At 37.2% G+C, this 57,671-nt stretch carries 46 protein-coding genes (1 of these 46 running past the window's edge); 31 read left to right on the top strand and 15 right to left on the bottom strand.

Features of this window, described 5'->3' with window-relative positions:
- From ABN763_RS12820 to ABN763_RS12805, 4 genes are all read left to right on the top strand, one after another.
- Positions 1–773, top strand: partial view of a cbb3-type cytochrome c oxidase subunit I gene (locus ABN763_RS12820; RefSeq protein WP_410485878.1) — the 3' end only. The gene continues 1,027 nt to the left of window position 1, outside the view; only the last 773 of its 1,800 coding nucleotides appear in the window; the start codon falls outside the window, past its left edge; it ends in the stop codon at positions 771–773.
- 133 nt (positions 774–906) lie between these two features.
- Positions 907–1,929, top strand: coding sequence for a Holliday junction branch migration DNA helicase RuvB (gene ruvB, locus ABN763_RS12815; protein WP_410485877.1), 1,023 nt, complete (start codon positions 907–909; stop codon positions 1,927–1,929).
- Between the two features lie 157 nt (positions 1,930–2,086).
- On the top strand, positions 2,087–3,415 hold the full coding sequence (locus ABN763_RS12810; RefSeq protein ID WP_410485876.1) for a cytochrome P450: 1,329 nt from the start codon (positions 2,087–2,089) through the stop codon (positions 3,413–3,415).
- 90 nt (positions 3,416–3,505) lie between these two features.
- On the top strand, positions 3,506–3,937 hold the full coding sequence (locus tag ABN763_RS12805; RefSeq protein WP_410485875.1) for a hypothetical protein: 432 nt from the start codon (positions 3,506–3,508) through the stop codon (positions 3,935–3,937).
- A gap of 7 nt (positions 3,938–3,944) precedes the next feature.
- On the opposite strand, the gene ABN763_RS12800 is transcribed toward ABN763_RS12805, so the two are convergent.
- From ABN763_RS12800 to ABN763_RS12790, 3 genes are all read right to left on the bottom strand, one after another.
- Complete coding sequence (locus ABN763_RS12800) at positions 3,945–5,312, bottom strand: TlpA family protein disulfide reductase (RefSeq protein WP_410485874.1); 1,368 nt, start codon at positions 5,310–5,312, stop codon at positions 3,945–3,947.
- Positions 5,313–5,469: 157 nt separating this feature from the next.
- Entirely contained in the window at positions 5,470–6,645 is a 1,176-nt protein-coding gene (locus ABN763_RS12795; RefSeq protein ID WP_410485873.1) for an ABC transporter permease, read from the bottom strand.
- Between the two features lie 2 nt (positions 6,646–6,647).
- A complete protein-coding gene (locus tag ABN763_RS12790) occupies positions 6,648–7,403 on the bottom strand; it encodes an ABC transporter ATP-binding protein (protein ID WP_410485872.1) in 756 nt (251 codons plus the stop codon).
- 115 nt (positions 7,404–7,518) lie between these two features.
- Between ABN763_RS12790 and queG the strand changes: the two genes are divergently transcribed.
- A complete protein-coding gene (gene queG / locus ABN763_RS12785; RefSeq protein ID WP_410485871.1) occupies positions 7,519–8,448 on the top strand; it encodes a tRNA epoxyqueuosine(34) reductase QueG in 930 nt (309 codons plus the stop codon).
- 16 nt (positions 8,449–8,464) lie between these two features.
- On the opposite strand, the gene ABN763_RS12780 is transcribed toward queG, so the two are convergent.
- Positions 8,465–9,490 (bottom strand): LacI family DNA-binding transcriptional regulator, encoded by a 1,026-nt coding sequence (locus ABN763_RS12780; protein WP_410485870.1) that lies wholly within the window; start codon positions 9,488–9,490, stop codon positions 8,465–8,467.
- A gap of 304 nt (positions 9,491–9,794) precedes the next feature.
- Here ABN763_RS12780 and ABN763_RS12775 point away from each other — a divergent pair, with 304 nt between their 5' ends.
- From ABN763_RS12775 to sprA, 8 genes are all read left to right on the top strand, one after another.
- Entirely contained in the window at positions 9,795–11,513 is a 1,719-nt protein-coding gene (locus ABN763_RS12775) for a sodium:solute symporter (protein WP_410485869.1), read from the top strand.
- 84 nt (positions 11,514–11,597) lie between these two features.
- The gene (locus ABN763_RS12770) at positions 11,598–12,824 is read left to right on the top strand and encodes an MFS transporter (protein ID WP_410485868.1); all 1,227 of its coding nucleotides are present in this window, start codon (positions 11,598–11,600) and stop codon (positions 12,822–12,824) included.
- Positions 12,802–14,649, top strand: a complete 1,848-nt coding sequence (locus ABN763_RS12765) for a trehalase family glycosidase (RefSeq protein ID WP_410485867.1) — start codon at positions 12,802–12,804, stop codon at positions 14,647–14,649. Before ABN763_RS12770 ends, ABN763_RS12765 begins: the two co-directional genes overlap by 23 nt.
- A 70-nt stretch (positions 14,650–14,719) precedes the next feature.
- On the top strand, positions 14,720–15,889 hold the full coding sequence (locus ABN763_RS12760; protein ID WP_410485866.1) for a fructofuranosidase/invertase: 1,170 nt from the start codon (positions 14,720–14,722) through the stop codon (positions 15,887–15,889).
- A 22-nt stretch (positions 15,890–15,911) separates the two neighbouring features.
- Complete coding sequence (locus tag ABN763_RS12755; RefSeq protein WP_410485865.1) at positions 15,912–16,847, top strand: carbohydrate kinase family protein; 936 nt, start codon at positions 15,912–15,914, stop codon at positions 16,845–16,847.
- 83 nt (positions 16,848–16,930) lie between these two features.
- On the top strand, positions 16,931–19,225 hold the full coding sequence (locus tag ABN763_RS12750; protein ID WP_410485864.1) for an NADP-dependent malic enzyme: 2,295 nt from the start codon (positions 16,931–16,933) through the stop codon (positions 19,223–19,225).
- A gap of 162 nt (positions 19,226–19,387) precedes the next feature.
- Entirely contained in the window at positions 19,388–19,969 is a 582-nt protein-coding gene (gene ruvA, locus ABN763_RS12745) for a Holliday junction branch migration protein RuvA (protein WP_410485863.1), read from the top strand.
- The gene (gene sprA, locus ABN763_RS12740; RefSeq protein ID WP_410485862.1) at positions 19,966–27,183 is read left to right on the top strand and encodes a cell surface protein SprA; all 7,218 of its coding nucleotides are present in this window, start codon (positions 19,966–19,968) and stop codon (positions 27,181–27,183) included. Before ruvA ends, sprA begins: the two co-directional genes overlap by 4 nt.
- Before the next feature lie 224 nt (positions 27,184–27,407).
- Here the strand turns inward: sprA and clpX are convergent, their stop codons facing one another.
- The 8 genes from clpX to ABN763_RS12700 form a co-directional block, all read right to left on the bottom strand.
- On the bottom strand, positions 27,408–28,640 hold the full coding sequence (gene clpX, locus ABN763_RS12735) for an ATP-dependent Clp protease ATP-binding subunit ClpX (protein WP_410485861.1): 1,233 nt from the start codon (positions 28,638–28,640) through the stop codon (positions 27,408–27,410).
- 70 nt (positions 28,641–28,710) lie between these two features.
- A complete protein-coding gene (gene clpP / locus ABN763_RS12730) occupies positions 28,711–29,385 on the bottom strand; it encodes an ATP-dependent Clp endopeptidase proteolytic subunit ClpP (RefSeq protein ID WP_410485860.1) in 675 nt (224 codons plus the stop codon).
- 117 nt (positions 29,386–29,502) lie between these two features.
- Positions 29,503–30,825 (bottom strand): trigger factor, encoded by a 1,323-nt coding sequence (tig, locus tag ABN763_RS12725; protein WP_410485859.1) that lies wholly within the window; start codon positions 30,823–30,825, stop codon positions 29,503–29,505.
- Between the two features lie 173 nt (positions 30,826–30,998).
- Positions 30,999–31,343 carry a phage holin family protein gene (locus ABN763_RS12720; protein WP_410485858.1) on the bottom strand — a complete coding sequence of 115 codons (345 nt, stop codon included), beginning with the start codon at positions 31,341–31,343 and terminating at the stop codon, positions 30,999–31,001.
- Between the two features lie 81 nt (positions 31,344–31,424).
- A complete protein-coding gene (locus tag ABN763_RS12715; protein WP_410485857.1) occupies positions 31,425–32,981 on the bottom strand; it encodes a G-D-S-L family lipolytic protein in 1,557 nt (518 codons plus the stop codon).
- A 12-nt stretch (positions 32,982–32,993) separates the two neighbouring features.
- Positions 32,994–34,238, bottom strand: coding sequence for an OmpP1/FadL family transporter (locus tag ABN763_RS12710; RefSeq protein ID WP_410485856.1), 1,245 nt, complete (start codon positions 34,236–34,238; stop codon positions 32,994–32,996).
- Between the two features lie 60 nt (positions 34,239–34,298).
- Positions 34,299–35,066, bottom strand: coding sequence for an alpha/beta fold hydrolase (locus tag ABN763_RS12705; RefSeq protein ID WP_410485855.1), 768 nt, complete (start codon positions 35,064–35,066; stop codon positions 34,299–34,301).
- Positions 35,066–35,779 (bottom strand): pyridoxine 5'-phosphate synthase, encoded by a 714-nt coding sequence (locus tag ABN763_RS12700; RefSeq protein ID WP_410485854.1) that lies wholly within the window; start codon positions 35,777–35,779, stop codon positions 35,066–35,068. The genes ABN763_RS12705 and ABN763_RS12700 overlap by 1 nt, the downstream gene beginning before the upstream one ends.
- A 92-nt stretch (positions 35,780–35,871) precedes the next feature.
- Here ABN763_RS12700 and ABN763_RS12695 point away from each other — a divergent pair, with 92 nt between their 5' ends.
- The 9 genes from ABN763_RS12695 (at position 35,872) to folK (ending at position 45,292) form a co-directional block, all read left to right on the top strand.
- Positions 35,872–36,528, top strand: a complete 657-nt coding sequence (locus ABN763_RS12695) for a CBS domain-containing protein (protein WP_410485853.1) — start codon at positions 35,872–35,874, stop codon at positions 36,526–36,528.
- A 25-nt stretch (positions 36,529–36,553) separates the two neighbouring features.
- Positions 36,554–37,438, top strand: coding sequence for an NAD kinase (locus ABN763_RS12690; RefSeq protein ID WP_410485852.1), 885 nt, complete (start codon positions 36,554–36,556; stop codon positions 37,436–37,438).
- 193 nt (positions 37,439–37,631) lie between these two features.
- Positions 37,632–38,291, top strand: a complete 660-nt coding sequence (locus ABN763_RS12685) for a DUF6089 family protein (protein WP_410485851.1) — start codon at positions 37,632–37,634, stop codon at positions 38,289–38,291.
- Between the two features lie 7 nt (positions 38,292–38,298).
- Positions 38,299–39,039: an isoprenyl transferase gene (locus ABN763_RS12680; protein ID WP_410486143.1), complete on the top strand. Its 741-nt coding sequence runs from the start codon at positions 38,299–38,301 to the stop codon at positions 39,037–39,039.
- Between the two features lie 7 nt (positions 39,040–39,046).
- A complete protein-coding gene (gene bamA, locus ABN763_RS12675; RefSeq protein WP_410485850.1) occupies positions 39,047–41,656 on the top strand; it encodes an outer membrane protein assembly factor BamA in 2,610 nt (869 codons plus the stop codon).
- A 182-nt stretch (positions 41,657–41,838) separates the two neighbouring features.
- The gene (locus tag ABN763_RS12670; RefSeq protein WP_410485849.1) at positions 41,839–42,699 is read left to right on the top strand and encodes an OmpH family outer membrane protein; all 861 of its coding nucleotides are present in this window, start codon (positions 41,839–41,841) and stop codon (positions 42,697–42,699) included.
- Between the two features lie 43 nt (positions 42,700–42,742).
- Positions 42,743–43,252, top strand: a complete 510-nt coding sequence (locus ABN763_RS12665; RefSeq protein ID WP_410485848.1) for an OmpH family outer membrane protein — start codon at positions 42,743–42,745, stop codon at positions 43,250–43,252.
- A 63-nt stretch (positions 43,253–43,315) separates the two neighbouring features.
- Entirely contained in the window at positions 43,316–44,095 is a 780-nt protein-coding gene (gene murI, locus ABN763_RS12660; RefSeq protein ID WP_410485847.1) for a glutamate racemase, read from the top strand.
- A 60-nt stretch (positions 44,096–44,155) separates the two neighbouring features.
- Positions 44,156–45,292 (top strand): 2-amino-4-hydroxy-6-hydroxymethyldihydropteridine diphosphokinase, encoded by a 1,137-nt coding sequence (gene folK / locus ABN763_RS12655; RefSeq protein ID WP_410485846.1) that lies wholly within the window; start codon positions 44,156–44,158, stop codon positions 45,290–45,292.
- Between the two features lie 2 nt (positions 45,293–45,294).
- Here the strand turns inward: folK and ABN763_RS12650 are convergent, their stop codons facing one another.
- Positions 45,295–45,825, bottom strand: a complete 531-nt coding sequence (locus tag ABN763_RS12650) for an RNA methyltransferase (RefSeq protein ID WP_410485845.1) — start codon at positions 45,823–45,825, stop codon at positions 45,295–45,297.
- Positions 45,826–45,933: 108 nt separating this feature from the next.
- Between ABN763_RS12650 and hemW the strand changes: the two genes are divergently transcribed.
- The 6 genes from hemW to ABN763_RS12620 are packed head-to-tail and all read left to right on the top strand — an operon-like array spanning position 45,934 to position 50,186.
- Positions 45,934–47,067 carry a radical SAM family heme chaperone HemW gene (gene hemW / locus ABN763_RS12645; protein ID WP_410485844.1) on the top strand — a complete coding sequence of 378 codons (1,134 nt, stop codon included), beginning with the start codon at positions 45,934–45,936 and terminating at the stop codon, positions 47,065–47,067.
- Between the two features lie 9 nt (positions 47,068–47,076).
- Positions 47,077–47,805 carry a cyclase family protein gene (locus ABN763_RS12640; RefSeq protein ID WP_410485843.1) on the top strand — a complete coding sequence of 243 codons (729 nt, stop codon included), beginning with the start codon at positions 47,077–47,079 and terminating at the stop codon, positions 47,803–47,805.
- Between the two features lie 2 nt (positions 47,806–47,807).
- Positions 47,808–48,167, top strand: coding sequence for a DUF4260 domain-containing protein (locus ABN763_RS12635; protein ID WP_410485842.1), 360 nt, complete (start codon positions 47,808–47,810; stop codon positions 48,165–48,167).
- A gap of 1 nt (position 48,168) precedes the next feature.
- On the top strand, positions 48,169–48,783 hold the full coding sequence (locus tag ABN763_RS12630) for a DUF4230 domain-containing protein (RefSeq protein WP_410485841.1): 615 nt from the start codon (positions 48,169–48,171) through the stop codon (positions 48,781–48,783).
- A gap of 25 nt (positions 48,784–48,808) precedes the next feature.
- A complete protein-coding gene (locus ABN763_RS12625; RefSeq protein WP_410485840.1) occupies positions 48,809–49,834 on the top strand; it encodes a sugar-transfer associated ATP-grasp domain-containing protein in 1,026 nt (341 codons plus the stop codon).
- 4 nt (positions 49,835–49,838) lie between these two features.
- Positions 49,839–50,186 (top strand): MmcQ/YjbR family DNA-binding protein, encoded by a 348-nt coding sequence (locus tag ABN763_RS12620; RefSeq protein ID WP_410485839.1) that lies wholly within the window; start codon positions 49,839–49,841, stop codon positions 50,184–50,186.
- On the opposite strand, the gene ABN763_RS12615 is transcribed toward ABN763_RS12620, so the two are convergent.
- Entirely contained in the window at positions 50,183–50,653 is a 471-nt protein-coding gene (locus tag ABN763_RS12615) for a hypothetical protein (RefSeq protein ID WP_410485838.1), read from the bottom strand. The two genes, ABN763_RS12620 and ABN763_RS12615, sit on opposite strands and share 4 nt — an antisense overlap.
- 203 nt (positions 50,654–50,856) lie before the next feature.
- On the opposite strand from ABN763_RS12615, the gene ABN763_RS12610 reads away from it, so the two are divergent.
- Together ABN763_RS12610 and ABN763_RS12605 are read left to right on the top strand one after the other, a co-directional pair.
- The gene (locus ABN763_RS12610) at positions 50,857–51,792 is read left to right on the top strand and encodes a type IX secretion system membrane protein PorP/SprF (RefSeq protein WP_410485837.1); all 936 of its coding nucleotides are present in this window, start codon (positions 50,857–50,859) and stop codon (positions 51,790–51,792) included.
- 50 nt (positions 51,793–51,842) lie between these two features.
- Positions 51,843–53,768, top strand: a complete 1,926-nt coding sequence (locus ABN763_RS12605; protein ID WP_410485836.1) for an OmpA family protein — start codon at positions 51,843–51,845, stop codon at positions 53,766–53,768.
- A 420-nt stretch (positions 53,769–54,188) separates the two neighbouring features.
- On the opposite strand, the gene ABN763_RS12600 is transcribed toward ABN763_RS12605, so the two are convergent.
- Positions 54,189–55,367 carry an acyl-CoA dehydrogenase family protein gene (locus ABN763_RS12600; RefSeq protein ID WP_410485835.1) on the bottom strand — a complete coding sequence of 393 codons (1,179 nt, stop codon included), beginning with the start codon at positions 55,365–55,367 and terminating at the stop codon, positions 54,189–54,191.
- A 175-nt stretch (positions 55,368–55,542) separates the two neighbouring features.
- Here ABN763_RS12600 and ABN763_RS12595 point away from each other — a divergent pair.
- Positions 55,543–57,671 (top strand): leucine-rich repeat domain-containing protein (locus ABN763_RS12595; RefSeq protein WP_410485834.1); only part of this gene is annotated, 2,129 nt, incomplete at its 3' end.

Raw genomic sequence — 57,671 nt, 5'->3', positions numbered from 1 at the left:
TTATATCAGGGATGAACCCATTCTTAGGATCTGTATTTACGTTTACCACCCTATTAATTGCAATTCCATCAGCAGTAAAGGCTTTTAATTATATCACCACGCTCTGGAAGGGTAATCTTCAGATGAACCCCGGGATGTTGTTTTCTATTGGATTAGTATCGACGTTCATTACGGGTGGTTTAACAGGTATTATTCTTGGAGATTCTGCCTTAGACATTAATGTCCATGATACGTATTTCGTTGTGGCGCATTTCCATTTAGTAATGGGTATCTCGGCTTTATACGGGTTATTCGCCGGGGTATATCACTGGTTCCCTAAAATGTTTGGTCGTATGATGAACAAGAATATGGGGTACGTGCATTTCTGGACAACAGCGATTGCTGCGTATGGGGTATTCTTCCCGATGCACTTTATCGGTATGGCAGGCTTACCAAGACGTTATTATGAAAACACCGCTTTCCCGTTATTTGATGATTTGCAAGATGTAAATGTGATTATTACCATGTTCGCTTTGTTTGGTGGGTTGTTCCAATTGGTATTCCTATTCAATTTCTTCTATAGTATTTTCTATGGTAAAAGAACAGAGCAAAACCCATGGAGATCGAATACGTTAGAATGGACAGCACCTATTGAACATATGCACGGTAACTGGCCGGGCGAGATACCACATGTACACCGTTGGGCATATGATTATAGTAAACCGGGGCATGAAGAAGACTTTGTTCCTCAACATATACCGCTTAAAGACGGCGAAGAGGAATTACAACACTAGTATATTTTAAAACCTAATAGTAAGCAAGGGCTCTCAAGAAATTGGGAGCCTTTTTATTTTAGTATTGGGGTAATCTGCTCGCCATAGTAACCAAAATCGAAACCCAATTTCCCTTATATTTGTGTTATCGGCTATGAACGAGAATTTAGATCCAACAAACGAGCATTTTTCTCCTGAGGAAATGGATGTAGAGCGCAAATTGCGCCCATTGTCCTTTGATGATTTTACAGGCCAGGAAAATGTACTTGAAAACCTCCAGATATTTGTAAAAGCTGCTAACCTAAGAGGCGAAGCACTTGATCATACTTTATTGCATGGCCCTCCGGGTTTAGGTAAAACCACCTTGGCACATATCTTAGCAAATGAACTTGATGTCGATGTAAAAGTCACTTCTGGCCCGGTATTAGATAAACCAGGAGATCTTGCAGGTTTACTTACTAATTTAAGTGAGCGTGACGTATTGTTTATTGATGAGATTCATCGCTTAAGTCCCATAGTTGAGGAATATTTGTACTCTGCAATGGAGGACTATAAGATTGACATCATGATCGAAACAGGTCCCAATGCACGTACTGTACAAATTAATCTAAACCCGTTTACTTTAGTAGGAGCGACAACAAGATCTGGCTTACTGACCTCACCAATGCGTGCTCGGTTTGGTATTAGTAGCAGACTACAGTATTATAATACTGAGTTGCTTACAACCATCGTGCAACGAAGTGCTGGTATTCTAGATGTACCCATTAGCATGGAAGCGGCAATTGAAATTGCAGGCCGAAGTAGAGGTACGCCACGTATTGCTAACGCATTATTGCGCAGAGTGCGAGATTTTGCTCAAATAAAAGGCGATGGTAATATTGACATCAAAATTGCCAAATTCGCCCTAGAAGCGCTTAATGTCGATGCACATGGGCTGGATGAAATGGATAATAAAATTCTATCTACCATTATCGATAAGTTTAAAGGGGGTCCTGTGGGAATTACCACACTAGCAACTGCAGTTTCTGAAAGCGGTGAAACGATTGAAGAGGTGTATGAGCCTTTTTTAATTCAACAAGGATTCATCGTCCGTACTCCAAGAGGTCGAGAAGTTACAGAGGCTGCCTACAAGCATTTGGGTAGAATAAAAGGAGGCACCCAAGGCGGATTATTTTAGATATATCATATGTTCATGAAGTCGATGTAATCGGCATCATAAAAAAAATATCGAGATCATATAACCTTATAGAAGTTTAGATGCTTTTTTAAAGCGGTTTTCCTGTAGTTAGTCCGTATCTTTATTTTAGGAAAAAGTCGTACTCAAAATCGCATAAATGGACCATAAAAAACTCCCTAAAGTCCCATTTTACAAAGTTGTTTTAAAGACCAAGCAGATTCTTAATAATCCATTGCCATTTCATCGTGAGAATTTCGCAAAGTTTGGTGATTCATTCATGGTTGATTTACCTAGAAAGGGTGATGTTATCTTTACAAGAGATGCTGCTTTTGTACAATACATGCTACAAAAGAACCATCGTAATTATGGTAAATCTAGATTACAAACAGAAGAGCTTGCTAAATATTTGGGGAAAGGGCTTCTAACAATTAATAAAGATCATTGGTTGCGACAGCGCCGTTTAATACAACCCGCTTTTCATAAAAAGAAGATTGAAGGTCTTCTGGCGATTATCAACAAAACCATAGAAGAACAGCTAGCAGAGATTACCATAGAAAAACCAATAGAAGCATGGGACTTAATGGGTGATTTGGCATTTAATGTAGTAGCAAGGTCACTATTTAGTTATTATGATAAAAAAGGAAAGGTGGCCAGAATAAAGCATATAACAGATTCTAATCAGGAAATGTTAGTTAAAGAGCTGCGACAACCATTCAAAAAGTGGTGGTTTCATTTGAAAGGGGATTTTAGAAGAGCAAGTAAAAATACAAAAGAGGTTCGCGCTATTTTGGAAGAAATGATCGAAACCAGAAGAACTTCTGAAACTGAATATGACGATCTTTTAGATATGTTATTACAGGCTGAATATGAAGATGGGAGTCATATGAGTAATGAGCAGCTTATTGATGAAATTCTGGTATTATTTACAGCTGGACATGAAACCACCGCCAACGCACTGAGCTTTGCCCTGCTGTTGTTAGCAAAACATCCTGAAATTCAGGAGCAAGTATGGACTGAAATCAATGCTTTAGCATCTGGAATAGATCATATGGAAATCATAAAACGATTACCATATACCAAACAGTGTTTAGAAGAAACCATGAGGTTATATCCTCCTGCTTATTTTACCGACCGCATTAATTTTGAAGCTGATGAATTTAACGGTTTAAAGATTAGAAAAGGGTCTGAAATTTTGATTTCATTTTACGAAATACATCGAGCTCCCGAATTTTGGGATGAGCCAGAACAGTTCAACCCAGATCGTTTTCTTCCTGAGAATAAAAAGAGTCGAAGTGGTTATTACTTTCCGTTCGGAGCAGGACCTCGATTATGTATTGGTAATGGGTTTGCTATCTACGAAATGGTTCTTGTACTAAAACACATTATTGAACAGTATGAAATTAGTACTTCACTTTCATCTATCGAGATTAAGCCAATGATTACTTTAAAACCTGAACAATCTACTTTGACGTTCAAAAAGCGTTAATAGTCTATTTTATAAGTTATTGAACGATAAGCCCTTAATTTAATTAGGGAGAACCGTAAGAATATTGTTTTATTGTTGTAGGAAAAGATCATGCAACTTTTTAGAGATACAAAATATTACAAAGAGGCCATTCAGGTACTTAATTTTTCATTTGGTACTTTCTACTTATGTGACGGTTTTGTGGTAGGGGAAATTAAAGAAGGAACTATTTTTAGCTGGGACATGCATGCGAAGTTATTGGTTGAGGAGATAAGTGATTTGTATGATTGTAATGGAAAAAACATCACCTATATTTCTAACCGTGTTGAACAGTATTCAATAAAACCCGCCGACTGGATTAAATTCTACAATAGTGGTTTTAGCCTTAAAGGTTATGCAGTGGTGAATACCCGTCCAAAAGGGATTAAGAAAGCAATTTTTGAAAAGTTGTTTATGAAGAGCCGCTTAAGAACCTTTACCAATCTTAGTACAGCTATTCAATGGGCTAAGCGAAAATCGGGAGCTAACGTTGATGCCGCTTAATTCCCAATTAAATCTTTAACTCCTCAAACAAAGCGACTAACTCGGTACTAGATGGTCTAGGAGCATCCGCATTGACGATTTTTCCTTCAGGGTCGATCAAAATGAAACGTGGAATCGCATCGATGCTATACGCGGTTATGAATTCCGATTGAAACGCATTATCGGCATATAATTGTATACCGCCAAGATCTTTGTCCACTACCATTTGTTTCCAAGTGTCATAGGCATTTTTACGATCGACCGAAATACTTACAAAAGCAATATCTTTATTATGATATAGACTTTCCATCTTTTTAAGTGAAGGGATTTCCGCAATACAAGGCTGACACCAGGTTGCCCAAACATCGATATACACATATTTTCCTTTTAAATCTGCGAGCGAGGTTTTTCCGCCTTTGTGATTTTCATAGTTAAATGTCGGCGAAGTTCTACCTTTTGCTAAAGCAGTTAATCTTTCGTACTTTTCCTTATATTCCTCTTTATACGCCTGATTGGAGGTGTTTTCCATAAACATGGCATACATTTCATCTAAATCTGATGACGGACTCAACATTGCAAAAGCCAAAAGATGTAAATACTCATTCTTTACATAACCCTTAGGGATATCGTTAGCTACCTTCATGAAAGCAGCATTATAATTCCCTCCATTTGTTTCTGCTATATTGCCCATTTTTTCAGATAGTCTAAGGGCTACAAGATTTCTGTAACTTGAAAAGTTTTTATAGTTATGGTCGTTGTAAAGATCTAAAGTGTCAAGTTCTTCGGAGAAATTATTGGGTAAATGAAGTGTATCTCCCTTTACAAAATAGTTATGTGCAGTTGGGTATTCTTGTAATGAAGAAAGATAAGAAAATCTTATATTTTGCGTTTCTACAGTCTTAAAATCTGTACTTACATTCTTCGATTCCAGTAAAGCAATTTTGTCTTCTGTAATTTTTGAGATTTTATCTTTAAAAGCAGTTGGGTTTAATGAATAATGTGCCATCTCTTCTCCGATAGATTTTTCATTAAGCATGTATTTTTCTGCAAGAAAATTATTTCTCTCTGATCCATCCCCGGTATATGCTATCGATTCATCAAATAGATTAAGGTTAATTGTTAGATTAATGTTATCTCCCTTGTCAAAATATATTTCTGATCGTTCCTGGCCAATAAAGAATTCATAATACCCTTTGACTGTAATATGTAATGTGTCAGCAAAAGTGTTATTGGCGTTTAAGGGAATTTTCTTTTCAAAATTAGGACCACTTACAATGACTTCTTTCGCCACGCCCCCTGTTACTTGCCCTGAAAATAATGCATATTCAACAGTCTCTTTTTTTGAACAACTGATAAGTAACATCAAGGAAAAAGCGAATAGCACTATTCTTTTCATAAAACTAAGTTTTCTTTATTATCGTAAGGTAGTTATAAAATTGAAAAGCGACCTACTTTATTAAAAGTACATCGCTTTTCGTGACCAACTAACAAATTTGGTTTGAAATTTCTCGTTTCAGCTATATAGTTTAATGTTATAAACCAAAAACGGGAACTTATTTTAGAATAGCATTCTCATCAGAAAAACGCTTATAACTTAAGTAAATGGCTCCTATCGAGAATAGTAATAAAGACAGTAAAATAACTACATATTGTAGTCCATCCATTGTTCCTGCGGTAATTTCTTTAACAGCAAGACCAATGTTTAATACTGGTACAAAAACAGTTGCCCAAGTAAGTTCTATACCTGGTAATAATGCCAGAACCAGCGGAATTAAAATAACCATAATAATAGGGGCCGCTTTGCTTTGCGCCTCTTTGAACGAGGTGGCACCAACGATAAGTGATATCAAAAAGGCCGCTAAGAAAATAGAAAATGGGACTAACAACAGTAGAATCATACTTAGAGACTCAAACGTAACTAATTCACTAATAAAGCTATCAAATGCAGGAGGGATATCAATAAATTGAAGTCCAACTACAAGTCCTATTACATTAAAAACAGCAGGCAGTAAACCTAATAATGCTGCTACTATGGTCTTGCCAATCAACACATTAAATTTCGATATTGGTTGTGATAAGGTCGTTTCAATGGTTTTACGTTCTTTTTCACCGGTAACCAAATCAATTGCAGCAAGCAAACAACCACCCCACATACCGAGTATAAAGATATAAGGTATGAATCCGCCAATGGCTTTTCCTATTGCCTCTTTTTTCTCACCAACCTCTACATAACTTCTTTTAACCGGAGTCAGTTTTTCCATTGGTATTTGAAGGGTGGCAATACGGTTATTTTTAATACTTTCGGTATAGGCGGTAACCACTCTGCCTACCCGGGTATTTACGTTGCGTTTCGCCTCGTTGCGGTATATTTTAATTTCGCCTGTGCGTAAACTGTCCATTTGTGTATTCCAATCTTCAGGAAAAACCAAAACGGTTTGCACATCACCATCATTAATTAATTTTTTAAAATCAGCTTCTTCCGTAAAGGTGGTAATCTTATTTAAGGTATCGTTTTTTACCAGTTGATTAAAATCATCTGGGGCATTTAAAAGACCAATTTTAATAGTTTTTGCGGCATCTTTCTTATTTACAAACTCCATCACTTGTGTTGCAACTATAATGAGTATGGGAGTTATAAGTACCGGAAGTAAAATTGAGTTAATAACCGTTTTCTTGTCGCGCAATAACTCAGTAAGTTCTTTTTTTATGATTAAAATGATATCGTTCATGATTATGAGTTTTTAACGCGATTAATAAATTCTTGTGTTAGGGTATTGGCCTTCATTTCTTTTTTGAAAGTATCGAAGGAATCATTAAAAATGATCGAACCTTTATTAATAATGGCTAAGTCGTCGCAAAGCAAATCGACTTCACTCATAATATGTGATGAAAAAATCACCGTCTTGTTGTTTTCTTTTGACTCTCTAATCAGGTCGATAATACTATCGGCTGTAATAACATCGAGTCCGCTAGTTGGTTCGTCAAAAATGAGTACCTCGGGATCGTGAAGCAAGGTTCTGGCAATAGAAACTTTTTGTTTCATACCGGTGCTCATTTGGCCAATTCGTTTTTTTCGAAACTCGTTGATACCTAGTTTTTCAAATAAATATTCCTTTCGTTCTTTAGCGGCATTCTTTTCTAACTTATACACCTTACCAAAAAAGTCTAGGGTCTCATCGGCGTTCAATCGCTCATATAGTCCGGTCGAACCTGTCAAAAAACCGATTCTACTCTTTACTGCATCACTACTTTTACCTAGGTCAATACCGTCAACGACCGCAGTTCCTGAGGTTGGATTAATAATTCCGGCAATCATTCTAAGCGTTGTAGTTTTTCCTGCTCCGTTGGGGCCAAGTAGCGAAAAGATTCTGCCTGGTTTACATTCAAAAGAAACGTCATTTACTGCATTTACAGTTGTGGTTTCGGTTTTAAATCCTTTTTTGACTTTAGAGGTAAAGGATTTTGTCAAATTTTGAACTTGTATCATGTTAGTTTAGTTTGTTCATGAAGGTTAGTGTAAGAAAAGTAGTTTTTGTTACATTTATTATGAAAATTTAATTTGATGTAAATGTGATCCTTAGTGTTATACGTTGCAGTACCTAATGCAGATAGATTCAAAAACCAAATATACCAACTTAATAAAACAAGAAGCCAAACGCTTAGGGTTCTTGTCCTGTGGTATAAGTAAAGCAGCATTTTTAGAAGAAGAAGCACCACGGCTTGAAAAATGGCTCAATCAAAACATGCATGGTGAAATGAGTTATATGGAAAACCATTTCGACAAGCGGCTAGATCCTACTAAGCTGGTTGATGATGCAAAAAGTGTGGTGTCTGTGTTACTGAATTATTATCCGGAAAAAATACAAGGCGAGGACTCTTATAAAATAAGCAAGTACGCTTACGGTCAGGATTATCATCATGTTATCAAGTCGAAATTAAGGAAATTACATGAATTTATTCATGAAGAGATAGGTGCAGTAAACGGGCGCGCTTTTGTCGATTCAGCCCCAGTTTTAGACAAAGCATGGGCTGTAAAAAGCGGACTTGGTTGGATGGGAAAACATAGTAATGTACTAACCCAAAAAATGGGTTCTTTCTATTTTATAGCTGAATTAATTATTGATTTAGAACTGGATTATGATCACAAGGTAACGGATCACTGTGGTACGTGCACAGCGTGTATTGATGCTTGCCCAACGCAAGCAATTGTTGAACCATATGTTGTTGATGGCAGTAAGTGTATCTCTTATTTTACCATCGAACTTAAGAATGAAATTCCGAATTCAGTAAAAGGTCAATTCGATGATTGGATGTTTGGTTGTGATGTTTGTCAAGATGTTTGCCCATGGAATCGGTTTTCTAAATCACATAATGAACCCTTGTTCGATCCGCATCCCGAGTTGTTGTCGATGACCAAAAAAGATTGGGAAGAAATTACCGAAGATGTTTTTAGAAAGGTATTCAAAAAGTCAGCAGTAAAACGAACTAAGTTTAAGGGATTAACCAGAAATATTCAATTTTTGAAGGAGTGACTTTTGCGCTCTTACTTTAAGCTTTATTCGAAGAATTTCTGGCAATAAGTTTAGTGGGTAATTGCACTAAATGATGCTCTATAGGATCTTTTTTCTTTTTAGCATTTATTTCATCAACTAGAATGCCAAGCGCTTCTTTTCCCATTCTGGTTCCCGGTTGATCGACCGTAGATAATGAAGGGGTTAATAAAGACGATATGGGCCAGTTGCTAAACCCAATAATGGCAATTTGCTCGGGAACTTTAATACCATTCTTATTAAAATACGACATGGCCCCAGCAGCAACAAGATCCGTAATACAAAAAATACCGTCTACATCAGGATGATCTTTGATAACTTGCTGTGCATAGTCAAAACCTTCTTGAGACGAAATACGATTACATATAAATACTAAAGATTGGTCATAGGCTATATTGTGATCTTCCAAAGCACGCTTATATCCTAGAAATCGATCGATGGATCCTTGAGGATTCAAAGGTCCTCTAAAGTGCGCTATTTTTTTGCAACCTGCTTTGATGAGGTGTTCGGTAGCTTCATAGGCCGCTTTTTGGTCGTCAATAATCACTTTACTGCAATTGACCATTTTAGAAATCTTATCAAATAGCACAAGAGGGGTGCCGTTGTTAATAATTTTTCTGATAGCATCCAGTGAATCAGTTTCATTCGATAATGACATTAAGATACCATCGACTCGTTTGTTTAGTAAAAGATCGATCTGTTTTGTTTCAAGATCAAAAGATTCGTTTGATTGAAGGATGATAACTAGATAACCGTGTTTTTCGGCTTCTAAGATGATCCCATTAATGATGTTGGCAAAAAAGTGATGTGCAATTTCAGGAATAATTAACCCAATTGTGCGCGATTCTTGGTTACGTAAACTCAATGCCATAGCGTTGGGCTGATAATCTAATTCAGCAGCAAGTTCACGAACCTTTTTCTTGGTTTCCTCACTTACATCCTTATAATCTTTTAAGGCTTTCGAAACTGTAGTGACAGAAATCCCTAAAATATCCGCTATTTCTTTTAATGTAACCTGTGCCATTGTGGCGACTAAATAAGACTATTTATATACAAATAGCAAATACTTGTACCAAAAATATTGTGTAAAACAACTATTTGTTAAGAGCTTCCCAAAACGTTTTCGTAAGCTATATGTATAGTATTTAAAAGATGATATTTCATTTACAGGGATAAAAATGTATATTCGGCAAATTCAAACCTAATTATTTATATATTTCTTAAAAATGATAAAGATATCTTAGGTTTCTTCTATGAAATTAGGTCATTTTTATTAAATAGTTGCTCTTGAGGCACTTGTCTTAAAAGCATCAAAACTCAACTAGCAAATGGAAGGATTATCTACCATCGATTTAGTGGTAATTGCATTTTACCTAATCGGTATTGTTATCTATGGAATTTCAAAATCAAAAAGAGACAGTTCTGAAGACTATTTTTTAGGGGGTCGTACTATGACGTGGCCCATTGTGGGGATTGCATTGTTCTCTGCCAATATTTCTAGCTCTACATTGGTAGGATTAGCTTCCGATGGTTTTCAAACCAATATAAATGTCTTTAACTATGAATGGTTTGCAGTGGTAATTCTGATATTCTTTTCTATTTTCTTTTTACCATTTTATTTAAAATCTAAGGTGTATACAATGCCTGAGTTTTTAGAGCGCCGCTATGACCGTAGATCAAGGTATTATTTTTCATTCGTAACCATAATTGGTAATGTAATGGTCGATACAGCAGCAAGTCTGTATGTGGGTAGTATTGTTTTAAAGCTACTTTTTCCTGAAACAAGTTCAACGGTAATTATTATTGGTCTTGCAATTGCGGCAGCAGCCTACACCATTCCTGGAGGATTGAACTCAGTAATTCAAACCGAGGTCATTCAAGCAGTACTTTTAATAATAGGCTCATGTTTACTCACCTATTTTGCTTTTCAAGAACTCGGAGGAGGTTGGGAAGCCATGATGGATAAATTAAACGTTATGCTAGATAATGGCGATGTTAACTTTAAAGATCGCGCTGCAAATGGTAAGTATATTCCAGCTAATTCTGATGAGGTATTTAGTCTGGTACGACCAATAAATGATGAGTTTATGCCTTGGTGGGGGCTACTTACCGGTGTGCCTTTACTAGGGTTTTATTTCTGGGCAAATAATCAGTTTATGGTACAGCGTGTATTAGGAGCAAAAGATTTGAACCACGGTCGTTGGGGTGCATTGTTTGCAGGACTGCTGAAACTTCCTGTGATTTTTATTATGATTGTTCCTGGTGTTTTAGCTCTTATTCTCTTTAATACATTAGATATTTCTAATTTGAATTATCCATTACCGAATGGCGAAATGTGTGCTAATCTAGCCGATTGTCCCAATTTGACATATCCAGTTTTATTGTTCCAATTGTTACCTACAGGAATTCTAGGATTGGTGGTAGCTGGCTTACTGGCTGCAATGATGTCGTCGGTTTCGGCAACGTTCAATTCAGCTTCTACTCTTATTACAATGGATTTTGTAAAGCAACTACGCCCAGAAATGACTAGCAAGCAGCTGGTAAGAGCTGGACAAATAGCAACTTTAGTACTGGTAATTTTGGCATCACTTTGGGTGCCATTTATTGAAAAAGTAAGTGATTCGCTTTGGGGGTACTTGCAAGCTGTAATTGCATTTACGTGCCCACCGGTGGTGTCGGCCTTCTTATTGGGAATGTTCTGGAAAAGAGCAACTTCATCAGGAGCTTTTATTAGCCTTTTAATTGGTGGCGCTATTGCACTATTTATGGTTTTATCTATGGTGTTTGAAATTTCACCAGAATTAAACGAACTTCACTTTTTAATGAAAGCAAATATTTTATTTGTTATAAGTGTTTTTGTACATGTAGTGATTAGTCTGGCTACAAAGGCGCCAGATATGAGTCAAATAGCTGATTATACATATAAGAAGAGTTTATTCACAGAAGAAACCGAAGAGCTTAAATCACTACCTTGGTATAAAAATTATCGAATACTGTCAATTATCTTGCTAATTCTAACGGCCCTGTTGGTAGGATGGTTCTGGTAGCAGGAACATAAATTATGAAAAAGAGCGAAATGCACAGTCTTTGAAGGGTTATGCAATTCGCTCTTTCTTTTTAAACTGTACTTTATGAAAAATATCGGTGTTAAACTATCCTTATTTCTTAACTATTTTGTTTTTGCAATACTATTGAACAGTGTTGGAATTGTTATTCTGAAGTCACTTAATAACTATGGTGTTGCAGAAGATACGGCCAGTATTTTAGAGGCCTTTAAGGATCTTCCTATAGCGATTGTCTCTTTTGTAGTTGCGTCGTTCTTACCGAGACTAGGTTATAAAAAAGCGATGCTAATTGCTTTGGCTCTTGTGACTGTAGGGTGTATTACTATGTATTTTGGTAATTCTTTTGATACTGCAAAAGTATTGTTTGCCACTGTGGGAGCATCCTTTGCATTAATAAAAGTGTCAGTTTATTCGGTAATAGGACTTGTAACTAACGGAACAAAAGAACACAATTCTTTAATGAGCTCTGTTGAAGGGGTTTTCATGTTCGGAATAGCATTAGCATATTATTTGTTTCCGGCATTTAACACCGAAGGAAAACCGGATGCCTGGTTAAACGTTTATTGGTTACTTGCGGCAATGACTACTGTTTCATTTTTGATTTTGCTTTTTACAAAATTTGAAAATCCACCGAAACCAGCAGGAAGCAATGTCAAAGAAGATTTTATAGAAATGTTCAAATTGCTTAGTAAATTACTAATTATAGTATTTGTTATTAGTGCATTTCTTTTTGTGATGATCGAACAGGGAATCATGACGTGGTTGCCTACCTTTAATGAAAGAGTTTTGGGGTTGACAGAAAACTTGGCAATCATGATGGCAAGTATTCTTGCAATTTCATTGGGAATTGGAAGATTGTTAGCCGGAGCACTAACTCGTAAAATAAATTGGATTTATGTACTATCTGCATGTACTATTATTGCAATGCTATTAGTGGTTTTTGTTTTACCAAGACTTCTAAGTTTAGAAGTTCAGGAAATAAGTAGCCTTGCAGATATTCCGTTTCTTGGTTTTGCCTTTCCTATTATTGGATTATTTATCGCTCCTATATATCCACTTTTGAATTCAGTAGTGTTATCGGCTTTGCCCAAAAATGTTCATAGTCCGATGACTGGATTAATTGTAATATTTTCAGCACTTGGTGGAACTTTAGGTAGCAGAATAATCGGTTACTTATTTAAAGAAGTTGGGGCTCAAAAAGCTTTTTATTTTACCTTGATACCAATGACTGTTCTTCTCATTTGTTACTTTATTCTAAAAAGATTGACCAATGAAAAAAGTATTCAAGCTTAACATCCAGAATACCCTTTCAAAACTTCTCTTACAAGAAGATACCGATGGTGATAAAAAAATAACCAAGGAAGATAAAGGCCCTAAAGCTTTTACAATTCTAGATGAAAATGGGAATTCTTACGAAGTAATAGGAACGTATTTCTTATCTAATTTAATGCAAGAATTAGTCATTCAGGAAAGAGAAGGAAAACAGGAAGCAATCATTCCTTTATCACATATTGAAGAGGCGCCTAGCGATAGAATATCTCGAATGATCAAAGATTATTTCTGGGATGATTTAACAAGAACAATTGATAAAGAAGGATTGGCGAGAATAGTAGGTGATGAGAAGTCAGCGGACCAAACACAAAGAGTATATGTCCCTACGACTGATGAAAAAGCGATTTCGTACTATCAACAACTTCAACAAGAAAGTGTTCAGCTTGAAGTGGTAATACTACCAAAAGATATTACTGCTGAATATGTGCAATCTATCAATTCAAAACCAGGAATCCTTTCATTAAAGTTAGTTGGTGAAAAAGGAGTCCCTTTTGTAGTGCCAGGCGGACGTTTTAATGAAATGTATGGCTGGGATTCATATTTTGAAGGTGTTGGTTTGTTATTAGACAACAGAATAGATCTTGCAAAAGCAATGGTAGATAATTTCTGTTATCAAATAACACATTATGGTAAGATTTTAAACGCCAATCGTACCTATTACCTTACTAGAACACAGCCTCCCTTTTTAAGTTCTTACATCCGAGAAGTTTACGAAGCTGATTCTTCTAAAGACAAAACATGGTTAGCTGAAACCCTGTCGGTTGCTATTAAAGAATACGAAACAGTCTGGATGGTTGAAGGAAAGCGTCTTTGCGATAACGGACTCAATAGGTATTTAGCGGAAGGAATTGGAATTCCTCCGGAAACCGAAGCAGGGCATTTTGATGAGGTTTTAAGTGAGTTTGCTGCAAAATACAAGCTTACTGTAGCAGAGTTTGAAAAACAATATGCAGAAAGAAGATTGATAGACAAAGATCTTGACGAATACTTTGTGCACGATCGAAGTGTACGTGAAAATGGTCATGATACAACTTGGCGTTTAGATAATGTATGTGCCGATCTAAATACCGTCGATTTAAACGCGCTATTATATAAATATGAAGTTGATTTTGCCCACTTAATAACTTCTTACTTTAACGGAGAATTCGAAGGTAAAACAACTGAGTACTGGAATTCGCAAGCATCAAAAAGAAAATCATTGATGAATAAGTTTCTTTGGGATGAGGACGATGGAGTTTACTATGACTATAACTTTAAGACTAAAGAACGAACCGGTTTCGAGTCAGCTTCCAATTATTTTCCGTTATGGTCCGGATTATGTGATGATCATCAGGCGGCGGTAATGGTAAGGAATTTATTGTTCAATCTAAAAGAAAAAGGGGGCGTTGCGGGTACGTCAAAAAAAATGGCAAGTACTATTGCTGCTGGAAAGCATCAGCGTCAATGGGATTATCCTAATGGTTGGGCTCCTCATCAGATGCTAATCTGGAAAGGGTTAATGCAGTATAGTTATCATAAAGAAATGCAAGAACTTATTTATCGTTGGCTCTGGATGATTACTAGAAATGCAGTCGATTATAATGGTACAATTCCAGAGAAGTATGACGTGGTTAACTGTACTCACAAGGTATATGCCGAATACGGTAATGTTGGAACTGATTTTGAATACATAACTACCAGTGGTTTTGGGTGGATGAACGCTTCATATCAATGCGGTTTGTCATTATTGTCAGATGATTTAAAAAAGCATTTAGACAGTTTAAAAGATCCGGATAAACTGTTTTAGAATTGCTTAAAATCCATTGAAATATCAATTATCTTTAAAACTTAAATCGACCCACTAAGACCGGTAGTTAATGAATTCCTATCAATACGCGATACAGCTTTTACATGATGTTTCTACCGATAAAGGATTCTTGGCAAGCGCCAACGATATTAGTAATTATCGCAGAATTTGGGCACGTGACGGCGTTATCTGTGGGCTAGCAGCGTTGTTAGATGGTGATAAAAAATTGGTTGCTACTTGCAAAGCAACGCTTCAAACATTGGCCGATCATCAGCACTATCTTGGTAATATTCCATCTAACGTATTTTATGACGAACCGAAAACAATATTAAGTTTTGGTGGACTCGCTGGTCGCGTAGATACCATTCCTTGGTTCATTATCGGTTTGTGTAATTATGCTCATTTTACTGGAGATATTGATTTTGCAAAGGCACATTTAGAACATATTAATCGAGGCTTGAACTTGATGGAAGCATGGGAGTTTAATCATAACCATTTAATGTATGTGCCTAGATCTGGTAACTGGGCCGATGAATATATTACTGAAGGGTATATTTTGTATGACCAATTATTAAGGTTGTGGGCACTTCGATGTTTTGATAAACTTTTTCCGAATGAAGTAATACATCGTAAGGCAAATAGAATTCAGCAAAAAGTAACAGAAAATTACCGTAAACATAAGATTAAAAATGATCCTTATCATCCAAAGGCATTTTCCAGAATGAGAAAGAAAGATTATTGGGTGGCTTCATTTAATCCTTCCGGATACCAAAAACAATACGATGCTTTTGCCAATTCACTAGCCTTATTTTTAGATATTGATTCCGAAGGCTTCGAAAATGAATTGATAGCGTATTCTGAAACGTTAAGAAAATCGCTAGCCTTAAAATTATTACCTGCTTTTTGGCCTCCTATTAAAGAAGGTGATATTGAATGGAGTATGCTTGAGAATAATAGGAAGTACGAGTTTAGAAATGTCCCTTATGAGTTTCATAATGGGGGTACCTGGCAAATGGTTAACGGTTTTTATGGTTTAGGGTTGCTAGTACACAATAAAGTAAATGAAGCAAAAGACGTCTTGACCCAGATCGATCTTTTAAATGAAAAAGAAAGCTGGAGTTTCTATGAAAACTTTAATACAGAAACATCAGAGCCTACCGGAGTACCGCACTGCGCGTGGAGTGCTGCCGGGGCTGTTATTCTAGGCCAATCACTTCAAGGTAAAAAACTATTATCCTAACCAAAAAACTATTGCATTCTTAATGAATACTAAAATAGAGATACTGTGTGTTGGCGAAACCCTTATCGATTATATCGGTCATCAAACCGCGCCTAGTTTAGCTGAGACCAAAGACTATCATCGATATTTAGGAGGATCGCCTACTAATGTAGCAATGAATATGGCTAGACTCGGTGTGGGTACCTGTTTAGTTGCTAGCGTTGGTAACGATGGCTTTGGCAAATATGTGTTAGAGAAATTGAATCAGGCCAGGATAAATACCAATTACATTAAAGCGCTAGAAGATGTGCCGACTACGGTAATTTTTGTTTCCAGAACAACCGAAACACCTGATTTTATAGCCTATCGCCAAGCCGATGCCATGATTGGTCCCGATCAGTTGCCAGATGAGTTATTATCACACATAAAAGTGTTTCACACCACCTGTTTTGCACTTAGTAAACAACCTGCCCAACATACTATTCTCGATGCCGCCAAACGAGCATCTAGGGTAGGAGTGAAATTGAGCATCGATATTAATTATTCTGAAAAAATATGGCCTGATCGTCAGAATGCAATTCAGTGTATCAAAGAATACTGCGCATTGAATCCGTTAGTAAAAATTAGCGAAGATGATATGCAACGGTTATTTAAAAAGAAACTAAATCATACAGAGATCTTTGAATTTTTTCATGAATTGGGAGTTGAAATCGTTTGTTTAACATTGGGCAGTAAAGGGGTGAAAGCATCGCATAATAATACGATTATAAGTCTACCAGCAATTAAGATTGAAAAAATAATGGACGCTACCGGGGCCGGAGATGCATTCTGGTCCGGTTTTTTATTTGCTTATATTAAGAAAAATCCACTTGAGCATTGTTTAAAAACTGCCCTGAGGTTAGCAGCTTTAAAGCTTCAGAATGTAGGTAGGCTTCCCGAAAATGTCGATGTTTTATCCGAATTATTGAAGATAGAATAAAGGCTGACTATTGTAATTAGATTATTTTTGAATGATCTAAGATATCAAATTAGTTAACTTTGTTAACTATATCAAATTCCTATATGAGAGAAAAGTCAAAAAAGCAGCAAGCACTCGATTATCACGAATTTCCTAAGCCTGGGAAAATTAAAGTTATACCTACCAAAAGCTATTCCAGCCAACGCGACCTTAGCCTAGCCTATTCACCTGGTGTAGCTGAGCCTTGTTTGGCAATCGAAAAAAAGAAATCTGATGTATATCGATATACTAATAAAGGAAATCTAGTAGCCGTAATTTCTAATGGTACTGCTGTTTTGGGCTTGGGAGATATCGGTCCTGAGGCTTCAAAGCCGGTCATGGAAGGAAAGGGCTTACTCTTTAAAATTTTTGCTGATATAGACGTGTTTGATATTGAAGTTGATGCTAAGGATGTGGATACTTTTATTGAAACCGTAAAAAATATTGCACCCACTTTTGGTGGGATTAATCTTGAAGATATTAAGGCGCCTGAAGCCTTTGAAATCGAACAGCGTCTAAAAGAGGAATTAGATATTCCAGTCATGCATGATGATCAGCATGGTACCGCTATTATTTCTGCAGCTGCTTTATTAAATGCGGTAGAAATTGCGGGTAAGAAAATGGAAGATATCAAGATTGTAGTCAGCGGTGCTGGTGCCGCGGCGGTTTCTTGTACACGTTTGTATAAAGCGTTCGGTGCAAAGACAGAAAACATTGTTATGACCGATAGCAAAGGGATCATTAGAAAAGATCGCGACAATCTTACTTCTCAGAAAGCAGAGTTTGCTACCGATAGAGATCTCCATACCCTTGAAGATGCATTTGTTGATGCCGATGTTTTTATAGGGCTATCCATGGGTAATATTGTAAACCCGGCTATGCTTAAAAGTATGGCTTCGAATCCTATTGTATTTGCGATGGCAAATCCTGATCCTGAAATTGCATATGATTTAGCGTGCAAAACGCGAGATGATATTATTATGGCCACAGGTAGATCAGATCATCCTAATCAGGTAAATAATGTATTAGGGTTTCCATTTATTTTTAGAGGGGCGCTCGACGTACGTGCTACCAAAATAAATGAAGCGATGAAAATGGCAGCAGTAAAGGCCCTCGCTTCTTTGGCTAAAGATCCCGTTCCGGAGCAAGTGAACATTGCTTACGGCGAGACAAAACTTGCTTTTGGCAAAGATTACATAATTCCAAAACCGTTTGATCCCAGACTTATCACCAAGATTCCACCTGCAGTGGCTAAAGCTGCGATGGAGTCAGGTGTGGCTACTGAAGAAATTACCAACTGGGCGGCCTATGAAGATGAATTATATGAGCGATTAGGTTCTGATAACAAAATATTACGACTACTCATCGATAGAGCTAAGCGCGATCCGAAACGTGTAGTTTTTGCAGAAGCCGATCATTTAGATGTTCTAAAAGCAGCTCAAATTGTATATGAAGAAGGAGTTGCAATTCCTATTTTATTGGGTAGAAAAGATGTAATTGAAGAGTTGAAACAAGAGATCGGTTTTGATGCTGATGTAGAGATTATTGATCCTAAAACAGATGAGTTCAATCCGCAGAAAAATAAGTACGCTCAAGTATATTTTGAAGAGCGAAAGCGTCGTGGTGTGACCTTGTATGACGCACAAAAAAAGCTAAGGGAACGTAACTACTTTGCGGCTATGATGGTAAATGAAGGAGATGCCGACGGCTTGATTACAGGTTATTCAAGGAGTTATCCTGCTACATTAAAACCAATGCTAGAACTTATAGGAACTTATCCGGGTACAGATAGAGTTGCGACTTGTAACCTGATGCTTACTGAAAGAGGGCCGATGTTTTTGGCAGATACTTCAATTAATATTGACCCGACCACCAGAGACTTGGTAAAAATTGCTCGAATGACTGCTCACATGGTGAAAATGTTTGGGGTAGAAGCAAATATTGCGATGTTATCGTATTCCAATTTTGGCTCGTCAAGTCATGAAAAGGCTGAGAAAGTGAGGCAAGCGGTTCATATTTTACATAAACGATTCGATTATATTCAGGTCGACGGGGCTCTTCAATCTGACTTTGCACTAGATCCTGAATTGCGAAAAAGTAATTTCCCGTTCTCAAAGTTGAATGGTAAAAAGGTCAATACCTTAATTTTCCCAAATTTGGATGCAGCCAACATCACCTATAAACTGATGAAACAGTTGAATAATACTCAATCAGTTGGGCCGATTATGCTGGGGATGCGTAAACCGGTTCATATATTACAATTAGGTGCTAGCGTAGAGGAAATCGTGAATATGACCGCCGTAGCAGTCGTTGATGCCCAAGAGAAAGAAAAAAGAGAGCGCCAAAACATGAATGCGTAGGTTAAAAAGCGTTTCAGTACCATCTTTTTCGCATTTATACCGCTAGAAATGAGAGTCTCATTTTAGGTTTTTAGGGCAGTTTGATCAAGTCAAAATCGATGTGGTTAAAATTGCATCGAGAACCAATAATTTCATTACATTTACCCCCTAACCGGTATTTAAATGATCACCCAATTACAAGGAAAACTTGTCGAGAAAAATCCGACAAATGTTGTCATTGATTGCAACGGTGTAGGGTATGAAGTACATATCTCACTGTTTACATATTCCAACCTACCCAATTCAGAAGCGATTAAGTTATTGACTCATCTTCAGGTAAAAGAAGATAGCCATACGTTATTTGGATTTATCTCAGCGGCTGAGCGAGAAATTTTTAGGTTGTTAATCTCGGTTTCAGGTATAGGAGCGAGTACGGCCAGAACCATGTTGTCTTCATTAGATCCGACTCAAATTCGCGATGCAATTGCATCCGGTGATGTGCCAACTATTCAATCAGTAAAAGGTATCGGGGCTAAAACGGCACAACGGGTTATTCTCGATTTAAAAGATAAAGTGCTAAAAGTATATGATATTGATGAAGTTTCCCTTGTTCAAAGCAATACTGTTAAGGATGAAGCGTTATCAGCTTTAGAAGTTTTAGGTTTTACCAGACGAGCGTCTGAAAAAGTAGTTGACGGGCTATTGAAAAAGACACCAGATTTAAATGTTGAGCAGCTGATAAAACTTGCGCTAAAAAATCTATGATTGAGTTGAAATTTTACGCTCCGAGAAATGCCGTAATTACCATTCTTACATTTTTTGTAATGGTGGTCTCTTCCTTAAAAGTTGAAGCTCAAGATTCGACCGCTGTTGGGTATAGCGCAGGTACTTTACTTTTAAAAAACCCGCAAAGTATCATCTCAAAATATAAATACGATCCTAAAACCGATCGATATATTTATACAGAAAGCGTTGGTGATTTTAATATCTCATATCCAAGAATTTTAACACCCAAACAGTACCAAGATCTTGTTTTAAAAGAAAGTATGAAAGCATACTTTAAGGAAAAACTTGATGCGGTATCAGGTAAAAAGGCAGGCAGTGAAGAAGCGCAAAAAAATTTATTGCCGGATTTTTATATTAAGTCCGGGCTTTTTCAATCCATCTTTGGAGGTGATGTTATTAGTGTGGTGCCGCAAGGCTCCGTTTCTATGGATTTAGGCCTTCGTTTTCAAAAAAATGATAATCCTTCATTATCACCAAGAAACAGAAGAAATATCAGTTTTGATTTTCAACAACGTATAGAGCTTAGTTTGTTGGGAAAAGTGGGTGAACGCTTACAAATAGCTGCCAACTACAATACAGAAACAACCTTCGATTTTCAAAATTTGATTAAGCTGGAATATACTCCTACGGAGGATGACATTATCCGCAAGATAGAAGTTGGTAATGTAGCAATGCCCTTAAATAGCTCGCTTATAACCGGGGCGCAAAGTTTATTTGGTGTAAAAACTGAGCTTCAATTTGGTAAAACCACGGTAACTGGAGTGTTTTCTGAACAACGTTCTCAGACCAGAACAGTGGTTGCACAAGGGAATGGAACCTTAGAGGATGTTAAATTGTTTGCCTTAGATTACGAAGAAGATCGTCACTTTTTCTTATCACAGTATTTTAGAGATGTTTATGATGAGGCTGCTAAAACATATCCATATCCTAATACACAGGTGCAAGTAACCAGAATCGAAGTATGGGTAACGAATCGTGGCCAGCGCACCGATAATGTTAGGAACCTAGTTGCTTTGCAAGATATCGGAGAATCTGATCTTGCGAAAATTGGGGTAGATAATAATGCAAATTTTATCAATGCAGGGGTGCTTCCAGGAGCTTTTCCTGATAATAGCAATAACAAATTTGATCCTTCAACAATTGGTAATCCAGCTACTTCGGACCTTACTGAGGCCATTCGTGATATTGCCTCTGTACAATCCGGTTTTGGTGGTCGAGCAGTTAACGAAGGGTTTGATTATGCAATCCTTGAAAATGCCAGAAAATTACAACCTAATGAGTATCGTTTGAATGCACAGTTAGGGTATATTTCTTTAAACCAACGACTAAGCAATGATGAGGTACTTGGAGTTGCTTATCAATATACCGTTGGCGGTCAGGTATTTCAGGTAGGAGAATTTGCCAATGATGGCGTAGATGCAACCACAGTCGGAACACTTCCAAACTCGAATATTGAGGTCATTAACAATAACAACTTGGTGGTTAAAATGCTGAAAAGTAGTTTGACCAATGTGAACGAACCTATTTGGGATTTGATGATGAAAAATATCTACTCAACAGGTGCTTTTCAATTAAGTCCGGAAGATTTTAGATTAAATATACTATACGCCAACCCTTCTCCAATCAATTTTATCGAAGTAAGCGAAGGAGCATCAGGAGGCTTTCCGAATGCTCAGGAAAAAGCTGAGATTGAAGAAACTATTTTGATCAACTTATTTGGGTTGGATCGCTTAAATATTTACAATGATCCGCAAAGTGGGGGTGATGGTTTTTTTGATTTTGTTGATGGTTATACGGTTGATACTAGAAACGGGAGTATTATTTTCCCATCTGTAGAACCTTTCGGTGAGTCATTATTTAATAAACTGTCAACTTCTCGTACAGGAACGCCTGCTGAAGACTATGATCTTGCCACTACTTATAACCCAAATCAAGCACGCTACGTATATCGTGAAATGTATGAAAGTACAAAAGCCGATGCATTAGATGTAGCTAGCAAGAACGTTTTTCAAATAAAAATACGCTATAAGTCAACTGGAGGTGATGGTATTTCAGTCGGAGCTTTTAACTTACCTCCCGGTTCAGTAAAGGTGACCGCAGGTGGTCGAGTACTTCAAGAAGGAATAGATTATACCGTAAACTATCAAGCAGGACGTGTTCAGTTGTTGGATGAATCGTTAAAGGCATCGAACACGCCTATTGAAATTTCTACGGAAAATAATTCATTATTCAGACAGCAAAATAAACGCTTTGCCGGTATTGATATTGAACATAAATTCAACGATAATTTTCTGATCGGAGGTACTTTTTTAAACCTTAATGAACGCCCGCTAACCCAAAAAGCGAATTATGGTGTTGAACCAGTTAGTAATACCATTTTAGGGGCACGCCTAAATTTTTCTACCGAGGCGCCATTCTTAACCCGATTGGCTAATAAATTACCAAATATTGATACGGATGCTAAATCCAATTTTTCGATACGAGCTGAAGCGGCTTATTTGTTTCCAAACGCACCAAAAACAGCCGATTTTAATGGCGAAGCGACTGTATATGTTGATGACTTTGAAGGAGCCCAATCGACCATTGATATAAAATCTCCATTAGCCTGGAGTTTATCAAGTACACCTTTAGGAGTTCAAGGGGGTGATATTCAAACAGGAGATCCGAATATTCTAGAAAATGGGTATAACCGTGCGAAGTTGGCTTGGTATACCATCGACCCGATATTTTATAATAACCAGCGTCCAGGCGACATTAGCGATGATGACGTCTCACTAAATGAGACCCGTCGTGTTTTTGTAAATGAGATTTTTCCGCGAACTGATCTTGCGCAAGGCCAAACAACTGTGCAGTTTACGCTCGATTTGGCATATTATCCTGATGAACGTGGGCCTTATAACAACAATCCAGGATTCGATGCTGAACCCAATTCTGATAAGTGGGCAGGAATTACCCGATCGATTACTGCAACCAACTTCGAGCAATCGAATGTAGAGTACATACAGTTTTGGATACTTGATCCCTTTAATCAGCCTGGAAATACCAATACTGGCGGTGAGCTTGTGTTTAATTTAGGTAACATCTCGGAAGATGTTCTAAAAGATGGGCGTAAGCAATACGAAAACGGCCTGCCAGAGGCAGGGGCGACAAATAATTTAGAAGTAAGACCAACCCCTTGGGGTCAGGTACCTGCGAATCAGTCATTGGTATATGCTTTTGATGCTGTTGATGCTAATAGAAATGTGCAAGATGTTGGTTTAGATGGTTTGAATGATACTGAGGAAGCCCAATCACCATTTTATACTAACGGTCCGGCTGATGATCCCGCATCTGATAACTACCAATACTTTTTAGACGCTACAGGAAGTATTCTAGATCGTTACAAAAAATACAATGGACTTGATGGTAACTCACCTATCGATGTAAGCGATACCAATCGAGGCGCTATTACACTTCCAGATGTGGAAGATGTGAACCGGGATTTAACTATGAATACTATTGATAGTTATTTTGAATATACTATCCCAATAGTGCCTAACATGAGTGCCGTCAATAATCGTTTTATTACGGACGAGAAAGAGCGGGAGATTACGCTTCCTAACGGCAGGACATTAACGGCTAGATGGCTGCAATTCAAAATTCCTATCAACCCCTCAAATTATGATGAAACTGATCCTAATACCATTCTAAGTAGAGTAGGAGGTATTACTGACCTTCGCTCCATACGTTTTATACGGATGTATATGAAGGAGTTTGAAGATCCTACAGTGCTTCGCTTTGGTACATTAGACCTTATTCGTGGAGATTGGCGTCGTTATACGCAAAGTCTAGAAGAAAACCTGGATCCAGAAGAAGGTGACGGTACCGAAGTCGACGTGTTGTCAGTAAATATTGAAGAAAACTCTGATCGTGTACCAATACCTTATGTATTGCCACCAGGTGTGCAACGAGAGCGATTAAATAATACCAATAATATTATTCGACAGAATGAGCAGTCTTTAGCACTAACCGTTTGCGGGGATAATGGATTAAACAATAACGATTCCAGAGCAGTATTTAAAAATATTGATATCGATATGCGTCAGTATGAGCGCTTACGAATGTTTTTACATGCTGAAGCGATACAGGGAAGACCGGTACCCAATGCTAATACTTTGGTAGCTTTTATTCGTTTTGGTACCGACTTTACTAATAACTATTATCAGGTAGAGATTCCGTTACAGCTCACGCAGTTTGGTGCGACTTCAGAAAGTGAAATTTGGCCAGCCGACAATGAAATATTACTTCCTTTAGATTTGCTGTCCCAAATTAAATCACAAGGTATTTCTGATGGCACTTTAGGAAACCCCAATGCTGTTTTTTATAATGAAAATGGTGATGTTGTCAACGAATTTGATCCTAGGCAAGCTGGTGAACTTCGCGTTGCAATAAAAGGGAACCCTACGGTAGGAAGTGTTCGTGCACTAATGGTTGGGGTTAAAAATACGGATGCTAAAGGTATTTGCGCTGAAGTGTGGTTTAACGAACTTAGACTATCCGGATTAGACAGTCAAGGAGGTTGGGCGGCAATCGGTCAGATTGATACAAATTTAGCCGATTTTGCTTCAGTATCTGCAACCGGTAGAATGAGTACTATTGGGTTTGGTACTATCGAGCAAGGCCCTCGCGAACGTAATCTTGAAGATTCAAGGCAGTATGATGTTACCACCAATTTAAATGTGGGGCAATTACTACCAAAAAAATGGGGTGTGCAAATTCCTTTTAATTATAACATTTCGGAAGAAATTATTACACCGCAATATGATCCTTTTTATGAAGATCTGAAGCTCAAAGACAGGTTAGATACTGCTGCTTCTCAAGATGAAGAAGATGCGATTTTAAACAGAGCAGAAGATTATACCAAAAGAACGAGTATTAACTTTATTGGTGTACGAAAAAATAGAGCTCCTGAACAAAAAGAACGCATTTATGATATTGAAAATTTTGATTTTTCCTACTCCTATAACGAAACGTTCCATCGGGATTATGAGATAGAACAAAGAACCGATCAAAATGTACGGTTAGGGATGAATTATGGTTATGCATTTAAACCCTTGAATATTGAACCTTTTAAAAAGTTAGATTCGTTGAAAGGAAAGTACTGGGATTGGTTGAAAGAGATTAACTTTAATCCGTTACCAACTAGTATTGCTGTTACATCAAACTTGACAAGGGCTTTTAGTGATCAACGTTTTCGAGAAGTGGACTTCTCTGGTGATGTGAATCCGAATAATATTCCGCTTCCTTCAATCCAACAACGTAACTTTTTATTCGATTGGGCCTATAGTTTGAACTATAATTTGAGTAGGTCATTACAGGTTAATTTTACGGCCAGCAATAACAACATCATACGCAACTATTTTGATGAAGATGGCGAAGTACTTCGTGATAATAATATTTGGAGCGGTTTCTGGGATATTGGAGAACCTAATAGGCATAGCCAACGATTGGAAGCTAACTATGAACTCCCGTTAAAAAAGATACCTATATTTAGTTTTATCGATTCTAATTATGCCTATACTGGTGATTTTGATTGGCAACGAGAAGGTCTAGCAGTTGAGGAAGTCGTTGGTGAGCGAATCAATACAATTCAAAATGCGAATACGCATCGATTGAATACCACTTTTAATATGGATAGGTTATATCAATATTTAGGGTTGGTAAAGAAAAAAGCAAGCAATACAGGTACAAGAAGTGGGGCTACTCGAGGTACCCGTAATCCAAAAAATAATCCTTTAGCCAGTAATCCTACTGTTAATAACCAAAAGAAAAAAACGGGTTTAAGTGCGGGGAATAAGTTTACAAATACCATTGTTGGTTTGTTAACTGCTGTGAAGCGCTTAGGGGTTGATTATTCGGAAACCAATAGTAAAACACTCCCTGGGTACACGCAATCTATAGGTTTTATAGGAACGCTTAGACCTTCAGTAGGTTTTGTGTTTGGTTCGCAATCCGACGTTCGTTTTGAAGCGGCAAAACAAGGGTGGTTGACCACGTTTCCTGAGTTTAATCAGCAGTTTTTAGAAACGAGGAGAAGGACACTAGCTTTTACTGGTAATATTCAATTATTACCTGATCTAACTATTGATCTTACAGCGAACAGGCTTTATAATGAAAATATAGCAGAGAACTTTAGGGTCGATGTCAATGGCGATAATGAATTATTTTATAATAAGTTATTAGAGAACCGTTTCGGGAATTTCGAAATCTCGAACTTTATGTTAAAAACCGCCTTTAAAACCAGTGATCAGGACTTTTCAGAGGTGTTCCAGACGTTTAGAGATAATAGACTTGTTGTGGCGCAACGTTTAGCTGCAGAAAGAGGACTGAATCCCAATGATGTTGATGGAGACGGTTTCCCTGTCGGACTTGGAAAGACCAACCAATCGGTACTCATACCAGCCTTTGTATCTGCATATACAGGGCAAGATGCTGAAAAAGTAAGTCTTGGCGTATTTAGGGATATTCCGATTCCTAATTGGCAATTGAAGTATACAGGGTTCATGAAGATTCCATGGTTTAAAAAGAAGTTTAGACGTTTCTCAATTCAACATGGCTATCGTTCTTCATACACCATTAATAATTTTACAACCAACCTAGAGTATGATCCTGCTAATAATCAAGCGTTTGATCAGGCGGGTAATTTCTTAAATCCGGTATTGTATTCTAACGTAAATTTGGTAGAGCAATTTAATCCGCTAGTTCGTGTGGATTTTGAGTTGAAGAGCTCCCTTAAAATTTTAGCTGAAGTTAAAAGAGATCGTGCTTTATCTCTAAGTTTAGATAATCAATTATTAACAGAGGCTACCGGACAAGAGTATGTGTTTGGTCTTGGATATCGAGTAGCTAATGTGCCATTTACCATGACCCTTGGCGGAAGAAGGCAGACCTTTAAAGGAGACTTAAATTTTAAAGCAGATGTCACCCTACGGGATAATATTACAGTAATTAGAAGTCTGGATGTTGAAAATAATCAAGTAACAGCAGGTCAGAAACAATGGTCTTTAAAGTTTACTGCTGATTATGCATTAACTAAGAACCTGACTACTTTGTTTTTCTATGATCATGCGTTCTCGGAATTTGCTATTTCTACTGCTTTCCCGCAAACTACTATCAGAAGTGGGTTTACTTTACGATACAATTTCGGTAATTAAGCCCTTTTAAACGAAGAATAGCGTAACTTATCAATTATAAAAGGTAAAAAACCAGTAATCGCCTAACTTTAATGTGTTAAGGTGTTTTACAAACTAAATTAAGACCAAATAAAGCCACTTTATTGCTAAGGAAGTGGCTTTTTTTTGCGCTTATTTTTTAGAAAAGAAAAAGCCTTTAGGTATTGCTACACTAAAGGCCATTTTTTCAAAAAGAAGATTTAAAGTTAAGAAACCGCTTTCAACTTCTTAATAGCATCTTTAGTCAACTTCTCTTCCGCATATGCTTTGGTAACTTTTAGTTCTTTTTCATCAGAGCCTGGTAAGTCAAACATCGCATCCGTTAATACCGCTTCACATAATGAACGTAATCCGCGTGCACCCAGCTTATATTCGATTGCTTGTTCAACGATGTAATCTAATGCGCCTTCGGTGATTGAAAACTTAATCTCATCCATTTCAAATAATTTCTTGTACTGCTTGATAATGGCATTACGAGGTTCAGTTAAAATGGCTCTTAATGTACCCGAGTCTAACGGATTCATATACGTAAGTACTGGAAGTCGCCCTATAATTTCAGGGATCAATCCGAAATCTTTTAAATCTCGCGGAATGATATATTGTAACATGTTGTCATCGTCATAGCGGCTTTCTTTTTTAGAAGCACTGTAGCCGATAGCTTGCATGTTTAATCGTTTGGTAATATGTCTTTCAATACCATCAAAAGCACCACCAGCAATAAATAAGATATTTTCGGTATTTACTTCGATAAACTTTTGATCCGGGTGCTTGCGTCCTCCTTTTGGCGGGACATTTACAGTAGTACCCTCTAGAAGCTTTAGAAGGGCCTGTTGTACGCCTTCACCCGATACATCACGAGTGATTGATGGATTGTCACTTTTACGGGCTATTTTATCTATCTCATCAATAAATACAATACCGCGTTCGGCTTTTTCCAGATTGTAATCGGCAGCTTGAAGCAAACGAGTTAGGATACTCTCAACATCCTCACCAACGTATCCTGCTTCTGTAAGCACCGTTGCATCTACAATTGCTAATGGTACGTTTAGCATTTTAGCAACTGTTTTAGCCATCAAAGTTTTACCGGTACCAGTTTGCCCCACCATTATGATATTACTTTTTTGAATTTCAATATCATCTTTAGATGGTGGTTGTAATAACCTTTTGTAGTGGTTATATACGGCAACAGACATTACGCGTTTGGTAAACTCTTGACCAATTATAAATTGGTCTAAAAAGCTTTTTATCTCTTTTGGCTTCTTTAAAATAAGCTCCGCAGATAGTTCATCGCTCTCCGTCTGTTTTGATTCTTCGATAACAATACCATGTGCTTGCTCAATACATCGATCGCAAATATGTGCATCGAGTCCCGCTATCAGCAAATTTGTTTCAGGCTTTTTACGCCCACAAAACGAACACTCTAATTCTTCTTTAGCCATGATTATCTTCTTCCTGTTAGTACTGTGGTTTTGTTTTAGTAGGTACTAGTTGTAATTAATTACAATGAGTTTAGCTTTTAGTTAGTAACTCATCAATCATTCCGTATTCTTTTGCCTGAGGAGCCTTCATCCAGTAATCACGATCACTGTCTTCATATACTTTCTCATAAGTTTGACCGGAATGCTTAGCGATAATATTGTATAATTCTTCTTTAATATCTAAGACCTCCTTAGCAGCAATTTCAATATCGCTGGCTTGACCACGCGCACCACTCATGGGTTGGTGAATCATAACACGGGCATGTGGTAAAGCAGAGCGCTTTCCTTTTTCACCCGCACATAATAATACAGCGCCCATTGAAGCCGCCATACCTGTGCAAATAGTTGCTACATCAGGATTGATAAATTGCATGGTGTCGTAAATGCCTAAGCCTGCATAAACGCTACCACCGGGCGAGTTGATATAAATTTGAATGTCTTTTGAGTCGTCTACACTTGCTAAAAAAAGCAACTGTGCCTGTATAATATTTGCAATTTGATCATTGATGCCGGTACCCATAAAAATAATGCGATCCATCATCAATCTTGAAAACACATCCATCGCTACAGCGTTCATTTGACGTTCTTCGATTATATTAGGTGTCATCGCCATGGGATACATACTACTAATAACCTGGTCATACACCATGCTATTAATACCTTGATCTTTAATTGCGAAATTTTGAAATTCTTTTCCGTAATTCATTTGCTAAGCAATCTAAATAATTTATGAATATCAAAAATAATGATTCTCTAGTAAACAAGTAAGGCGCGACTCATTTTTGAATCACGCCTTAAACATCTTTTATGTTTTATTTAGTAATTAACTATATACTTCTTTAATGAAGTCGTCATAGCTAATGTTCTTTACCTTTAAATTAGCATTTTCTTTGTAGAACTCGATCAACTTTTTGCTGAGCAACTGTTCGTTGATTCGTTTGATCTCATCTTGATTACCCAATACACGTGCAGCGATATTATCGAGCTCCTCTTCAGAAGGGTTTAACTGGCCAAACTGGGCCATTTGCCCTTTAATCATTTCTTTAGTACCGTCTTTGATCTCGTCAAAAGTTACTTGAAGATTGTTATCTGCTATTATTTTACCTTCAATTAATTGATAACGTAATCCCTTTTCTGACTTTTCATATTCTTCGCTAGCTTCATCAGCAGAAAGTGGATTCTCACCAGAAGTCTGAATCCATTTTTTAAGAAAATCAGCCGGAAGATCGAACTTGGTATTCTCGATCAGGTTTTCTGTTACATCGTTTAATAGTTTCTGATCTGATTGCTGCGCGAATTGCTTTTCAGCATCTTCTTTTAATTTCGCTTTTACTTCAGTTACAGATTTTACAACATCCTTTCCGAATAGTTTATCAAAAAGGTCTTGATCAAGATCTGCACCTTCTCTTTCGTTAATCTCAGTGATTGTGAAGGTAACTTCAACATTCAATTTATCAGCACCTTCGGCATTTACACCAACATAAGAAACAAGGCTATGCGTTTCATCAAACAAGTTTTTTGTTTTTAATGTCAACACGTCGTCTACTTTTGCTCCTAAAAATGAATCGGTGTTTTTCTTTCCTTTTATCTTATCTAAACTAAACGTTGTGGTTTTATCAATCTCATTTTCTTCACTAAAAAAACGACCAGTTATTTCATGACCTTTTTCAACAGTGTCTTTTGCAATTAACTTACCGTATTGGTTAGCAATGTTTTCGATCTGATCATCGATCATCTTATCAGTTGCCTGAATATTATAGTGGGTAATTGCTTTTTTACTTTTGACTTTGACGTCAAACTCAGGAGCAAGACCTAATTCGAATTCAAAAGAAAATTCATCAGCATCCCAGTTTAGGTCGTCTTGTGGTTTAGGAAGCGGATTACCAAGTACATCTAATTTTTCTTCGGTTAAATACTTGTTTAAAGCATCTTGAAGCAATTTGTTTACCTCATCAACCAAAACGGCCTTGCCATATTGCTTTTTTACCAAGCCCATTGGCACATGACCTTTTCTAAAGCCCGGAATATTGGCGTTTTTACGATAATCACTAAGTACTGTATTTACCTTGTCAGCATAATCGTCTTTAGCAATATCAACCTTTACAACAGCGTTTAAAGCATCGATGTTTTCTCTTGTAATATTCATTGTCTGTTTCTTTCTTTAAAACGGGCTGCAAAAGTACTGTGTTTTTTCCTATTGTACAAGGGTTTAAGATCGAGTTTTGCTTTGCTAGTCGAAAGTTAACAGCAAAAAAGTTGAGATTGTAAAGTTCAATCTTGAAGATACAGCAGGATAAAACTGCTTACCGCTTTACCCTACTACTTATCCTTCTTAAGCATCGAATGTAAAATGGATTGTAAAATAGATAAAAGGAAACTAAAAATTAATGCGTAAAGTAATCCTGATACCGCAAAACCGTCAATGAGTTTATCGGCGAGTAATATGATCAAACCATTAATAATGATTAAAAATAAACCTAAGGTAAGAATGGTAATTGGTAAAGTTAATATCACCAAAATAGGCTTAACAATTAAGTTTAGTAACCCGAGTACTAATGCGACAATAAGAGCGGTTATATAGGAGTCTACCGAAACACCTGGAAGTACATATGACAGGATAAAAACGGCTACGCCAGTAAGTAATAATTTAAGAAGCCAATTCATTATTTAGATTTTTAATGATACTATGAATATAGTGTTTTTGGTAAATATGATCTAATGCGCTTTCTTTTAAAACGGGGCCATCTATTCGATATAAACGGTAGGAAAGGAACTGGGATTAACCTTTGGGATAGTCGATTCGTATTGCGCATTAATAGCATCAATAACTCCATTGGTTACAATCGCATACCCTCTAGCGGTTGGGTGTACACCATCTAACGAAAATGCACCACCTGTGGCGAAAGTAGAGGTTATCAAACCGGCATCGGTCATTATACCGCTACTTGCAGCTTGAGCTAATAGGCTTTTAACATCAAAAAAAGCAAGATTGTTGGCCATAGCAAGGTTTTGAATGGTCGTGTTATAGGCCATTTGAGCTGTATTAATTGCTACTAATTCATTGCTATCAAGGACATCTTCGTCTTTAATTCCGCTAACTGCACTAAGTAATGTTTGTGTCTGTTCGGTATTCGGTGTTCCCCCTTGTTGTAACAGGCCAAGAACTTGCAATACCTGATCATTTAAAATGATTGATCCATAGCCTTGACCCAAGGCTGCTTGATCAATAGTTAGCAATAGCAGCTCTTTTTCACTCATTTGACGAATACCTAGTGGGTTGGTATCGGTTACCGGAACATCGATTAAAAGCCGATTAGGACCTTCGTTAAAGGTAAAGGCGTATTGTGCTGCTATGGCTTGTGCTTGCGGCGCTGAAACTCCTTGTTGGATAAGAACTTGGGTAAAAACTCCACTAACCGCTTGAAAAGCTGCTGTTAAGTTTGCTGCGTTTTCCAAGGAAAGTACCAACGCATTATTGGGTACGGTGGTAAAAAAAGGAATAGAAGTAACATCCGGGATATTTAAGACTACTCCTTTTACATCATTTTGAGTCAGAGTAGATATAACAGTTTGATATATTGATGCAAAAACACTTGGATCTGTAATGTCATTTGGACCGTAACTGCTAGCATCTAAATTTCCCGTTTGATCGGTTCCTATACCACCGGAAGTGGCATATGATAATATATCATTATTGCCAATCCAAAGACTAAAAAAAGTTGGATCCAGTGCAACGGCGTCTTCCAAAATAGAGGCGTTAGGGGTGGATGCAAACCGAGCAAAGTAGGGATTCGCTGTCCCGGTTGGTATATCCGCCACGTTTCCATAACCATTTGCTAATAAATGATAGCTTTTTGCACCAGGAACCCCCATATTGTTAAAGGGGCCTTCTAATGATGTAGATACCTCAGTGGTCGGCATTCCCTCTATAAATTTTACTGTACCTAGGTTTCCTGTTGCATCTTGTGTTAATACTCGTCTTTTATCGGCTATCTGTGTTCCGTTTAAGATAAGTCCTCCAATATTATCAGCGACTAAGGGTTGTGAAAAATCAGATCTTTCTATCAATGCGATCTGTTTTGCAAGGATGTTTGGAAATGAGTTTTCTTGTCCCAATTGATACAAAGCCCCATCAGCGAAGCCTGCTGTTAATGAATTTCCAACGGCTATTACAGTACCAAAATTAGCTTCGCCAGCTTGGTAAAATCCGGGATCTTCGATGGCGCGTTCAAATTCTGGATCGCAAGAGGCACTAATCAAAAAAATGCAACTGGCTACTATATATTGAATATATTTTTTCATGGTTTTGTTGGGTTATAGTTTGTAGGAAAGTCCGATTCCAGGAATAAAAGCATTCGATTTATAAGTGCCTCCAAATGAAGATCCGTCATCAAAAAAGTCGTATGAATTCGTTACCTCTGCGAAGCGTAAATACAAGAAGGAAGTGTCGACCGCTAAGCGCGGGTTGATGTTAATGGTAAATCCTCCAGTAAAACCAACGGAATCATTTCGAGGGGTTTCTGGAGCGTAAAACCCGTCTTGAATTGGCGATTCATCAAAATAAAAACCACCCCTTAACACAAATCGCTGGTTAGCTGTATATTGTAAGCCAAACCTATAGGTCGATGCATTTTTATAGTTACGAGGGTTTCGAGATAAGCCAGCACTGTTATCAAATTGAACATCCAAACTTTTGTACACATTCCAGTAGGCGCGATTAAAGTCGAAAGCGACCAAAACTTTATTATTTATTTGATAAGAAAGTCCTACGGTAAGTTCTGCAGGAAGCGGCAAGGAAGCATCAAAAGTGGTGTCTGAAAAATCACCAGGCAATGCCGATGGTACATTCTCAAAATCAGCATCTCCATTTTCTGCTTCAACAATTATTTCAGACCTATAGCTAATACCAACGTTTAATTTACCACTTGCCCGGAATAACAAACCAACATTATACCCCCAAGCGGTAATCCCCTTATCGTCAATGGTTACATTAGTACGCGCTCCTTCGGTGTTGGATAAGGTTCGACTTAAATTCCTATTGAAATTAACCGATCCGATAGCATAAATGGGACCACCACCAATACTTAAATGGTCGCTTAATTTAACGGAAACAGTAGGTTGGATAAATATTGATTGTAACTCGATATTATTAACCAAATGAGATCCGGCCCAGTCTGTTGGCCAGGTAACACTGCTCCCATAAGGTGTATAAACCGCCAGTCCTGCTGATAACCAATTATTAATTTTATATGTTCCATAAGCATAAACAGGCGTGCGTATACTATTATCAGTTGCAGTACTAATGCCTAAGTCTTGATTTTGAAAAGCAACATTTGAAAAGACCCCGCTTACTCCTAAAGAAACATTTAACTCGCCATTTAAAAACGACATAGAAGCCGGGTTGAAAAATATGTTTTCAGCGCTTGAGATTACGGCAACACCTGTATGGCCCATCGCTAGTTGTTTATTGCCTTGTACGCTTATGCGGTACCCACCTGCATATATGATGGTTCCGCTAAGAAATACACAAATAATAAAACAGATTTTTTTAATGTTCATAGTATTGGGTATAGTAGGTTTTGATGCAAAAGCACCTTATAAATAATATTCGATTATTACTTATGCTGTTAAAAAAGCAGCAGCCTTATCATAAAATTCTTGCTGATTTTCAGCATGTAGCCAATGTCCGGCATTGCTAACTGTTTGAACAGATGCCTCCGGAAAGTGTAATTTGATCAGTGCGGTGTTGTTTGGGGTTATGTATCCGGATTTTTCTCCTTTTAAAAATAAGGTTTTTCCATGAAAAATAGAAGTGTTTGGTAAAGCTTCTCCGATATCTTCAGCCGACTCTTTTAACACTTCTAAATTAATTCTAAGCCCAAGGGTGTTTTTATCGGTGCGATAAATATTTTTAAGAAGAAACATTCTAATGCCTTGATCCTGAATATATTTCGAAAGTGATTCGTCAGCTTCTTTTCTAGAAGTGATCTTCGAAAAATCAAGTGCACTCAGGCCATTTAATATTTCTTGATGATGTGGTGGGTACTGTTGTGGGCCGATATCTGCCACTAATAATTTTTCTACTTTTTCTGCATTGTCGGTAGCAAAAAGCATGGCGGTTTTGCCACCCATCGAGTGGCCAATAATATGTGTTTTTTCCAGTTGATAATGATCACAATAGTATAGAATATCATCGGCCATGTGTTGATAAGAGAAATCGGCACTATGAAAGCTTCTACCATGATTTCGCTGATCAACCAAATGTACCTGAAAACCACTTTCGGAAAATCGGCTACCCAATGTTTTCCAATTATCTGACATTCCGAGGAAACCATGCAAAATGACCAGCGGAGTTCCTTCCCCTAAAATCTTAGAATGTAATAGCATTAACTAAGTTTTTGTAAGTATGATGTTATGACTGTTTCAATACCCATATATAATGATTCTGCAATAAGGGCATGACCGATAGATACTTCTAATACGTTAGGCACTTCGTCTTTAAAGAATTTAATGTTTTTTAAACTGAGATCGTGTCCTGCATTCACTCCCAAGTTGAGCTCATTTGCCAGTACCGATGCGTAGGTATATGATTTTACGGCGGCGGTGTTTCCTTTGTCATATTCAGTGGCAAATTCTTCCGTGTATAACTCAATACGATCGGTTCCTGTTTCTTTTGCACCTTCAACCATTTTAAGAACAGGATCTACAAAAATGGAAGTTCGGATATTATTTCGTTTAAATTCCGTTATTACCTCTTGTAAAAAAGCTTTGTTTGCTACAGTGTCCCATCCTGCATTACTTGTTATTGCATCAACGGCATCAGGTACCAAGGTTACCTGTTCGGGCTTTACTTCCAAAACAAGGTCAATAAACTTCTTAATCGGATTTCCTTCTATATTCAATTCGGTGGTCACCACTTTTTTAAGATCATAAGCATCTTGGTATCTAATATGTCTTTCATCTGGTCTTGGATGAATAGTGATACCCTGAGCACCAAATTTTTCAATATCCTTTGACATTGCAACTAAATTTGGAACATCGCCACCACGGGCATTACGTAAAGTGGCAATTTTGTTTACGTTTACACTTAGTTTGGTCATAATCTTTTAAAATTGAAAACGATTAAAAGCAGTGCAAAAATACGAACTCACCCACGGGTGGTTATCATTAATTTTAATTAATTTGCAATCAGATGGAGATCAATCAACTTATATCAAAAAGGATTCATCCTTTAAATTTACAAACGCCCATAACGCAGGTACATCAGCTGTTTAATCAACTTACCTATTCGCATTTACCGGTAATTGAAAATGATGTGTTACTTGGGGCAGTTTTTGAAGATGATGCCAAAAACTACGATAGTAATAATGTGCTTAGTGATTATCAATATGAATTAGATTTATTTTTTGTTAAGGAGCATACTAACTGGTTAGATGTTATTGAAGCTTTTGCTAAAAATGAAAGCAACATTATGCCAGTACTTAACAGTGACAATAAATATATTGGGTATTATGAGTTAACCGAGGTGCTCGACCTTTTTCATGCTACTCCTTTTTTAAGTGAACCTGGAGGTATTCTTGTGGTTGAAAAAGGCTTGAAAGATTACTCATTTGGTGAAATTGCCCAAATTGTTGAATCGAATAACGGTAAGTTACTTGGTGCTTTTATCTCCGAAGCGAAAGATGATATGGTGCAGATAACTTTAAAAATAAACAACAGCAACTTGAACGAGGTTTTACAAACCTTTAGACGTTATAGTTACAACGTTATTTTTGGTAACGATGATGATGTGTTTATAGACACCTTAAAAGATCGGTCGGCTTATTTAGATCGATACTTAAATATGTAATTCAATACTCAAACCAGATACACACATGAAAGTTGCTATTTACGGACAAACCTATCGCAACAATTCGGGTAAATATGTCAAATTATTGATTGATGCTCTTGTTGAAAACGGAGTGGAAGCAGTTGTAGAAGAGAGCTTTTATGCAATTGTGAAAGAAGAGGTGAACTTGTCCAAAGCATTCGCCACTTTTTCTGTTGACGATCCTGTCGACCCTTCTTTCGATTTATTGTTCAGTATTGGAGGAGATGGTACTATTTTGAGAACAGTTACCTATGTTCGTAATTGTGGTTTGCCCATTATAGGTATTAATACAGGAAGGTTGGGTTTTTTGGCGACTATTCAAAAAGACAAAATAGAAGAGTCTGTCAGTCAAATTATTAACAAAGATTACAACATAGTAAACAGAAGTTTACTGCAGATAAGCGCTTCTCCCGAAATTGAAAGTGTGGGAGATTTAGATTTCGCTTTAAATGAGATCGCGATCAGTCGGAAGAATACAACGAGTATGATTACTGTTGAAACCTATTTAAATGAAGAGTACCTTACTAGTTATTGGGCCGATGGTTTAATTGTGGCTACACCAACTGGTTCTACCGGATATAGTTTGAGCTGTGCAGGTCCGGTAATTGCACCCGACGCAAAAAGTATTGTATTAACACCAATTGCCCCTCATAATTTGAATGCACGCCCACTGGTAATTCCTGATTCTACTGAAATTAAATTACGAGTATCGGGTAGGGAGGATACCTATTTGGTATCATTAGATTCGCGAATTGCTACAGTGCCTAACCATACCGATCTTATTATAAAGAGGGCACCTTTTGATATTAATTTAATCGAGCTCAAGGCTCAAAGCTTCCTGAAAACGCTTAGAAATAAATTACTTTGGGGCGAAGATAAACGTAACTAGTTTTATTAATCAGTCTTTCTTGTATTGTGGCTTGCAGTGCACAATAAATACCTTTAAATACAGTTTAAAAATAGTGTTGAAAAAACACCTTGTTGTCAAATTCTTGAATCATATTCCCAGGCACTAAGCTACTTCATGAATAGTGCTTCGTTATGTGAAGTGAGAATTGTTATATTTGCAAACTTTATAAAGTATGAAAAAAGCGTTTGTAGTTCTTTTTGTGGTCTTGACTACACAAGTGGGAATAGCACAAATACATGAACTTGGACTTTTTGCTGGTGGAAGTAATTTTATAGGTGATGTAGGTAGTACATCATACATAAAACCGAATCAGCTTGCTCTGGGAGTGCTTTATAAATGGAATCGGAGTCCTCGTTACGCCTGGAGAGCATCGTATACATACGCTGATATTCAAGGAATAGATAGAAACTCTGATGATCGAAGACGACAAGCAAGAGGGTTCTCATTTTCAAATAGGATATCAGAATTTTCGCTTGGGATGGAATTTAACTTTTTAGAGTTTAACTTACATAACGAACGAAGGGTGGTGAGTCCTTATATATATGGTGGTGTTTCTTATTTCTCGTATCGAGTTGTTAATAGCAGCTTAGCTACAGAAACAGATTGGGATTTTTCAATACCAATGACTTTAGGTGTGAAAGCAAGTATTGCAAAACATCTAGTACTTGGTGCTGAAATTGGCGCACGCTACACATTAACGGATAATCTTGAAGGTAATGACACAGGGATTGTTACCTTTGGAAATACCAATAGCGATGATTGGTATGTTTTTACTGGCGCCACACTTACCTATACCTTCGGAAGAAGACCATGCTATTGCAGGGATTATTGAAGATGAAATGGACATAGCAGATCAAATAGACAACACTAACATACCGAAACACATTGCTATTATTATGGATGGTAATGGCAGGTGGGCCAAAAAGCAAGGCAAAATGCGGGTTTTTGGTCACGAAAAAGGTACTAAGGCTGTGCGCGGAACAGTAGAAGCGTGTGCCGAACTTGGCGTTAAAAATTTAACGTTATATGCCTTTAGTACCGAAAACTGGAATCGTCCAAAACTAGAGGTCGATACCTTAATGAAGTTATTGGTCACTTCTCTGAAAAAAGAATTAAAAACACTTACCGACAACAACATAAAACTCAATGCAATTGGTAACCTGAATGCGCTGCCATCAAAGGCAAGGCGTGAATTACTAGAGGTAATTGACAAAACGAAACATCACACCCATATGACCCTTTCTTTAGCCTTAAGTTATGGGTCTCGGGAAGAATTAAGTAATGCTGTTAAAGAAATTAGTATTAAAGTTAAAAATAATATAATTTCGCCCGATGTGATTGACGAAGCAGTCATAAATAAGCATCTTTACACGCAAAATTTACCGGATGTCGATTTGTTAATTCGTACTAGTGGGGAATGCCGGATCAGTAACTTTTTGTTGTGGCAAATTGCATATGCTGAGTTATATTTTACCGAGGTACTTTGGCCCGATTTTAAAAAAGAACATTTGGTTGAGGCCATTATCAATTATCAAAAAAGAGAGCGTAGATTTGGAAAAACGAGTGAACAACTTAACTAGCACCTTAATGCAAAAAAATTACCTTAAACTATTCCTATTACTTCTTTTTTGTATTGGTTTTAATCAAGTAAATGCGCAAGAGGCTACCTTCGATAATGGTAAAAAATACGTTATAGGGGGCATAGAAGTTACCGGTATAGTGAGTTACAACAAACAAACTGTACTTACGTTTACCGGTCTTAGAAAAGGCGAGGTTATCTCAATTCCTGGAGAGCGAATTACAGAAGTGATTAACAAGCTTTGGAAATTAGAATTGTTTAGTGATATCGAGATTTTTTTAACCGATGTGCAGGGGGATAAAGCATTCCTTGAATTGGCTATTAAAGAGCTTCCTACTTTATCTGAAGTAAAATTCCAAGGGATTAAAAAACAAGGTAAAATCGACGATATTGTTAAGGAAACTGACCTTAAAAAAGGAAAGAAGCTAACCGAAAGCTTCCTTACAAATACGAAGAACTTTATTGAAAATAAGTACCGGAAAGTGGGTTATCTCAACGTAAAAACATCGTTGTTAACATCAAAAGACACCACGGCTACTAATGCGGTAAATATGATAGTAAATGTCGATCTAGGTGATAAGGTAAAGATTGGCAATATTGATTTTGAGGGTAATGAAGTCCTATCTGATGGGAAGCTGCGTAAGCAAATGAAGAATACCAAAAAGAAGGCATTTGGTCGTTTCTGGAAGAAATCAAAATTTATTGAAGATGATTACAAAGAAGATTTAGTTAGTGTAATCGATAAATACAAAGAAAAAGGCTACCGAGATGCAAGGATCATTACAGATACTGTGGCCTTTAATAAAGAAGAAAATACTTTAGATCTTAATATAAAGGTGCAAGAGGGTAGCCGGTACTTTTTTGGTGATATCAATTACTTAGGTAATTCGGCCTATACCAATGCGCAGTTGAATCAAGTATTAGGTATTAGAAAGGGCGATGTATACAATGGGGTATTGCTTAAAAAGCAAATAGCAGACAATTCTAAGCCTGACGCAAATGATCTAACCAATTTGTATCAAAATAGCGGGTATTTATTTTCAAGTATTAACCCAGTTGAGGTGAGTGCGGAGAATGATACCATTAATTTTGAGATCAGAATTATAGAGGGAAAGCGGGCGAAGTTTAATAAAATCACGGTTGTTGGAAATGATAAAACTAATGATCATGTAATTTTTAGAGAAATACGTACAAAACCTGGAGCGTTATACCGTAAAGATGATGTGGTGCGTTCGGTTCGTGAACTTGGACAGTTAGGATTTTTTGATCCTGAACAGGTTTCGCCAGACTTTAAAAATCCAAATCCTAATGATGGCACCATCGATATTGAATACGGTTTGGTAGAAAGAGGGTCTAGTCAGATTGAGCTACAAGGTGGTTTTGGTGGTGGCGGTTTCATCGGTACGCTGGGACTATCGTTTAATAACTTTGCCGTTAAAGACCTATTTAATAAAGAGGCATATAAGCCTTTACCAATGGGTGATGGTCAAACGTTGTCGCTTAGATTACAGGCAAGTCAATTTTTTCAAACTTATAGTTTCTCATTTTCTGAACCTTGGTTAGGAGGTAAACAGCCGGTTTCCTTTTCAACATCATTATCGAGAACAACCCAATTTCAATTTAACCAACGTACACGACGTGCTGATAAAGATCGTAAGTTCATAATCTCTGGTATTACTGTTGGACTTGCTAAACAATTACAGGTGCCGGATGATAACTTTATTTTGTCACAATCATTATCATTTCAAAGTTATGAGTTCGACAATTTTGGAACAGGATTATTCAATATTGGATCTACCGGTTTTGCGAATAACTTGGCTTATACGATTGACTTAACCAGACAGGCATTAAGTGGTAACTTGATATTCCCATTGTATGGATCTAAATTTTCGGTAAGTGCGAAATTTACGCTACCGTATTCATTGTGGAACGGTGTTGATTATGGTGATTTAGAAAACCAAGAAGAGTTTCAGCAAAAGGATGCTAATGGTAATATCTTAACAGATGCCCAAGGTGTTCCTTTAGCTGATGCGGAGAAGATTCAGCAAGAAAAAGTAAAATGGCTCGAATTTTATAAGATTAAGTTTAAAGGAGATTGGTATACTCGTTTAGTTGATAAATTGGTGCTGAAGTCATCTGCAGAGTTTGCGTTCTTAGGCGCATATAACCAAGATCGTGGTGTGATTCCATTTGAGCGTTTTTCGCTTGGGGGTGACGGACTTGGTCAATTTAATATCGGGGGTACTGAAGCTATCGGATTACGTGGGTATCCTAACCAATCATTAAACCCAATTATAATCGGTACTGATGGGCGTCAGTCGAATACTGATGGATCTACTATTTATAATAAATTCTCTTTAGAATTGCGCTATCCACTAACATTAAAACCAGCAGCTTCTATTTATGGGTTAACTTTTTTAGAGGCAGGAGCCGCATTTAATACTTTTAAAGACTATAATCCGTTTGAATTAAAACGATCTGCCGGTCTTGGGGTGCGTATTTTCATGCCAGCCTTTGGTTTGCTAGGTATTGACTTTGGTTACGGTTTCGATCCGCTACCAGGGCAAACACAAAGAAATGGATGGGAAACACATTTCATTATCGGGCAGCAATTTTAATTTTGGCACGATATTTTCTATTACCAGTCTGATGGCATTTATTGGTATTATCATTTCTCACGAAATATTCGTTTATTTGGGAAATCTAAAAATGACAATAAATTGCTGTAGTTCAGGTTCTGAAAGTTGTCATTTTTACGGTTGCAACAGTCAATCAAACTAATGATTAAAACACTAAGAGCATGAATGTTAGAGTTCTTTTTTTACTGACAAGCCTTGTTGCAGGCTCATTTGTTATCAACGCACAACGCGGACCACGAATTGGTTATTTTGATATGGAGTACATTCTTGAGAATATAGAAGAATATAATCAAGCGAATGCTCAACTAGATAGTAAGGTGCAAAAATGGAAAACAGAAATTGAGCAGCAACAAAGTAGTATTGAACAAATGCGACAAAACCTAAGTGTTGAAAAAGTGTTGCTTACCAAAGAACTGATTGAGGAGCGCGAGGAAGACATTTTGGTGAAAGAAAAGGAAATGTTGCAATACCAGCAAGATCGATTTGGTCCTAAAGGCGATTTGATCCTGCAGCGTATACAACTGGTAAAGCCTATTCAGGATCAGGTTTTTAATGCAGTTCAAGAAATTGCTGCTACAAAAAAGTATGATTATATTTTTGATAAATCAGCTGAAGGTAGCATGTTATTTTCCGCTAAAAAACACGATATTAGCGACCTTATTTTAAGAAGGCTTAATCGAGAAGCTAAAAAACGAAATATTGGTAGAAAGATCGATAGCTCAAAAGATAAGTTTGAAGATAGTACGAGTGGAAAAGTAGATGCTGTAAGTAGTGCTAAAACTGCTGAGGCTCAAAAGAAAATTGAGGCTCGTAAGACGGAGAGTAATGACAAAGTATCTGCAAGGCAAAAGCTAATAGAAGAAAATAGAAAGCGGAAACTTGCAGAACGTGAAGCAAAGAAAAAGGAGTTTGAAGAGCGGCGCAAGAAGTTGTTAGCAGAGCGCGCAGCAGCTAGAAAGAAAAAGGAAGAAGAACGCAAGAAAAAGGCCGAAAAGAAAAAAGGCGAAGGAGAAGGAGAATAATTAAGAACAACAATAACAATTAATAATAATTTTTAACATTACCATGAAACAATTCAAGACGTTATTAGTAGCTGTAGTATTATTTGTTGGCGCTACCAGTTTTGTAAATGCACAAAGCAAAGTAGCCCATATTGATACTCAAAAGTTAATAAGTGAGATGCCGGAGATGATTGCTGCTAAGAAACAATTAGAGCAGGTATCTAAGACTTTTCAAGCTGATATGAAAAGCTTAATGGATTCGTACCAAGCGAAGATTAAGCAATATCAAGCGGAAGCAGAAACAGTTACTGCAACTATGAACGAAACTCGCCAGAAGGAAGTAGTTGGAATGGAAAACAACATTCGTGAGTTTCAAGTAAATGCAGACAAGCAATTACAGCAAAAACAAATCGATTTAATCAAGCCAATCCAGGAAAAAGCACGTACTGCTATCCAGAAAGTGGCTAGAGCAAAAGGTATTCAGTATGTATTAGATGCTACCGCTGGCGGTGGTGTATTACTCGCTGACGGTACTGATTTGTATGCAGATGTAAAGAAGGAATTAGGATTCTAATATTCTTTAAAGATAAAGAAGAAAAGACCGTCCAATAAGGCGGTCTTTTTTTATTTTTAAACCATGAGTAAAGCACCTTTAGGCTTTTTCGATTCAGGCGTTGGAGGGACCTCTGTGTGGAGTGAGGTAAACAGCTTGTTGCCAAATGAACATTCTGTTTACTTGGCAGACAGTAAAAATGCCCCTTATGGGCCAAAAGGGAAAGACCGCATTATTGAACTTAGCATTAAAAATACCGAGCTTCTTTTAAAAAAGGGCTGTAAACTCATTGCAGTACCATGCAATACCGCTACCACCAATGCTATTGATGTGCTTCGGTCAACGTACGATATTCCTTTTGTAGGCATTGAGCCGGCTATTAAACCGGCAGCACTACAAACCAAAACAAATTCGATTGGAGTTTTAGCTACAAAAGGAACATTGTCTAGCGCATTATTTCATAAAACAAGCAGTTTACATACTAGTGGTATTCAAGTAATCGAACAAGTAGGCGAGGGGTTAGTTCCTTTGGTTGAGGCGGGAAAGATCAATCATAAAGAAACCCTTAATCTGCTTGAAAAATACACCAAACCAATGTTAGATGCCAATATCGATTATCTGGTTTTGGGCTGTAGTCACTACCCATACTTAATTACGCCTTTAAAAAAGGTTTTACCGAACCATATCACCATTATTGATTCGGGGGAGGCAGTCGCAAGACAAGTACAAGCTGTTTTAAGTCAATATGACTTGCTAAACAAGGATATTAAGCCTGCTACGCATTACTTTTATACAAATACAACTGTAGATACCCTTAAGCAGTTATTACCTAAACAAAAATATATTGAGTATCTAGATTTTTAAGTTGAAACGACTGGAGTTTTCCTTGAAACTTCCTACTACTTTTCCGTATTTTGCCAATGCATGAAACAACAGCAGGCATACATATCAATCGGTAGTAATTTAGGTAACAGGCACCAACATTTAAATGCTGCTGTCTCAGCAATTGAGGATGAAGTGGGAAACGTTGAAGCTACTTCTGTGGTGTATGAAACTCCTGCATGGGGTTTTAAAGGCGCGCCTTTTTTGAATGCCGCATTGCGTGTAAAAACCGACTTATCGCCAAGTCGGCTTTTAGAAAAGTTGCTTACTATTGAAAAGAGACTTGGCAGAGTAAGAAGCAATGAAACGGGATATAGTTCGCGTACGATCGATCTAGATATTTTGTTTTATGAAGATGAAATTATAAATGAGCAATTGCTGAAAGTACCACATCCTAAATTACAAGATCGACTTTTTGTTCTGAAGCCGTTAGCTAATATTGCACCAAGTAAAGTGCACCCCGTTCTCAGTAAAACAGTAAAGCAACTGTTGGATGACTGCAAGGATACAGATACTATAGCGCAAACTGATCTTTCCTTAAAGAACAACATCTTACAAACCTCAAAACTCAATTATTTGGTGATCGAAGGTAATATAGGCGCAGGCAAAACATCCTTAGCTACTAAAATAGCCAACGATTATAATGGAAAATTAGTACTGGAACGTTTTGCAGATAATCCCTTTCTCCCAAAGTTTTATAAAGATCAAAGTCGCTACGCATTTCCATTAGAAATGTCATTTTTAGCCGATCGATATCAACAGTTTTCCGATGACCTTTCGCAATTCGATTTGTTTTCTGATTTTGTGGTTGCAGATTACGATATTTATAAATCACTAATTTTTGCTAAGGTGACCCTTGCTGAAGAAGAATTTAGTTTATACAGGACTATCTTCAATATCATGTATAAAGAAGTAGTGAAGCCTGATCTTTACATTTATTTGTATCAGAATACGAAGCGTTTATTGCAGAATATCAAAAAAAGAGGTCGCGGATACGAACAAGATATTTCACCTGAGTATTTGGTAAAAATCAATAATGGGTATCTGGATTATATTAAGACACAAACTGAAAAAAAAGTAGCAATCATTGATGTATCAGAAATTGATTTTTTAAGCAATAATAGCGATTATGAATTTCTGCTAAGGCAAATAAATGATGCAATAAAAAGGGAGTCTTGATGCTATTTCATCTTACTAAAAAGATCCCAAACCACAATACCGGTGCTAACGGAAATATTTAGAGAGTGTTTGGTTCCAAATTGCGGAATTTCTATGATGTGGTTACTAGCAGAAACTACCGCCTGATCAACACCTTTTACCTCATTTCCAAACACTAGCGCATATTTGGTGTTTGTTCTGGGCACAAACTCATCAAGCATGGTTGCATTTTCAGCTTGCTCTATAGACACAATTTCGACCCCTTTTCTCTTCAATTCTTCTACCAGCGTTAAGGTATCTTTTTGATATTCCCAATCAACAGAATCGGTCGCCCCAAGCGCTGTTTTATGAATGTCTTTATGAGGTGGTGTGGCAGTGATACCACATAAATATATTTTTTCGACCAAAAAAGCATCCGAGGTACGAAATACCGACCCAATATTATTCAGACTTCTAATATTGTCAAGTATAATAACAAGAGGAGTTTTCTTTGCATTCTTATAAGCATCATTGGTAAGTCTGTCTAACTCGCTATTCTTTAATTTTCGACTCATATAGCAAAAATAAGGATGCCTTAACAATTTCACTGTAAAAAATAATTAGGCCTATACTCATTTTTAGTATTTCGTTTTTCTAATTTTAACCAATAACCGTAACCCAAGGTGTCCGGCATTTATATTCACATACCGTTCTGTAAGCAAGCCTGTTATTATTGCGATTTTCATTTTTCAACTTCACTGTCGAAGAAAAATGAAATGGTATTTGCAATAAAAAAAGAACTAGAACTTCGTAAAAATGAGTTGTCATCCGTGGTCGAAACGATCTATTTTGGCGGTGGAACTCCTTCTATTTTAGAAGAAAACGAGATCAGATCAATAATTGATACTATTTATAAAGAATATGAGATAATAGCGGATCCCGAAATTACACTAGAGGCGAATCCGGATGATCTTGATCAGGAAACCATAGAGGCCTTAGCGCAATCTCCAATTAATCGATTAAGCATTGGTATTCAGTCGTTTTTTGAAGCTGATTTAAAGTTGATGAATCGAGCCCATAACGCCATCGAGGCTAGGCAGTGTTTAGAAGATGCATTGGCGTATTTTAAAAATATTTCAATTGATCTTATTTACGGGATCCCTGGAATGACTGATGCAAACTGGCGAGAGAATTTGAATACGGCAATTCAATTTAACGTGCCGCATCTATCAAGCTATGCCTTAACAGTTGAACCTAAAACGGCCTTATACTCTTTTATTGAAAAAGGGATTGTCGATCCGGTAGATGATGAAGCAGCCCAACGTCATTTCAATATACTCATTGATACTACAGAGCAAAAAGGCTACCAACATTATGAGACTTCCAATTTTGCACTGCCAGGATTTTTTTCAAAGAATAATTCAGCATACTGGCAGCACAAACCGTATTTGGGTATTGGACCTTCAGCGCATTCTTTTGATGGTGAACAACGTAGTTGGAACATTAATAACAATCCTAAGTACATAAAAGCGCTTACCGCTAATAAATTACCAATAGAACGCGAGCGGCTTAGTACGGTAGATCGGTATAACGAATATGTGATGACCGGACTTAGAACCATTTGGGGAGTGTCGCTAAGCAAAGTGCAAGAGGAATATGGCGAACGATTTAAGGAATACCTTTTACAACAAAGCAAACGATACGTTGATGAACATTTGTTGTATATTGATAATGACAAACTAATAACGTCTAAAAAAGGGCGTTTTCTGAGTGACGGTATAGCAGCCGATCTTTTTTTGGTTGACCTAAATAAATAGCACGATTGTATGATCGCAGAAATTACCCTAAGATCCAGAAAATATAAAATCGACTTGTTACAGCCTATCGATATTTCAATTCCACTTCAATTTGATGAGGAAAGCGTAAAAGCTTGGGGTACGGATTACCCCCATCTAAAAAAACTATTGTCAATTGAACGTGGTGACCCTGTTAATTTTAATGAGCTAACAATTGTGCCGCACGCGCATGGTACACATACCGAAAGTTTGAGTCACGTTGATCCTACATTTATTGGTATGCACCAAGTACTAAAATCTCATTTCTTTAAAACGGAATTGATTACGGTTGCGCCGGAAAAGCAAGGAGAAGACTTTGTGATTTCTAAGAAACAATTACAATATCATTTAAAGAATAAAAAACCAGCGGCCTTGGTCATACGTACGATGCCTAACCTGAAAGATAAGTTAACGAAAACCTATTCAGGAGAAAATCCACCATATTTACTTGAAGAAGCGGCTGCGTTTATTTGCAAACAAGGTATTGAGCATGTATTGATCGATCTACCAAGTATCGATAAAGAAAAAGACGAAGGTGCTCTTTCAGCACATAAAGCATTCTGGGATTTGCCTAATAACCCGCGTGTTATTGCTACTATAACCGAATTTATTTATGTGCCAAATTCCATTGTTGATGGGCCTTATTTTTTGAACTTACAAATAGCACCTTTTGTAAATAACGCGGCACCAAGTAGGCCCATTTTGTACGAAATAATGTAGTTATGAAATCGATTGTTAAAATAGAAGAGCTAGCCATGTTCTTGCTGGGAGTTTTCATGTTTAATCAACTTGATTTTGCTTGGTGGCATTTTGTGGTGTTCTTTTTACTTCCGGATATAGGTATGCTTGGATACGCAGTTAACCCCAAGTTTGGGGCGTTGTGTTACAATATTTTTCATCATAAAGGTATAGCACTTGTTATTTATTTTATTGGAGCTTATTCATCTAACCAATGGATACTGTTTGCGGGAATTATTTTATTTTCCCATTCTTGTTTCGATAGAATATTGGGTTATGGGCTAAAGTACAGTGACAGTTTTAATAATACGCACTTGGGTAAAATCGGGAAGTCATCAAGGTAATATGGAGTCAATTTTAATATCAATATTAAGTCTCATTCTGGGAGGTGTTTTGGTGTATGCTATTTCTAAATACATAGAAAAGAAACGAAAAGATTCTGTTACCAATCAGCAGTCGGTAATGCTACTTGAAAAAATAAAGCGGGTTTGTAAATTGATTACTGTTGAGGGTGATTTTGCCGAGATATACCATTATGAAAATACGAAGGAAAAATTGCTAAAACTTATATCTAGCAAAAAAAAGGCGCTGGTTATTATTAATGCGAAAGCCTATGTGGGATTCGATCTTACGAAATTGAAAATGCAGGCACATGATGATAATCGCACTATTGTTTTAAAAGCCTTTCCTAGACCTGAGGTGCTAAGTATTGATACTAACGTACAGTATTATGATAAGAAGGACGGTTTTTTTAATAAGTTTGAAGCAGAAGACCTTACTGAATTAAGTAATGAAGCAAAGGCCCATATTAAGGCAAAAGTTCCAGAAAGCGGATTGTATACATCTGCTGAAAAAGAAGCTTTAGATACTATTTTATTAATGGAACAAATTGTTGAAACAATCGGTTGGAAACTGGATTATACTGCTCTAAAAATGGAAGATACCAAACGATTAAAATAGATTGAATGCTCCTGATTTTAAGCTAATGCGAAAACTTACCTACTTTTTAAACGATACCGCTAAAAAAAGCTATCCTAAGATTATATGGGAATTGCTGTATCTTTTCTTAAAAAAGAGAACGCTTCCTACCCATTACTTTGCCAAGTATTTGTACAGAAAAGATAGAGCTAACATTAACGATTATCTAACTACTGCACAGGTTAAAAAGATATCTTTTTCCAGATTTTTCAATGAGCCGGCGATGCTGCCTTTTTTTGAAAACAAACCTGTTTTAGGAATGTTTTGTGAGAAAAATGGACTTCCCTACCCCAAAATTTTAGCAGTTAATTACAAAACACGGTTTAATAATTTTGAAGGCGAAGTATGTATTGATAGTAACGAAAAATTGATGGACTATCTAAAATGGCTAATGGCCAAACAACACTTAAGTTCACTTTTTATAAAAGAAGTTGATAATTATGGTGGGGCAGGATGTTATAAGGTTGAAAATAATGATCGCTCTTTAAGGCAAGAGGGTCTTAATCAAATGCTCAATGGTAATTTTTTTATTCAAGAATGCATTCAACAGCATGATGATATTAATACAATTAGTCCCAGATGTGTAAACTCAATTCGATTTGACACATATGTAGATCAGCAACAGCAAGGCCATATTCTTACAGCACTCATGCGTTTTGGTGTAGGCGATTCGGTTGTCGATAACGCAAGTTCAGGAGGTTTTTACGTGGGCATAGATATGGAGTCTGGAACATTAAAGAAAGAGGGTCAGCAGCTATTCAGTTATGGAGCTAGAAGCTATGATACTCATCCTGATACAGGAGTGGCATTTGAAGGATTCAAAATACCGTTTTTTAAGGAAGCAACTGATCTAGTGCATAGATTAATGAAATTATTGCCGGACGGATTTGTGGGTTGGGATATTGCAATTGCATCCACTGGTCCTGTTATTATTGAAGGGAATACTCAGCCTGGTATTCTGATGTCTGACGTATCTTATGGCGGACTTCTTAAACATCCTAAGTACCAAGAAATATTGAAAAGACTACCTTAGAGGTATGAATGTAGAACACTATCGGGAATATTGTTTGTCAAAGTCACAGGTAACTGAGCATTTTCCTTTTGATGAGGTGACCTTGGTTTTTAAGGTTGCAGGAAAAATCTTCACCATTTGTGGATTGGAACGTGTTCCTTTTCAAATTAATCTAAAGTGTGATCCTGAAAGAGCCATTGAATTGAGGGAAACCTATGATGGTTTGATTATTCCGGGATACCATATGAACAAAAAACACTGGAATACCATTTTTCCCGAACAACTTCCACCTGATTTGGTAATCGATCTTATCGATCATTCATACGATCTAATTGTAAAAAGCTTGCCTAAAAAAATTCGCGATACATTTTAATCACTAACAACAAAGGTCATCGGTAGCCGTAATCTAACTTTGGCTGGCCCTCTCATGTGGGTAGCTGCTTTTAGTTTAGGAAGTGTTGCTATAATTCTTTTAATCTCTTTATTAAAAATCGAATCTTTTGAGTTTGTATTAGTAAAGAGAATTTTTCCGTTTTCGTCAATGAGCATAGTGATAATAATACGCCGCTGTCCATTTTCTGTTTCGCTCAGCAGACGGGTATTAAATTCTGAGCTTATTTTTTTTACAAGAGTTTGAGTAAGGCATCTTCGTCCTTGCGGATCATAAGAAGTATCATCACATTCCGGGTGCTGAGGTGCATTATGTACAAGTTCAAATGCAACTGTTTTAATAGGACGTTTTTTAATGGTTTCTATTACCGGATCTTTCTTTTGACCTAAAACCACAAAAGTACCCCCAAAATATAGCCCAAATACGAATAAAAATGTGAATCGTTTCATTTGAACAAACTTACTAATTAAAATAAACGTAGTTAAAGGTATACGAATGTTTAATTAAAAGATAATAATGTGTTTTTTGTCGAAAGTTGATATTTTTAGTTGAATCATGAGACAACTAAATGCGATAGTTGATTATTTTTCGTTGTACAAAAAGTGAAAACATACGTTTAAATCAATAGGAAAAGGCTTACTTTGTGTTGCTAATGAATGTAAGAATAGGTTATAGTATTGTGTTGGTGCTACTTTCGGCGCACTCCCTGTTGGGGCAACAAGATGCTCAGTATACACAATATATGTACAATACGGTAAGTGTTAACCCGGCATACGCTGGTTCTAGAGGCTATTTTAGTCTTACCGGATTATATAGGTCACAATGGGCTGGTTTTGATGGTGCACCTGAAACACAAACTCTTACTATGAATACTCCGGTTGCTAAAAATGTTGGCCTTGGTGTTTCAATAGTTAATGATAAAATTGGCCCATCGAATGAGACGTATCTTTTCGCTGATTTTGCATATAGTCTAAGATTAAACCAGGACTTTCAGCTAAATTTAGGTTTAAAGGCGGGAGGTAGTTTATTAGATGTTGACTTTTCAAGGCTTGAAGGCGTAGATGTCGATCCAAAATTTCAAAATAATATAGATAATAGGTTTTCTCCTAATATTGGCGTTGGGTTTTATGTACATAGCGATAAGGCATATGTCGGATTATCCGTTCCAAATTTACTAGAGACCAAACATTTTGATGAAGGTATTTTTGTAGAAGGAGAGGCTGTATCCCTACTTGCTGAGGAGCGTGCTAATCTTTATTTGATAGGAGGTTATGTTTTTGATGTTAACTACTTCACTAAAGTTAAACCAACCATATTAGTGAAGACAGTTCAAGGAGCCCCTTTACAGGTTGATCTGTCTGTAAATGTATTGTTTTCTGAAAAATTTAGGGCTGGCTTGGCATATCGATGGGGTAATGCTTTAAGTGGTTTAGTAGGTTTTCAGCTAAACGATTCGTTGTTAATAGGATACGCTTATGATGCTGAACTCTCCACATTAGGAGGTTCAAATTCCGGTTCACACGAGTTTTTTATTCGATTTGAGTTATTTAGAAGCACCGGAAATAGTTTATCTCCGCGATTTTTTTAATAATTTTAAGGCGAGCAAAACATCATATTTGCTGCACAAACACTCAACATATGAAACTTGTTGCCCCTTTTCTATTTTTAATATTCAGCTTCCCGCTTTTTTCTCAGCAGAAACAAACCGAAGGCGATAAAGCTTTTGACAACTATAACTATAAAAAAGCAATTAATGCTTACGAGCGCGAAGTAGAAAACGGAGAGAAGTCTGCTAAGATTTTCAAGCGGTTAGGAGATAGTTATTATTTTAATGCTAAACTTGCGGAAGCGAATAAATGGTATGAGCAGTTAATTAATCTGGGTTCGGAGGTGGAACCTGAATACTTATATCGATATGCTCAAACGCTAAAGTCCATTAAAAAATATGACAAGGCAAATGCCTATATGGAAAAGTTCACCTTGTTAAATGCGAACGACAAACGGGCCATCCTTTTTAATGAAAATCCGGATTACTTAAATGATATTGAACTTCAATCGGGGAGATATGAAGTAACCCCCGTAGCGTTTAATACACCAAATGCCGATTTTTCTCCCACAGTTGTTGGTGACAAGCTGGTGTTTTCATCTTCATTGAATAAAAGCCTTTTCACCAAATTTATACATGAATGGGATGAGAAGCCATTTATAGATTTGTATGAGGTGTCAATAAACGGTAATACCGAAGAAGAGAATACTCCTAAAAAGCTTAAAGGTCGGATAAACACCAGTTTTCATGAATCGTCTACCACATTTACTGCTGACGGGAATACTGTTTATTTTACAAGAAACAGTAAGAGAAAAGAACAAGCCGGTACGCTTAACCGACTAAAACTTTACAAAGCAATTAAAAAGAAAGGGCGTTGGGTAGATGTAGAAGCGCTGCCTTTTACTGATGATAACTATACCTATGCACATCCATCACTAAGTAAAGATGGTACAAAGCTATATTTCGCATCGGACATGAAGGGGACAAAAGGATATGGAGATATTTTTGTGGTAGATGTATATGAAGATGGCACTTTTAGTAAACCTAAAAACCTTGGTGATATGATCAATACGGAAGGACGTGAAACCTTCCCTTATATCTCAATGGATAATAAATTATATTTCGCTTCTGATGGCCATTTAGGCCTTGGAGGTTTAGATGTGTTTACCGTTCAGCTTGATGCAGACAGTAACCCTATCACCAATGTGGTGAATGTAGGTAGACCTGTGAATTCACCAAACGATGACTTTAGTTTTACTATTAATGATGAAACTAAAAAAGGGTATTATTCTTCAAATCGTGAAGGAGGTAAAGGCGGCGATGATATTTATAGTTTTACGGAGACAAAGCCTTTGATCGAAAAAATTGATCTCATCGTATCCGGTCAAGTAAAAGCTAAAGAATCAGACGACACCATTAAGGTTGCTACTATTCAACTATTGGATGAGGCCGGAACTTTGATTGAAGAGATAACTACGGATGATGGAACATATTCCTTCACTGTTGATGCTACTAAAAATCATCGTATACGCGCTACAGCTGCTGACTATTTAATGAATGAAGTTTTGGTGAATAAAACCAATAAGGCAGCTTCAACCACCGTAGATATGTTGTTAGATGCTGACAAAGCAATTACCGATGTCAATGACGATTTAAGTAAGATTTTACAACTTCAGGTTATATATTTTGAATTCGATTCAGCAAAAATTCAAGAAGGTAGTTCCAAGGCGCAACTAGATAAGGTAGTTGAAGTAATGAATTTATATCCTCAAATTACAATTGAGGTGCGATCACATACCGATAGTAGGGCGGATGACTCCTATAATATGGCATTATCTAATAGACGTGCTGAATCTACTGTGAAATATTTGGTTAGCAAAGGTGTCGATGCCAGCCGACTTAGTGGAAAAGGATATGGAGAATCACAATTAATCAATCAGTGTGCAAATGGAGTCCCATGTTCTAAAGCAGATCATGAGCTGAACCGACGATCGGAATTTGTAATTGTAAGCCAATAACTAACATACAACTTGAATTCGATTTTCATAAGAAAATTATTGTTCTCGGTACATATTTACTGATAGTGGAGTACTCGAACTGACATTGTCTTCTAACAAATAATTACCTTAATTGGCATTACATCGGTTTTTTTGATTATTTTAACCTATATTTGTAGTGTATAGCTATTTATTTTTATTGAAAATATAGCACATGCCATTTTCAACATGTTAATAAGTATAAATTCGTATTATGAAGCTTAGAATCCCCCGGAAAAATATAAGTTCATCCGTTTTAAGAAGCGTTGGCTTCTTTTTAATTGCTGTAGCATTGGCATTGGTTTCCACCGTTATGTAATGGCAAAATGGATGTCTTCTAAAAATTAACTGGAAAAGCCGCTTTTTTATTAAGCGGCTTTTTCAGTTAATATGGGTAGTTCATTATTTAAATGCTGCGTGTCCGGTAATATCCATTCCTGTGATCAGTAAATGAATATCATGAGTGCCTTCATAAGTAATCACTGATTCAAGGTTCATCATATGGCGCATAATACTGTATTCCCCAGTAATACCCATTCCTCCTAAAACTTGTCTCGCTTCTCTTGCGATGTTGATGGCCATCTCCACATTATTACGTTTGGCCATGGATATTTGAGCGGTGGTCGCTCTTCCTTCATTTTTAAGTTGACCTAATCGGAAAGCCAATAACTGTGCTTTGGTAATCTCGGTGATCATCTCGGCCAGTTTTTTCTGTTGAAGTTGAGTGGCTGCAATAGGCTTTCCAAATTGAATACGTTCTTTAGCATATCTTAATGCCGTATCATAACAATCCATCGCTGCACCAATAGCTCCCCATGAAATTCCATATCGAGCAGAATCTAAACACCCGAGTGGTGCACCGAGTCCGCTTTTTCCTGGTAATAAATTTTCTTTAGGCACCTTCACATCATTAAAAACCAACTCTCCCGTAGCCGACGCACGCAATGACCATTTATTATGCGTTTCCGGTGTGCTAAAACCTTCCATCCCGCGCTCAACAATAAGGCCATGAATACGGCCTTCTTCATTTTTTGCCCATACCACGGCAACATCAGCAAATGGTGAGTTTGAGATCCATAATTTGGCTCCGTTTAGTAAAAAGTGATCCCCTTTATCTTCATATTTGGTTTCCATTCCTCCAGGATTAGAACCATGATTCGGTTCTGTCAATCCAAAACAGCCCATCCATTCGCCACTGGCTAATTTTGGCAAGTATTTCTTACGTTGCTCCTCCGTTCCATAGGTGTAAATAGGATACATCACTAAAGAAGATTGCACTGATGCTGTAGAACGCACTCCACTATCTCCCCGTTCAATCTCTTGCATGATCAAACCATACGAAATCTGATCTAGGCCTGCCCCGCCATATTCCTCAGGAATATATGGTCCAAAAGCACCAATTTCTGCAAGTCCTCCAATAATTTGTTTTGGGAACTCCGCTTTTTGTGCATACTCCTCGATGATGGGTGACACATCACGCTTTACCCACTGCCGTGCGGCATCTCTAACAAGTTTATGTTCGTCGTTTAAAAGGTCATCTAGGTTATAGTAATCGGGTGCTTCAAAAAGGTCTGGTTTCATAGCGTGTTTGTCAATTTTCGACAAAGATACTTAAAGAAATACAACAAACATTCAATGAATTGTTATAAATAAAACAAATTGGAATTGTTTGGTATTTCGTCTCCCACCCATTTTGGGTAGTACAGTCACTTTGTAAATAATTGACTTTTGAACCTGAATAGAAAACTCAATTTTTATGAAAACGAAACATAACCTACTTTGGTGCTTCGGTCTTGTTTTTTTAATGACTGGCACTACGTTAGCCCAATACACTCAAATACCAGACGCTAATTTCGAACAGGCGCTCATTAATTTAGGAATTGATTCTGAAGGAACCTTAGAGGGACAAGTGTTAACTGCAGACATATCAGGTGTTACTTCCTTAGATATTTCTGGACAAGGCATTGTTGGTCTTCTTGGATTGGAAGATTTTTCTGCTTTGGAAAATCTAATTGTCACCGACAATGATATTGTGGATCTCAACCTAAGTTTTAATCAAAACTTAATCACGGTTGAAGGTTTTCAATTAGATGATATACAAACGTTGGTATTAGGATCACTACCAAATTTAACAAGTTTGAGAATTGTTGGGTCTACCAATGGTCAAACCAATTCTAGTTTGAGTAGTGTAGATGTCTCTAACCTTCCCGCTTTAGAGGTACTTCAATTACGCAACCACTCCTTTACATCAATTGATATAAGCCAAAACACCAATCTTACTAGTTTGCAATTAAATGACAACAACTTATCTACACTAGATGTAAGTTCTTTAACTGGTCTTGAATTCTTAACACTAGACGATAACAATTTTTCCAGCTTGGATGTTTCGCAGAATACTTTATTGATCTCACTAGGACTCTCCGAGAATCAATTTGCGACCGTCGACATTTCTCGGAATACGGCAATTGAAATTCTCACCATGGGCTCTAACCAGTTCGCCTCTTTAGATCTAAGCAATTTGAATAATTTAAGAGCGCTCTTTGTTGAAAACAATTCGTTGCTAACATCCTTGAATATTAAAAATGGTAACAACGCCAACATGACAATAATGCGGGCTATCAATAATCCAAATCTGTCCTGTATTGAAGTTGATGATCCTGGTAGTATTCCTAGTAGTTGGCAAAAGGATGCTGCTGCCTTTTATAGTAGCATGTGTGCACCTTCAACAACTATTACCTCAATGCCGGTAAACCCCTCTGCCGGAGAGGAATTTACAATCACCATTGAATTTTCCGAAGATATATCAGGTCAATTGGCACTTCAAGATGTGACTGTCAATAACGCAACTAAACCTGCTGGATCTAATGCGGTCAAAGTTGGCCCGAGAACGTTCACCATCGAACTTAACTCCATCAACTGTAATGACGTTGATGTTTTCATTGCTCAAGGCAGTGTTATAGGTTCAAATTCTGGCCAGGGGAATACTTCAGCGCAAGAAACATTTAACGTGGTGGACACTACCGACCCAGTCTTGGTTCTTCAAGATACTACGTTGCAACTGAACGTCAGCGGTCAAGTTACAATAGCTTCCATCGATGTAGATAATGGTTCTACTGACAATTGCGGTATTGATACCTGGAGTTTTAGCCAGTTGAATTTTGATTGCACTGATTTAGGACAGAATACGATAACGGTCGAAGCTATCGATTTAGCAGGTAACCGAGCCAGTCAAGATGTTACCGTAACTGTAGTGGATAATATTCCACCAACCTTTAGTTTGATAGGCGGAACACCCACTTTTACGCTAAGAGAGAGTGGAAATCTTGAAGTCGAAGTGGATCCTGGCGACATAATAGGAACGTCCAATGATAATTGTGGTAGTGGTGGAAATACCTTTACATTGTCTCAAACTCTTTTCACTTGCTCCGATATAGGATTGAATACCATAACGGTGACCATGACCGATCCCAGTGGTAATTCAACATCACAATCTTTAGATTTGAATATTGAGGACGAAACTGTGGGGTCTGTGAAAGTGGAAACGCAGGACATTACCGTGCAGTTGGACACCAATGGTCAAGTGACCATAACCCCTGAAGATATTGATAACGGGTCTAGTGCTGGTTGTAGAAATGTAACTCTAAGCCTAGATCAAACGGCTTTTGATTGTAGCAATTTGGGACCAAATACTGTAGAGCTGACTGTAACAGATGGTATCGATACCGAGACCGCAACAGCGATAGTAACTATAAAAGACAATGTAGCTCCAAGTGTAATCCCCCAAGTCATTACAGTACAGCTAGATAGTAATGGTCAGGCTAGCATTACACCCAATGACATCGATAATGGTAGTGCTGATAATTGTGGGATTGCAACAAGAACATT

It is taken from the genome of Spongiivirga sp. MCCC 1A20706 (assembly GCF_046524175.1).
Lineage (GTDB): Bacteria > Bacteroidota > Bacteroidia > Flavobacteriales > Flavobacteriaceae > Spongiivirga.
Note: the sequence above shows the minus strand (reverse complement) of the source record. Positions and strands in the feature narration are given on the sequence as shown.

Bases quoted from the DNA above. Each gene is read 5' to 3' on its own strand.
- ABN763_RS12705 (WP_410485855.1), bottom strand. From the start codon at position 35,066: ATGCTATTACATTCTAAGATTTTAGGGGAAGGAACTCCGCTGGTCATT.
- ABN763_RS12715 (WP_410485857.1), bottom strand. From the start codon at position 32,981: ATGAAAAAATATATTCAATATATAGTAGCCAGTTGCATTTTTTTGATT.
- ABN763_RS12810 (WP_410485876.1), top strand. From the start codon at position 2,087: ATGGACCATAAAAAACTCCCTAAAGTCCCATTTTACAAAGTTGTTTTA.
- ABN763_RS12765 (WP_410485867.1), top strand. From the start codon at position 12,802: ATGAAAAAAGTATTCAAGCTTAACATCCAGAATACCCTTTCAAAACTT.
- ruvA (WP_410485863.1), top strand. From the start codon at position 19,388: ATGATCACCCAATTACAAGGAAAACTTGTCGAGAAAAATCCGACAAAT.
- ruvB (WP_410485877.1), top strand. From the start codon at position 907: ATGAACGAGAATTTAGATCCAACAAACGAGCATTTTTCTCCTGAGGAA.
- ABN763_RS12615 (WP_410485838.1), bottom strand. From the start codon at position 50,653: ATGAAACGATTCACATTTTTATTCGTATTTGGGCTATATTTTGGGGGT.
- ABN763_RS12630 (WP_410485841.1), top strand. From the start codon at position 48,169: ATGGAGTCAATTTTAATATCAATATTAAGTCTCATTCTGGGAGGTGTT.
- folK (WP_410485846.1), top strand. From the start codon at position 44,156: ATGAAACAACAGCAGGCATACATATCAATCGGTAGTAATTTAGGTAAC.
- ABN763_RS12670 (WP_410485849.1), top strand. From the start codon at position 41,839: ATGAATGTTAGAGTTCTTTTTTTACTGACAAGCCTTGTTGCAGGCTCA.
- ABN763_RS12650 (WP_410485845.1), bottom strand. From the start codon at position 45,825: ATGAGTCGAAAATTAAAGAATAGCGAGTTAGACAGACTTACCAATGAT.
- ABN763_RS12720 (WP_410485858.1), bottom strand. From the start codon at position 31,343: ATGAATTGGCTTCTTAAATTATTACTTACTGGCGTAGCCGTTTTTATC.
- tig (WP_410485859.1), bottom strand. From the start codon at position 30,825: ATGAATATTACAAGAGAAAACATCGATGCTTTAAACGCTGTTGTAAAG.
- ABN763_RS12750 (WP_410485864.1), top strand. From the start codon at position 16,931: ATGAGAGAAAAGTCAAAAAAGCAGCAAGCACTCGATTATCACGAATTT.
- ABN763_RS12795 (WP_410485873.1), bottom strand. From the start codon at position 6,645: ATGAACGATATCATTTTAATCATAAAAAAAGAACTTACTGAGTTATTG.
- clpX (WP_410485861.1), bottom strand. From the start codon at position 28,640: ATGGCTAAAGAAGAATTAGAGTGTTCGTTTTGTGGGCGTAAAAAGCCT.
- ABN763_RS12790 (WP_410485872.1), bottom strand. From the start codon at position 7,403: ATGATACAAGTTCAAAATTTGACAAAATCCTTTACCTCTAAAGTCAAA.
- ABN763_RS12680 (WP_410486143.1), top strand. From the start codon at position 38,299: ATGGACATAGCAGATCAAATAGACAACACTAACATACCGAAACACATT.
- ABN763_RS12640 (WP_410485843.1), top strand. From the start codon at position 47,077: ATGATCGCAGAAATTACCCTAAGATCCAGAAAATATAAAATCGACTTG.
- ABN763_RS12695 (WP_410485853.1), top strand. From the start codon at position 35,872: ATGGAGATCAATCAACTTATATCAAAAAGGATTCATCCTTTAAATTTA.
- ABN763_RS12780 (WP_410485870.1), bottom strand. From the start codon at position 9,490: ATGGCACAGGTTACATTAAAAGAAATAGCGGATATTTTAGGGATTTCT.
- ABN763_RS12755 (WP_410485865.1), top strand. From the start codon at position 15,912: ATGAATACTAAAATAGAGATACTGTGTGTTGGCGAAACCCTTATCGAT.
- ABN763_RS12690 (WP_410485852.1), top strand. From the start codon at position 36,554: ATGAAAGTTGCTATTTACGGACAAACCTATCGCAACAATTCGGGTAAA.
- sprA (WP_410485862.1), top strand. From the start codon at position 19,966: ATGATTGAGTTGAAATTTTACGCTCCGAGAAATGCCGTAATTACCATT.
- ABN763_RS12805 (WP_410485875.1), top strand. From the start codon at position 3,506: ATGCAACTTTTTAGAGATACAAAATATTACAAAGAGGCCATTCAGGTA.
- ABN763_RS12610 (WP_410485837.1), top strand. From the start codon at position 50,857: ATGAATGTAAGAATAGGTTATAGTATTGTGTTGGTGCTACTTTCGGCG.
- queG (WP_410485871.1), top strand. From the start codon at position 7,519: ATGCAGATAGATTCAAAAACCAAATATACCAACTTAATAAAACAAGAA.
- ABN763_RS12665 (WP_410485848.1), top strand. From the start codon at position 42,743: ATGAAACAATTCAAGACGTTATTAGTAGCTGTAGTATTATTTGTTGGC.
- ABN763_RS12760 (WP_410485866.1), top strand. From the start codon at position 14,720: ATGAATTCCTATCAATACGCGATACAGCTTTTACATGATGTTTCTACC.
- ABN763_RS12800 (WP_410485874.1), bottom strand. From the start codon at position 5,312: ATGAAAAGAATAGTGCTATTCGCTTTTTCCTTGATGTTACTTATCAGT.
- ABN763_RS12635 (WP_410485842.1), top strand. From the start codon at position 47,808: ATGAAATCGATTGTTAAAATAGAAGAGCTAGCCATGTTCTTGCTGGGA.
- ABN763_RS12625 (WP_410485840.1), top strand. From the start codon at position 48,809: ATGCGAAAACTTACCTACTTTTTAAACGATACCGCTAAAAAAAGCTAT.
- bamA (WP_410485850.1), top strand. From the start codon at position 39,047: ATGCAAAAAAATTACCTTAAACTATTCCTATTACTTCTTTTTTGTATT.
- ABN763_RS12685 (WP_410485851.1), top strand. From the start codon at position 37,632: ATGAAAAAAGCGTTTGTAGTTCTTTTTGTGGTCTTGACTACACAAGTG.
- ABN763_RS12620 (WP_410485839.1), top strand. From the start codon at position 49,839: ATGAATGTAGAACACTATCGGGAATATTGTTTGTCAAAGTCACAGGTA.
- ABN763_RS12600 (WP_410485835.1), bottom strand. From the start codon at position 55,367: ATGAAACCAGACCTTTTTGAAGCACCCGATTACTATAACCTAGATGAC.
- ABN763_RS12710 (WP_410485856.1), bottom strand. From the start codon at position 34,238: ATGAACATTAAAAAAATCTGTTTTATTATTTGTGTATTTCTTAGCGGA.
- ABN763_RS12770 (WP_410485868.1), top strand. From the start codon at position 11,598: ATGAAAAATATCGGTGTTAAACTATCCTTATTTCTTAACTATTTTGTT.
- ABN763_RS12605 (WP_410485836.1), top strand. From the start codon at position 51,843: ATGAAACTTGTTGCCCCTTTTCTATTTTTAATATTCAGCTTCCCGCTT.
- murI (WP_410485847.1), top strand. From the start codon at position 43,316: ATGAGTAAAGCACCTTTAGGCTTTTTCGATTCAGGCGTTGGAGGGACC.
- ABN763_RS12775 (WP_410485869.1), top strand. From the start codon at position 9,795: ATGGAAGGATTATCTACCATCGATTTAGTGGTAATTGCATTTTACCTA.
- clpP (WP_410485860.1), bottom strand. From the start codon at position 29,385: ATGAATTACGGAAAAGAATTTCAAAATTTCGCAATTAAAGATCAAGGT.
- ABN763_RS12700 (WP_410485854.1), bottom strand. From the start codon at position 35,779: ATGACCAAACTAAGTGTAAACGTAAACAAAATTGCCACTTTACGTAAT.